Raw genomic sequence first — 53,129 nt, 5'->3', positions numbered from 1 at the left:
CATCGAGCCGATGGAGATGCACGGCATGCAGTGGCTCAACGTGCTCGACCCCGGCTTCAACCTGCACCTGCGCGAAGACCGCATCGCGAGCGTGTGGATCGTCCAGAAGCCGACCAGCGACGGCATCGTGACCTCGGTCGAGGCCTTCGACGGAGAGGGCGAGCTGATGGCGATGTTCTTCGGGGCGCGCAAGCCGGGCGTGCCCGAGCGCACGGAGTGGCGTCAGATCGTGGCCAAGCTCTCGCGGCTGGTCACTTCTGAGGTGCAAGCGCGATGAGTACCGAGACCGTTCCGGGCGTGGTCGAGATCAAGGCCTTCGTGCCGGCGAAGGACTTCGCGCTGTCCGTGGCCTTCTATCAGGACCTGGGCTTCACGCTGGCCTCGAACGAGGACGGCATCGCGTACTTCTTCTGTGGCGAGAGCAGCTTCCTGCTGCAGGACTTCTACGTCCAGACCCACGCAGAGAATTTCATGATGCACCTGCTCGTCGATGACGCGCTGGCCTGGTGGGACCGCGTGCAGGCGCAGCGGCTGACCGAACGCTATGCCGTGCAGACCACGCCGCCCGCCGAGCGCCCTTGGGGCATGGTCGATTTCACGCTGACCGACCCGACCGGTGTGCTCTGGCGCATCGCGCACAGCATTCCCCGGCGCGGCTGACGCGCGTCTTTCTCTTTCGCTGTCCGTGACCCCATGACTGAAACACGCGATTCCTCTTTTCTTTCTTCTTCCATGCCGCGTCGTCGTGATGCGCTGCGCCTGCTTTCTGCTGCAGCGCTCGGCGCGGGCGTGTGGCCAGCGTTCGCACAGGACAGCAAGCGCCTGCCGCGGCTGGTCACGGTCAGCGGTGCGATCACCGAGGTGGTCTATGCGCTCGGTGCCGAAGGCCAGCTGGTCGGCACCGACACAACCAGCCTGTTCCCCGCTGCGGCGCGCGCCACGCCCAAGGTGGGCTACATGCGCCAGCTGTCGGCCGAAGGGCTGCTCTCGCTGAAGCCCGACGCGATCATCGCGACCAACGAGTCGGGCCCGACCGTCGTGCTCGACCAGATCCGCACGGCCGGCGTGAAGGTCGAGATCATCGAGGCCGACCACACCTGGGGTGAAGTGCAGCGCAAGGTGCAGGCCGTGGGCCGCGCTGCTGCCAAGGAGGCGCAGGCGCGCGAACTGCAGGCCCGGCTCGATGCCGAGTGGGCGCAGGTGCTGCAGCGCATCGGCGGCGCGAAGGGGCGCAAGCCGAAGGTGCTGTTCGTGCTCTCGCACAGCGCGAGCCCGCAGGTGTCCGGCGAGAAGACCGCGGCGCATGCGGTGATCGGCTTCGCGGGTGGCGTGAATGCACTGGGCGGCTTCCACGGCTACCGGCCGATGACGGCCGAGGCCATGGCCAGCGCGGCGCCCGACATCATCCTCACGAGCACGCAGAGCATCGAGGCGCACGGCGGCGTCGAGCGCTTCTGGCAGCGGCCCGAGCTGGCGCTCACGCCGGCCTACAAGAAGCGCGCGCTCATCACGCAGGACGCCTTGCTGCTGCTGGGCTTTGGCCCGCGCCTGCCGGCCGCCATCGGCGAGCTGCACGACAAGTTCCAGGCCGCGCTGGCATGAGCCAGCGCTTGGGGGCGCGTGCCGTGCTGGGCGGCAGCGCGGTGCTGCTCGTCGCAGCCTTCGCGGTGGGCGCCGTGTCGGGCGCCTACGCCATCAGTCTTTCGCAGCTGTGGAATGTGTTGACCTCGCTGGGGCAGGGCGCAGGCAGTCAGTCGCCCGAGCACCTCGTGTTCCTCAACATCCGTTTGCCGCGCCTGGTTCTCGGCGTGGCGGCGGGCGCGGGGCTCGGCATGGCGGGCACGCTGATGCAGGGGCTGTTCCGCAATCCGCTGGCCGACCCGGGGCTGATCGGGATCAGCAGCGGCGCGGCGCTGGCGGCCGGCGTCACCATCGTGCTGGGCGCCTCGTTCTGGCCGATGCTGCCGCGCACGCTCGGCAGCTGGACGCTGGTGCTCATGGCTTTCGGCGGTGGCTTCGTCGTGACCTTGCTGATCTACGGCCTGTCGCGCAGCGAGGGCGGCACGCGCATGGCGCTGATGCTGCTGGCGGGCATCGCCATCAACGCGCTGGCCGGCGCCGGCCTCGGCCTGCTGAGCGTGATGGCGACCGACGAGCAGTTGCGCAGCCTGCAGTTCTGGCTGTTGGGCAGCCTCGGCGGCGCGCGCTGGAGCGCCGTCCTGCTGGTGGGGGCGGCGGTGCTTCTTTCATGCTGGGCCGCGGCATCGCTCGCTTCGCCCTTGAACGCCATCGCGCTCGGCGAGGCGCAGGCGGCGCTGCTCGGCGTGGACGTCGAGCGCACCAAGCGGCGTGCCGTGGTCATCACCGCTGTGGCGGTGGGCGCGGTGACGGCCACGACCGGGATCATCGGTTTCATCGGCCTGATCGCGCCGCACTGGGTGCGCATGGTGGCCGGGCCCGATCACCGCATCGTGCTGCCGGCCTCGGCGCTGCTGGGCGCGGCGCTGGTGCTCGCGGCCGACACGGTGGCGCGCACGGTGATGGCGCCGGCCGAACTGCCGCTGGGCGTGCTCACGGCTTTCATCGGCGTGCCGATGTTCCTGTTGATGCTGCGGCATTTCAGGGGGCGCATATGACGACGGTGACGGGACACGGGGCGCTGGCGTGCGCCGGCGTCGAGGTGCGCATCGGCGCGAAGACGTTGCTGGCGAATGCATCGGTCGAACTGACGCCGGGCCGCGTGACCGCGATCCTCGGACCGAACGGCGCGGGCAAGTCGACGCTGCTGTCGGTGCTCGCCGGCCAGCGCGAACCGACGCAGGGCAGGGCGATGCTCGACGGCCGACCGCTGTCAGACCACGGCATGCCCACGCTGGCATTGCGCCGGGCCCTGATGCCGCAGGAAAGCGCGGTCGCCTTCGACTTCACGGCGCAGGACATCGTCGCGCTCGGCCGCTACCCGCACCGCCGCGCGCCGACTGGCGACGAGGACGCGATCATGGCCGAGGCGATGGCGCTGACCGACGTCACGGCGCTGGCGCCACGCATCCTCAACACGCTGTCGGGCGGAGAGAAGGCGCGGGTCCACCTGGCGCGGGCGCTGGCCCAGCTCTGGCATCCGCGCCCCGACGGCGCGAGCCGCTGGCTGCTGCTCGATGAGCCGACCGCCGCGCTCGACCTCGCGCACCAGCATTCGGCCATGCGCCTGCTGCGCGCCTGGGCGGCACGGGGTGTGGGCGTGGTGGCCGTGCTGCACGACCTGAACCTGGCGCGGCGCTATGCCGATGAGGTCGTGGTGCTGGGCGCACCCGGCGGCCTGTGCCAGGGGGCGACCGCCGACGTGCTGCAGCCCGCGCTGATCGAGGCCGTCTGGCGCATGTCCTGCCAGCCGGTGACCGGCGCCGACGGCGTCACGCAGTATCTGTTCGGATAGCCCGTCGGGCGAGCGGTGCTTGCTACTGAAAAGCTAGCAAATCAGTAGACCAACCGCTCCGGCCGCAGCTCCTGCAGGATCGTCGTCGCGATTTCCTCGATCGACTTGGTGGTCGTCGAGAGCCAGCGGATGCCGGCGCGCCGCATCATGGCCTCGGCCTCGCTGATTTCGTGGCGGCAGTTCTCCAGGCTGGCGTAGCGCGAGTTGGGCCTGCGCTCGTTGCGGATCTCGCTCAACCGCTCGGGCTGGATCGTCAGGCCGAAGATCTTCTTGCGGTGCGGGCTCAGCGCCGGCGGGAGCTGGCGGCGGTCGAAGTCTTCGGGAATCAGCGGGTAGTTGGCCGCCTTCAGGCCGTGTTGCATCGCCAGGTAGAGCGACGTGGGCGTCTTGCCGCTGCGGCTCACGCCGACCAGGATCACGTCGGCGCCTTCCAGGTCGCGGTGGCTCTGGCCGTCGTCGTGCTGCAGGCTGAAGTCGATGGCCGCGATGCGGTCGTTGTAGGCCTTGCTCTTGCTGACGTCGCTGAAGCGGCCGATGCGGTGGTTCGACTTCATGGCCAGCTCGATCTCGAGCGGCCGAACGAAGGTGCCGAACATGTCGAGCAGCATGCCCTTGCAGCCGGTTTCGATCACGCCCAGCACGTCCATGTTGGCCAGCGTGGTGAAGACGATGGGCCGAACGCCCTCGACCTCGGCCGTGTGGTTGATCTGCCGCACCGCCTGGTGCGCCTTGTCGACCGTGTCGGTGAACGGCAGCCGCACGTGGCGCGGCTTCATCTCGAACTGGGCCAGAACGGCGTTGCCGAAGGTTTCGGCGGTGATGCCGGTGCCGTCGGAGACGAAGAAAACAGTGCGTGTATGCATGGTGTTGCTTTTGCGGCGGAGTCCTGCGGCGCGCGCGACCTGCCACGCCTACAATCCGGGCCATTATCGGGAATCCGCTTTCCCCACCCCCTCGAATTCTTTCCATGCACACCGCGACCGCACCCAAAGCAACGACAACGATCGTGCTGCGCCGTCTGCATGCAGCGCCGGTTTCAACTTCTGGAGCTTCCCCATGTCTGCACTTTTCGAGGCGACCGCACTGGTCGTGCCATTTGAAAACCTGAGGATGACCGACGTCGAGTCGGTTGGCGGCAAGAACGCCAGCCTCGGCGAAATGATCTCGCAACTGCCACAGGGCGTGCGCGTGCCGACCGGTTTTGCGACCACGGCCCATGCGTTCCGCCAGTTCCTGGCGCACGACGGCCTGGCCGACAAGATCAGCAAGCGCCTGGCCGCGCTGGACACCGAAGACGTGCGCGCCCTGGCCGCCGCCGGCGCTGAAATCCGCGCCATGGTCGAGGCCCAGCCGTTCCCGGCCGACCTGCAGAAAGCCATCGGCGAGGCCTTCGCCACGCTGAGCGCCGGCAACCCCGCCGCCTCGTTCGCCGTGCGTTCCTCGGCCACCGCCGAAGACCTGCCCGACGCCTCGTTCGCCGGCCAGCAGGAAACCTTCCTGAACGTGGTCGGCATCGACGACGTGCTGCACAAGATGAAGGAGGTGTTCGCCTCCCTCTACAACGACCGCGCCATCAGCTACCGCGTGCACAAGGGCTTCGAGCACGACGTGGTCGCGCTGTCGGCCGGCGTGCAGCGCATGGTGCGCTCCGACCTCGGCGCCGCCGGCGTGATGTTCACCATCGACACCGAGTCGGGCTTCGACCAGGTCGTGTTCATCACCTCGAGCTACGGCCTGGGTGAGACGGTGGTGCAGGGCTCCGTGAATCCCGACGAGTTCTACGTGCACAAGCCGACCCTCAAGGCCGGCAAGAAGGCCGTCATCCGCCGCAACCTCGGCTCCAAGCTGATCCAGATGGAGTTCGCCACGCCTGAAGAGAAGAAGGCGAGCGGCAAGCTGGTCAAGACCACCGACGTCAAGGCCGAGCAGCGCAACCGCTACTCGCTGAGCGACGCCGACGTCGAGCAACTGGCCCGCTACGCGCTGGTGATCGAAGAACATTACGGCCGCCCGATGGACATCGAGTGGGGCAAGGACGGCACCGACGGCCACCTCTACATCCTGCAGGCGCGTCCCGAAACGGTGAAGAGCCAGCAGCAGGGCAAGGCCGAGCAGCGCTACAAGCTGCTGGGCAAGGGCGCCGTGCTGGCCGAAGGCCGTGCCATCGGCCAGAAGATCGGCACCGGTGCCGTGCGCATCGTGCACAACATCAGCGAGATGGACCAGGTGCAGGCCGGCGACGTGCTCGTCACCGACATGACCGACCCCAACTGGGAACCGGTGATGAAGCGCGCGGCTGCCATCGTCACCAACCGTGGCGGGCGCACCTGCCACGCGGCCATCATTGCGCGCGAACTCGGCATTCCGGCCGTGGTCGGCTGCGGTGATGCCACCGACCTGCTCAAGGACGGCACGCTCGTCACCGTGAGCTGCGCCGAGGGCGACACCGGCTTCATCTACGACGGCCTGCTCGAGACCGAAGTGACCGAAGTGCAGCGCGGCGTGATGCCCGAGATCGATCTGAAGATCATGATGAACGTGGGCAACCCCCAGCTCGCCTTCGACTTCGCGCAGCTGCCGAACCACGGCGTGGGCCTGGCGCGCCTGGAGTTCATCATCAACAACAACATCGGCGTGCACCCGAAGGCGATCCTCGACTACCCGAACGTCGACAACGACCTGAAGAAGGCCGTCGAGTCGGTGGCCCGCGGCCACGCCTCGCCGCGTGCGTTCTACGTCGACAAGGTGACCGAGGGCGTCGCGACCATCGCTGCCGCGTTCTGGCCCAAGCCCGTCATCGTGCGCCTCTCGGACTTCAAGTCGAACGAGTACCGCAAGCTGATCGGCGGCAGCCGCTACGAGCCCGAGGAAGAAAACCCGATGCTGGGCTTCCGCGGCGCTGCGCGCTACCTGAGCGCCGACTTCGGCGAGGCCTTTGCCATGGAGTGCGAGGCGCTCAAGCGCGTGCGCAACGACATGGGCCTGACCAACGTGCAGATCATGGTGCCCTTCGTGCGCACCCTGGGCCAGGCCGAGCGCGTGACCACGCTGCTGGGCGAGCATGGCCTCAAGCGCGGCGAAAACGCGCTCAAGCTGATCATGATGTGCGAGGTGCCGAGCAATGCGGTGCTGCCGGAAGAGTTCCTGAAGTTCTTCGACGGCTTCTCGATCGGTTCGAACGACCTGACCCAGCTCACGCTGGGCCTGGACCGCGACTCCGGCCTGGAGCTGCTGGCGGCCGACTTCGACGAGCGCGACCCGGCCATCAAGGCACTGCTGAGCCGTGTCATCAAGGCCTGCAAGGACCAGGGCAAGTACGTCGGCATCTGCGGCCAGGGCCCCAGCGACCACCCGGACTTCGCGCTGTGGCTGGCGGAGCAGGGCATCGAATCGATCTCGCTGAACCCCGACAGCGTGATCGACACCTGGCAGCAGCTGGCCCAGCGAGGCTGAGTCCCCGCGCGGCGGGTATGCCCCAAGGCATGCGCCGCCGCGTGATGCACCGCGGCGAATGGCGGAAATCCCCATGGGGGATTCCCCCGTGCCCGCTCGCGCAAATGAAACAAAGTGCGTTTCCGGTGTCAGACTCGTGACATTCGCAGGCGGCGCACCCCGGCTGCCTGCCTGAGGCGACGCCGGCCCATCAGGGCCCGTGTCAGCACTTCGCCGGAGACCCCCATGATTCTTGTCAAGACGGAAGCCGGACAGCAGGTCCTCAAGGACCGCTCGGTGCCGTTGACGCCGCGCCAGCGCTCGGCCTTCATCCAGTTCGACGGCAAGCGCTCGATCGACGATGTGCTGGGCTCGGGCCTGGGCATCGGGCGTGAAGAGGTCGATCAGATGATCGCGCTGGGCCTGCTGGCGTCCCTGGACGGCCAGCCGGCCGCGGCGCCCGCAGCCGTGGCGGCGGCCCCGGCGCCGGCTGTTTCTTCCGGCCGCAGCCGGCAACAGCGCTACAAGGATGCGTACCCGATCGCCACCCAGCTGACCGGCAGCCTGGGCCTGATGGGCTTCCGGCTCAACCTCCAGGTCGAAGGCACGACCAGCTACGAAGACCTCCTGGCGCTGGCGCCCAAGATCCGCGCCGCCGTCGGCGCGGAGAAGGCGGCCGCCCTCGACAAGGCCCTCAACGACTGAGGCGCCTTGCCGGATCGCGCAAGACAGGGCTATAATCGCCGGCTTTGCCTTGCCATACCGCGCCCGACGCTGCGGATGGCTTTTCCTCTTCTACGGAAGAATCCACAAGGAGTGCCATGCGTCACTACGAAATCATCTTGCTCATCCACCCGGATCAGAGCGAACAAGTTCCGGCCATGCTGGAGCGTTACAAGGGCCTGATCACGGCCGGCGGCGGCAAGGTCCACCGCGTTGAAGACTGGGGCCGCCGTCAGCTGGCTTACCAGATCAACAAGCTCAACAAGGCCCACTACCTGTGCGTCAACATCGAAGCTGAACAAGCCGTGATGGGTGAACTGGAACACGCGTTCAAGTTCAACGATGCCGTGCTGCGTCACCTGACCGTTCAGAAGAAGAAGGCCGACACCGGTCCTTCGTCGATGATGAAGACGGTCGAGCGCGAAGAGGCCCGCAAGGCCCAGCAGGCCGAATACGCCGCCAACAACAACTGATGGCGTGACGGCTGCCGCTACGGCGACCGGGGTCAACCAGCTTCTGCTGACCGCCTCTGTCGCCGAACTCGGAACCCTGCGATACACGCCAGCTGGCCTGCCCGCCCTCGATCTGAAGCTCGACCATGAGTCGACGCTCCAGGAGGCGGGAAAGCCCCGGCAGGTGAAGACGGCCCTCAAGGCTGTTGCGTTCGGCGCCATCGCCGAGCGGCTCGCAGCGCAGTCGATGGGAAGTCTCTGGCGATTCCAGGGGTTTCTCGCGACACCGGGCAACGGCAAGCATCCGGTCCTGCACATCCAGGATTTTCAGCAAGATTAATTTTCGACAAGAGGTCCCCCAATGGCCACGTTCAAGAAATTCAACAAAGACAAGCGCCCGAAGCGCAACACCCAGTCGCTGCTGTTCAAGCGCAAGCGCTTCTGCCGTTTCACCGTCGCTGGCGTCGAGGAAATCGACTACAAGGACATCGACACGCTGCGTGACTTCATCAGCGAAAACGGCAAGATCATCCCCGCACGCCTGACCGGCACGCGCGCGATCTACCAGCGTCAGCTGAACACCGCCATCAAGCGCGCGCGCTTCCTGGCCATGGTGCCGTACAGCGACCAGCACCGCGTCTAAGAAGGAGCACACACCATGCAAATCATTCTTCTGGACAAGGTTCTGAACGTCGGCGGCCTGGGCGACATCGTCAAGGTTAAGGACGGCTACGCACGCAACTTCCTGATCCCCTCGGGCCGCGCCCGTCGCGCCACCGCTGCCAACAAGGCCGAATTCGAAGCCAAGCGCGTCGAACTCGAAAAGGCTGCCGCCGCCAAGCTGGCTGAGTCGCAAGCCCAGGGCGAGAAGCTCGCCGGCTCGACCGTCAAGCTGACCCAAAAGGCTGGCGTGGACGGCCGCCTGTTCGGTTCGGTCACCAACGGCGACATCGCCGAAGAGCTGAACAAGCAAGGCTACAAGGTTGCCAAGTCGCAAGTGCGCCTGCCCAACGGTCCGATCAAGATCGTCGGCGACAACACCGTGAGCGTCTCGCTGCACACCGACGTGGTCGTCGAGATCACCGTCACGGTCTACGGCGAAACCGCCTGATCGTCTGCAGCGCCCCGTGCGCTGACGCAAGAAAGCCGCCTTCGGGCGGCTTTTTCTTTTCTGCGCACGAGTTGTCCACCTCGCCGCACCGGAAGTTCACTGTTTATTAACAACCTTGTCCACACACGCCGCGCCCTGCGCGGCTTAGCATGCAGGGTTGCAAGGGAAGTCCATGTCCGCCGTTTTCTCCTATGCCGACAATGATTCGTCGGCCGACCGCCAGATCGCGCAATTGCGCATTCCGCCTCACTCCATCGAGGCCGAGTCCAGCGTGCTGGGGGGCTTGTTGTTGGACAACGGCGCCTGGGACCGCATGGGCGACCTGCTGGTCGACGGCGACTTCTATCGCCACGAACACAAGCTGATCTACGCGGCCATCGGCGGACTGATCAATGCCAGCAAGCCGGCCGACGTGATCACGGTCTTCGAGCAGTTGCAGAACCTCGGCAAGGCCGACGACATCGGCGGGTTGGTCTACCTGAACTCGCTCGCGCAGTACGTGCCGAGCGCGAGCAACATCCGGCGCTACGCCGAGATCGTGCGCGAGCGCTCCATCCTGCGCAAGCTCGTGTCCGCCGCCGACGAGATCGCGACCAACGCCTTCAATCCGCAAGGCAAGCCGGTCGACAAGATCCTGGACGAAGCCGAGCAGAAGATCTTCAACATCGGCGAAGAAGGCACGCGGATGAAGCAGGGCTTCCAGAGCATGGATTCCCTGGTGGTCGAGCTGCTCGACCGCGTGACCGAGATGGCCGAGAACCCGAACGACATCACGGGCGTGCGCACGGGCTTCAACGACTTCGACAAGATGACCTCGGGCCTGCAGCCGGGCGACATGATCGTGCTGGCCGCGCGTCCCTCGATGGGCAAGACCTCGCTCGCGATCAACATCGCTGAGCACGTGGCGCTCGAAGAGGGGCTGCCGGTGGCGGTGTTCTCGATGGAAATGGGCGCCGCCCAGCTGGCGGTGCGTATCGTGGGTTCCATCGGCCGCATCGACCAGGGTCACCTGCGCACCGGCAAACTCAGCGACGAAGAGTGGCCGCGCCTGACCGAAGCCATCGAGAAGCTGCGCACGGTGTCGCTGCACATCGACGAGACACCGGGCCTTTCGTCCAGCGAGTTGCGCGCCAATGCGCGCCGACTGGCGCGCCAGTACGGGCGCCTGGGCCTGATCGTGGTCGACTACCTGCAGCTCATGTCGACCAGCAGCTCGGGCGACGAGAACCGCGCCACGGCCGTGGGCGAAATCTCGCGCGGCCTGAAGATGCTGGCCAAGGAACTGAAGTGCCCGGTGATCGCGCTGTCGCAGCTCAGCCGCGGCGTGGAAGCGCGGACCGACAAGCGCCCCATGATGAGCGACTTGCGCGAATCCGGCGCCATCGAGCAGGACGCGGACATCATCATGTTCATCTACCGCGACGACTACTACAACAAGGAGTCGAAGGAGCCGGGCGTGGCCGAGGTGATCATCAGCAAGCACCGGAACGGCCCGACTGGTACCGTCAAGCTGGCTTTCCTGAAGCCGATCACCAAGTTCGAGAACCTGGTGGGCTACAGCAACAACGACGAGTACTGACCGCAGGGCGGCTCGTCAGCTGGCTTCGCTGTCGGGCCCGGGCGTCGAGGCCGGCGGCTTCTGCGCCCACTCCTTGTGCCGCGCCGCCTCGGCCTTCACCTGCCGCAGCAGGTCGGCCAGTGTCTTGCCGGGTTCGTCCTGGAAGCGCGTCGCGAGCACGTCCACCGCCTCCATGCGGTCGACCCGGAAACCGCGGAAATCGTTGCGCAGCTCGCACCACGTCGAGAGCGTCCAGACCTTGCCCCAGTAGAAGCAGCCCAGCGGACGCACCGTGCGCTCGCTGGCGTCGCCCGAGACGTCGCGGTAGTGCAGTCGCAGCTTCTGGTGCGCCTGCACGGCCTCGCGCAGTGTCTGCAGCCGGGTGCGCAGGGCGTCGTCGAGGCCGAGCGCGGGCGCATACAGCGCCAGCGCCTCGGCCGACACGCGCGCCGCCGGTGGCAGCACCGACAGGATCTTTCCCAGGCCCGTTTCGATGTTGCGCGCCATCGCCGGATCGACCCAGCTCTGGGTCATGCGCGCGGCGGCCACGAGCGCCGACGCTTCGTCTTGCGTGAACATCAACGGCGGCAGCTCGAAGCCCGCGCCCAGCCGGTAGCCGACGCCGGCCTCGCCCTCGATCGGCACGCCCTGGTGCTGCAGGTCGGCCACGTCGCGGTACACCGTGCGCTCGGACACCTCCAGGCGCTGTGCCAGGAAGGCGGCCGTGGTGAGCCGGCGGCCGCGGATGAGCTGCACGAGCTGGAAGAGGCGGTCGGCGCGTCGCATCAACGCGTTCCGACGAGCTTCCGGGCGAAGTCCTCGACAAAGTAGCGCTTGCCGCGCTGGACCACCGTGTGGCCTTCGGCCTCGAGTCGCGACATTTGGGCCTCGATGCCGCCCGGGTACTTGGGATTGAGCTCGCCGCCGATCTTGAGCGTGCGCCAGTACGGCGTGCCCGGCGTGCGACCGGCGCCGGTCGTCATGGCTTCCTCGGTGGCGTGGGCCACCATGTGGGCGAAGATGGCCGTGGTCACGGTGCAGCCGATGGTGGCCTGGTGGCGCGCCGCGATGTCTTCGCCGATGCCGAGCACGGTCGCGAGCCGGCCTTCGGGCACGCCGCGCATGGCCTCCTCGACTTCGGCGGGCGAGGGCGTGGCGATGGTGCCCTCGCCATGCCGCGCGCGCATGGCCTGGGGAATGGCCTTCACGTTCGGCAGGTTCGGGTAGCCGGCCAGCCTGTCGCGCCAGCCCTTGCGTGTGCTCATGAGACTCCGATGTAGATCGCCACTGCGTCCGGCCCCTCGTAGGCTTCGAAATCGCTGCGGTAGCGGCGCACGACTTCTGGGTGTGCCTCGAAATACTGCCAGATGCGCTGCCAGGTGGCGATCACCATCTGCGGCATCTCGCCGCGGCCGGTGAACACGAGGTAGTCGCCGGCTTCGATGGCGACGCTGTCCGCGCCATCTGAGACGGCCACGCCAGCCGTCACGTCGAAGGCGCCGTGCGCATCCGATTCGTAGGCGGAGTAGACGCTGAAGATGCGCGTATCGCCGGTGCGGTGTGGCGTCGAGTCGTAGGTTTGCTCGCCGAAGAAGCGGTTCCACAGTGCGCCGATGCGCGCGGTGGCGGGGTCGTTCTCTTCGCGGTTGGTGGTGCGTGCCGTGAGGCCGGAGACCCGGAAGGCGTCGTGGTGTTGGCGGATGGGGTCCATGCGTTGTTTCTCCGGAAGTGTTGGATGAGGAGGGCGAAGGCGCTCAAAACAGGAGCGCCTTCGGCTCGGCCTTCATCGTCTGCGCGATCAGTTTCATGTCGATGTCGGTGATGTCGAACAGGCCGAAGCGGAACTTGTAGCCCCATTGCTTCGGGGTTTCGATGAAGGCGAGGCGTTCGATCAGCGGGGCGATGGGCGCCTCGTGCGCGGCGACGTAGGCCACGTCGCGACGCCACGGGACGAAGCCGTTGCCCATGTCGAACTCGTACGGGTCGCCCGGCTGCACGATGCCGAGCGACACGAAGCTTTGCAGCTTGTCCGTGCCGCCGAACACCGTGGCCGGCGAATAGTAGGCCACGCGGTCGCCCGCTGCCACGCGCTTGAGCGGCGCGAGCTTGCCGTGGCCCACCTGCATGAACCCGAGCGGCCGATGGTCCCGGCCGCGCCGGGCATGCTCGGCGCTGGCGACCGCAATCCAGTTGCGCTGTGCCATGGCGTTTCAGGCCGGGGCGTGCAGGCCGACCTCGTTGCCTTCGGTGTCGCGCAGGTGGGCGATGAAGCCCATGCCCGGCGGCAGCGCCGACTTGGGCGCCACGATCTGCCCGCCGGCCGCTTCGACGCGCGAGAGCACGGCATCGATGCTGGGCATGCAGTCGAGGTAGACGCGGATGCCGCTGCCGGCTTGTGCGCTGGTGTTGGCGCCGGGCTTCAGCGCGCCGCCGGTGGCGGGGTCGTCGTAGGGAAACACGGCCAGCGGGTTGCCGCCGAAGTCTTCGCGGCGCAGCTTGCGCGCGAGCACGGTTTCGTAGAAGGCCTGGGCGCGGTCCAGGTTGGCGACCGGAATCTCGAACCAGGTGATGGCATGGGTGGTCATGAAGAGCTCTCTTTCGTTCGTTGCGTTGGAAGGAGCCTGGATGGTGCGAGCCGCCTCCTGACAACGTCTTGTCAGTAGCCTGTCATGACGGACGAAAAAAAGCCCGCGATGCTGCAGGCGCATGCGCGGGCTTCGGTCGGCCGGAGCCGATGAACTTAGAGCACGTCGCTCGCGAAATCGGCCAGTCGCGAGCGTTCGCCGCGCGCCAGCGTGATGTGCCCGCCGTGCGGCCAGCCCTTGAACTTGTCGACCGCAAAGGTCAGGCCCGAGGAGCCTTCGGTGAGGTAGGGCGTGTCGATCTGCGCGAGGTTGCCCATGCAGATGATCTTCGTGCCGGGGCCGGCGCGGGTGATCAGCGTCTTCATCTGCTTGGGCGTCAAGTTCTGCGCCTCGTCGATGATCACGTACTTGTTCAGGAAGGTGCGTCCGCGCATGAAGTTCATGCTCTTGACCTTGATGCGGCTGCGGATCAGCTCGTTGGTGGCCGCGCGGCCCCACTCGCCGGCACCGCCGCCGTCGCCCTTGGCCAGGAACTCGAGGTTGTCGTCGAGTGCGCCCATCCAGGGGCCCATCTTTTCTTCCTCGGTGCCGGGCAGGAAGCCGATGTCTTCACCCACGCTCACCGTGGCGCGCGTCATGATGATCTCGGTGTAGCGGCGGTCGTCGAGCACCTGCGTGAGGCCGGAGGCCAGCGCCATCAGCGTCTTGCCGGTGCCGGCCGTGCCGGTCAGCGTGACGAAGTCGATCTCGGGGTCCATCAGCAGGTTCATCGCGAAGTTCTGCTCGCGGTTGCGCGTGTTCACGCCCCACACCGCGTTCTTGCCCGAGCTGTAGTCCTTGAGCGTCTTGAGCACCGCGGTCTTGTCGCGGATTTCGGTGACGCGCGCGTACATGCTCGGCTCACCCGGCGCCTCGAAGAAGACGAACTGGTTGATGTACAGGTTGGGCACCAGCGGACCGCTGATCCGGTAGAAGGTGTTGCTGCCGCTCTGCCAGCTTTCGACCGTCTTGCTCTGGCGAGTCCAGAAGTCCGGCGGAAGCGCCAGCGAACCCGCGTAGAGCAGGTCGCCGTCTTCCAGTGTCTTGTCGTTCTGGTAGTCGTCGGCGGCCAGGCCCAGCGCGCGCGCCTTGACGCGCATGTTGATGTCCTTGGACACCAGCACCACTTCCTGCTTCGGCTTGCCCGGGCGGTCCTTGGCGTATTCGTCGCGCAGCGCGTGCACGACGCCGAGGATCTGGTTGTCGGCTTTGCCTTGGGGCAGGCTGATCGGCAGCGAGTAGTCGAGCGGGGCGGTCTGGAAGAAGAGGCGCCCGCCGGCTTCACGGTGGCCGGTGGTGTCGAGCTTCAAGCCCTTGTCGATGTCGGCGTCCTGCGCGGCGGCCAGCGCGTCGAGCGTGCGGCTGGTCTGGCGGCCGTTGCGCGCGACTTCGGTCGTCCCCTTCTTGTGGCCGTCAAGCTCTTCCAGCACGATCATCGGCAGGAAGATGTCATGCTCCTCGAAGCGGAACAGGCACATCGGATCGTGCAGCAGCACGTTCGTGTCGAGCACGAACAGCTTGGCCGGACCGGTGGATTTGCGCTTGGGGCGTGCCGGGGGCTGGGGTGCCGCGGCGGGCGTGGCGGCTGCGGGGGGCGGCGTGGGCACGCGCGTCTCGACCTGCACCATCGCGGGTTGTTGTGGCTGCTGCGGTGCGCTCACCGGTGCCGACGTGGGTGCCGGGGCGGGCGCAGCCTTGGTTTTCGAGCGGCGTGCCGGACGCGCGGCCGGCGCATCGCCGCCGCCTTCCGTGCCGAGGTTGTCGAACAGCTCCAGCGGCTGCGGTCCGCTCTTGGCGGGGGCGTCGTCGCGCGAATCGCCGGAACGGCGCGAGTTTCTGTGCGAGGGACGGGCGGGTGCGTCGATGGCGTCCGGCGAGAGCAATGCGGCGCGTTTCGTGGGGGCGGGAGGCAATGGCATGGGTCAGGTCGCTCGCAAGGAAGAAAGAGGAGGGCCGGAAAACGAAAAAGCCGCCTGTAGACCCAGGCGGCTTCGTTCGGAGGATGCGGTCGTGGAGCTCAACGGCATGAGGCCATTATGCACACCGCAAAAGACGCACCAGAGGCTCTTTGCACGCCGCGTGGGGCAATTCCCACGACTTGATGCAAAAGCGCACGCCCGGTGCCTTGCGGCGCGATCAGGCAGCCTTCTTGAGTGCCTTGACGGCCTTGAGGACGTCTTCGACATGGCCTGGAACCTTGAGCCCGCGCCATTCGGCCTTCAGGATGCCGTCGGCGCCGATCAGGAAGGTGCTGCGCTCGATGCCCTTGACCTTCTTGCCGTACATGATCTTGTTCTTGACCACGCCGAACATGTGGCACATCTTTTCTTCGGTGTCGGCAATCAGTTCGAACGGGAGTTCGAGCTTGGCCTTGAATTCGTCGTGCGACTTCATGTTGTCGCGCGACACGCCGAAGACGGTGGCGCCGGCTTTTTCGAAGTCTTTGTAATGGTCGCGGAACTGCATCGCTTCGGTCGTGCAACCCGGAGTGTTATCTTTCGGGTAAAAATACATGACCATGACGTGGCCGAGGTGCGAGGTGTTCGAAACCTTGATGCCGCCCGTGGCGTTGGCGTCGAATTCAGGAATGGGTTTGTTGACAACGATCGCCATGAAACTTGTTTTCTCCGTTAGATTCCGTTCTCCGAGCCCTCTCAGCCCTTTTCAGGCTTGCTCGATGAACGGAGGATTGGTCGTTGCTAACTTTGGGTAGCTGGCCGGTTCGCAACCCGCTATTTTACCTCGAAAACCCCTCTCTCAGTCAGCCGCCGGGCTCTCGACCAGCAAGGCGGCGATCACGTGCCGTCCTTCGCCGGCCAGGATGTTGTAGGTTCGGCAGGCCGCCGGGGTGTCCATGGTCTCCACGCCGGTGCGTTGCGCCATCAGGGGCTGCAGCCATGCGGGCTGGGGAAAACGGATACGGGTTCCGCTGCCGAAAATGACCAATTCGGCGCCCAAAGAGGCCAATTGCGCGAAATGTTCGGGCCCTAGCTGGTCGAAACGCGTGCAATCCCAGGCAAAGCGTTCGCCGCGCGAGCCGACGACCACGCTGCCCTCGATTTTTTCGTTGTTGATCGCGACCCAGCCGGGGCCGTGTGCGGTGAGGGTCTGGGCGTCGGATTTGTCGGGCTGGAGCTTCATCGGGGCACTGGGAACTGTGGTCAAATTATAGGTTTTCCCCAGTGACACGAGGCCCTCAGGGGCCTTTGACCTTCGAGTAAACCCGCCCGGGAGGGCCCCTTTGAAGCAGCTCAAGAAATCGGCCAAGCTGGCCAACGTCCTCTATGACATCCGCGGTCCCATCATGGACGCCGCCAAGCAGATGGAGGAAGAAGGCCAGAAGATCATCAAGCTCAACATCGGCAACCTGGCCGTGTTCGGGTTCGATGCGCCTGAGGAAATCCAGCAGGACATGATCCGCAACCTGCCGACCTCGGCGGGGTACTCGGACAGCAAGGGTGTTTTCGCGGCGCGCAAGGCCGTGATGCACGAAACCCAGAAGCAGGGCATCGCGGGCGTCACGCTCGACGACATCTACCTGGGCAACGGCGCCAGCGAGCTGATCGCCATGTCCACCAACGCGCTGCTCAATGACGGCGACGAGCTGCTGCTGCCGGCCCCCGACTACCCGCTGTGGACCGCCTCCACGAGCTTGTCGGGCGGCACCCCGGTGCACTACCTGTGCGACGAGGACAACGGCTGGATGCCGAACCTGGCCGACATCCGCGCCAAGATCACGCCGCGCACCAAGGGCATCGTGGTCATCAACCCGAACAACCCGACCGGCGCGCTGTATTCCGACGAGCTGCTCAGGAGCCTCGTCGAGATCGCCCGCGAGCACGGCCTCGTGATCTTCGCCGACGAGGTCTACGACAAGGTGCTGTATGACGGCGTCAAGCACACGGCCATCGCCAGCCTGTCGACCGACGTGCTCACGCTGACCTTCAATTCGTTGTCCAAGAGCTACCGCTCGTGCGGCTACCGCGCCGGCTGGCTCGTGGTGTCGGGCGACAAGCGCAGCGCACGCGACTACATCGAGGGCCTGAACATGCTCTCGAACATGCGCCTGTGCGCCAACGTGCCGGGCCAGTGGGCCATCCAGACGGCGCTCGGCGGCTACCAGAGCATCAACGACCTCGTGTGCGAGGGCGGGCGCCTGCGCCGCCAGCGCGACCTGGCCTACGAGCTGATCACCGCCATTCCGGGCGTGAGCTGCGTCAAGCCCAGCGCTGCGCTCTACATGTTTCCCAAGCTCGATCCCGAGGTCTATCCGATCGCGGACGACCGCCAGTTCTTCCTCGAGCTGTTGAAGGAAACCCGCGTGATGCTGGTGCAGGGCACCGGCTTCAACTGGGCCACGCCGGACCACTTCCGCATCGTGTTCCTGCCCCACGAAGACGACTTGCGCGAGGCCATCAACCGCATCGCCAAGTTCCTGGAGCAGTACCGGTTGCGTCGCAAGACGGGACCATGAAATCCGCCTGCGTCGCTGCCGCGCTGTTGCTGGGCGCACTGTCTGTCGGCGCGGCCGAGAAGAAAGAGCCGGTCTCGTTTTCGCACAACGACTGGGAGCTGGTCTGCGACAACACGCTGACCTGCCGCGCCGCCGGCTACCAGGCGGACGGCGGGGAGCACCAGCAGGTGTCGATGCTGATCACCCGCGCGGCCGGGCCGAACACGGCGCTCGATGTTCAGCTGCAGATCGGCGATGACGGCAGTGCCAAGGGGCCGCTGCGCTTCAAGGTCGGCAAGGCCGCTCTGTCCGGCCTCGACGCGGGAACCGCCAGCTTCGACCAGGGCCAGATCCGCGCCGTGCTGCCCGAGCTGCTCAAGAGCGACGACGCCACCGTCACGGCCAACGGCGGCAAGAAGTGGACGCTGTCGCTCGCCGGCCTCAACGCCGTGCTGCTGAAAATGGACGAAACGCAGGGTCGCGTCGGCACCCCGGGCGCACTGGTGCGCAAGGGCGTCAAGCCCGAATCTTCCGTGCTGCCGCCAGTGCCCATGCCCGTCGTCAACGTGGTCAAGCCGCCCAAGGCGAAGCCCGGCGACGCCGCGCTGCCCGCGCGCATCTTTGCGTCGCTCGACATCGCCGCAGTGAAGGAACAGTGCAACAACAGCACCGACTTCAGCGCCAAATCGCTGGAGGTTTTCCGTCTGAGCAGCAGCAAGGTGCTGCTGTCCATGGGCTGCGGCATGGGCGCGTACAACTATTCGAGCCTGCTCTGGATCGCCAACGACAAGCCGCCCTATGCGCCGGTGTCCCTCGAGGCGAACGGCGACTTCGACGACAAGGACGCCAGCGTCACCTCGGCCATGAAGGGCCGCGGCATCGGCGACTGCTGGTCGAGCGAGACCTGGCACTTCAACGGCAAGACCTTCGTGCGCACCAGCGCGACCGGCGACGGCATGTGCCGTGGCTTCGCGGGCGGCGCCTGGAGCCTGCCGCGCTACGTCAGCCGCATCGTGGACGCTGCACCGTCCGCCACCCCATCCAAACCATGAACGCCATGAGCGCGACTCTCCCAATGAAACCCATCCAAGTAGGCCTGCTCGGCGCAGGCACGGTCGGCAGCGGCACCTTCAAGGTGCTCCAGCGCAACCAGGAAGAAATCAAGCGCCGCGCCGGCCGCGGCATCGAGATCACCATGGTGGCCGACCTCGACACCGCCCGTGCCCGCGAAGTGGCCGGCGAAGGCGTGAAGGTGGTCGCCGATGCGCGCGAAGTCATCGCCAACCCCGACATCGACATCGTCATCGAGCTCATCGGCGGCTACGGCATCGCCAAGCAGCTCGTGCTCGAAGCCATCGCAGCCGGCAAGCACGTGGTCACGGCCAACAAGGCGCTGCTCGCCGTGCACGGCACCGAGATCTTCGCGGCTGCGCATGCCAAGGGCGTGATGGTGGCCTTCGAGGCCGCGGTGGCCGGCGGCATCCCGATCATCAAGGCGCTGCGCGAAGGCCTCACGGCCAACAGCATCCAGTGGCTGGCCGGCATCATCAACGGCACCACCAACTTCATCCTGTCCGAGATGCGCGACAAGGGTCTGGACTTCGCCACCGTGCTGAAGGAAGCCCAGCGCCTGGGCTACGCCGAGGCCGACCCCACCTTCGACATCGAAGGCGTCGACGCCGCGCACAAGGTCACGCTGATGAGCGCCATCGCCTTCGGCATTCCGGTGCAGTTCGACAAGGCCCACATCGAGGGCATCACCAAGCTCGCTGCACAAGACATCAAGTACGCCGAGCAGCTCGGTTACCGCATCAAGCTGCTGGGCGTGACCAAGCGCACCACCCAGGGCATCGAGCTGCGCGTGCACCCGTCGCTGGTGCCGTCCAAGCGCCTGCTGGCCAATGTCGAAGGCGCCATGAACGCCGTGGTCGTGCACGGCGACGCCGTGGGCACCACGCTGTACTACGGCAAGGGCGCCGGCAGCGAGCCGACCGCCAGCGCCGTCATTGCCGACCTCGTCGACATCACGCGCCTGCACACCGCCGACGCCGCGCACCGCGTGCCGCACCTGGCCTTCCACCCTGACGCGATGAGCGACTTGAAGGTGCTGCCGATGTCGGAAGTCGTCACCAGCTACTACCTGCGCCTGCGCGTGGCCGACCAGGCCGGCGTGCTTGCCAAGGTGACGGGCCTGCTGGCCACTGCCGGCATCAGCATCGACGCCGTGCTGCAGCGCGAAGCCGACGAAGTGGGCGGCGAAGGCTCGACGCAGACCGACCTCATCATCCTCACGCACGACGCGCGCGAAGGCACCGTCAATGACGTCATGGCCGAACTGCAGGCGCTGCCGACCGTGCTCGAGCCCATCGTGCGCATCCGCAAAGAAGAATTGAAGTGATGTCGCCCCGGCGCGCGGCCGCGTTCGCCCTGACGGTGCCGTTGCTGGCATCGACGGGCCACGCGGCCTCGCGCTTCGATCCTCCGCCGACGCTGGAGTTGGCGAAGGTCGAGTACCAACTCGCCACGCCGCAGCCGCAGACGCTCGCAGATGGCCGACTGTCGTGGGTCTACAAGATCAGCGAAGGCGATGAAGGCGGAGCGTGGGTCACTGCGCTGACGTTGTTCCTGCGTCCGGGCCCCGTCTCCGATGCGGACGCCGAACTGAAGGCCTTGAGCGCCCGGTTCAAGGGCGAACGGGGGCGCAAGCAACACTTTGCGGGCCGTACGGCGCAAGGGCATGCGTACTGGTACCACCTCGTCGAAATCCGTCGGGACGAACAGTTCGCCCAGGCTTTCGCGCACAAGAGCTTCCACGAGCCGGCGTGCGGCGGCGTGCTGACCTACCAGTTCTCGGTGCTCTACCCGATGAAGTGGACCCCGAAAGACACATTGGTGCCCGGCATGCTGGACGCCATCACGATAGAAAATGAGCGAGCCCTGGCCGCGCTCGAACGAGACCGCTGGCAACCCGATTGCCGTTGAGCCTGAAGACCTGACATGAACTACCTTTCTACCCGCGGCCACGCCGACCGCAAGCGCTTCTGCGAAATCCTCCTCGAAGGCCTGGCGCCCGATGGCGGCCTGTACCTGCCCGAGACGTACCCGCAGGTCGACACCGCCACGCTCGCGGCATGGCGCACGCTGCCGTACAACGAGCTGGCCTTCGAGATCCTCTCGCTGTACATCGACGACATTCCTGCGGCCGACCTGAAGGCGATCTGCGCGAAGACCTACACGGCCGAGGTGTTCGGCACCGACGAGATCGTGCCGCTGCGCGAACTCGAAGACGGCGTGTATCTCGAAGCCCTGTCCAACGGCCCCACGCTGGCCTTCAAGGACATGGCGATGCAGCTGTTGGGCAACCTGTTCGAGTACGAACTGGCTCGCCGTGGCGCCGAGCTCAACATCCTGGGTGCCACCAGCGGCGACACGGGCAGTGCGGCCGAGTACGCCATGCGCGGCAAGAAGGGCGTGCGCGTGTTCATGACCTCGCCCGACGGTCGCATGAGCCCGTTCCAGCAGGCGCAGATGTTCAGCCTGCAGGACGCCAACATCCACAACATCGCCATCACCGGCGTGTTCGACGACTGCCAGGACATCGTCAAGGCCGTGTCGAACGACCTGGCCTTCAAGCGCAAGTACCGCATCGGCACGGTCAACTCGATCAACTGGGCGCGCCTGCTGGCGCAGGTCGTCTACTACTTCGCGGGCTACTTCCAGGCCACGGCGAGCAACGACAAGCCCGTGAGCTTCACCGTGCCCTCGGGCAATTTCGGCAATGTTTGCGCGGGCCACGTGGCACGCATGATGGGCCTGCCGATCCAGACGCTGGTGGTCGCCACCAACGAGAACGACGTGCTCGACGAGTTCTTCCGCACCGGCGTGTACCGCGTGCGCGCCGCGGTCGACACGCACGAAACCTCGAGCCCGTCGATGGACATCAGCAAGGCCAGCAACTTCGAGCGCTTCATGTTCGACCTCGTCGGCCGCGATCCCGCCAAGCTGCGCCAGCTGTTCGTGGACGACCTGGGCCTGACGGGCAGCTTCGACCTGAGCGCCGATCCGGCGTTCAAGCAGGCTGCCGAGCGCTTCGGCTTTCGCAGCGGCCGCAGCACGCACGCCGACCGGCTCGCGATGATCCGCGACACCGAGAAGCGCTTCGCCACGCTGATCGACCCGCACACCGCCGACGGCCTCAAGGCCGCGCGCGAGCAGCTCACGCCGGGCGTGCCGATGGTGGTGCTCGAGACTGCGCTGCCGATCAAGTTCGCGGCCACGGTGGTCGAGGCGCTGGGCGAGGAGCCCGCACGCCCGAAGAAGTTCGAAGGCATTGAAGCCTTGCCCAAGCGCGTGGTCCAGCTGCCGGCCGATGCCGAGGCCGTCAAGGCCTACATCGCCGAGCACTGCGACTGACCGGGGCGCCCGCGGCATGAAGGTCGTCGGCTTCGCCGGGTATTCCGGCGCAGGCAAGACCACGCTGGTGGAGCGCCTGATTCCCGTGCTCAAGCAGCGCGGCCTGCGCGTGTCGGTGGTCAAGCATGCGCACCACCGCTTCGATATCGACCACGTCGGCAAGGACACTTGGCGCCACCGGCAGGCCGGGGCCTTCGAGGTGGTCGTCGCGTCCGACCAGCGGCTCGCGCTGATGCGCGAATTCGAGGTGCCGGTCGAGCTCACGGTGCACCAGCTGCTCGCCGAGCTGCATCCGGCGGTCGACTGGGCGCTGGTCGAGGGCTTCCGGCACAGCGACGTGCTCAAGATCGAGGTCTGGCGCCCGAGCGGCGACGGCGAGGCGCCGCGCACCGCGCTGTACATCGACGACCCCTTTGTCACCGCCATCGCCACCGATGCACCGGCCGGCCTGCCGGAGGCCACGGCGCGCCCGGTGCTCGACCTCAACGACGCCGAGGCCATTGCCACGTGGTTGATCGACAGCGGCGAGCGCTTCGACTACAACCCCGGACACCATGGCTGATTCTTCTCCCGTTCCCTTCGCCGCCTCGTCCTCGCGCCCGCCGTTGATGCCGCTCGATGAAGCGATCGCGGTGCTGCTCGCCAAGGCCCGGCCGCTGCTGCCGGCCGAAAGCGTCGGCACCTTCGACGCCGACGGACGCGTGCTGGCGCAGGACCTCGTCTCGGGCCTCACCGTGCCGCCGCGCGACAACAGCGCGATGGACGGCTATGCCGTGCGCGCGGCCGATTGCGCCACGCCCGGCACCGAGCTGGCCGTGACGCAGCGCATTCCCGCCGGCACCGTCGGCACGCCGCTCGCGGCCGGCACGGCGGCGCGCATCTTCACGGGCGCGCAGATTCCCGAAGGCGCCGACGCGGTCGTCATGCAGGAAGACACGGCCGCCACGCCGCAAGAGGGCGGACTGGGGTCGGTGCGCATCGCCATCACGCCCGTGGCCGGCCAGTGGGTGCGCCGCGCAGGCGAGGACGTGGCCTCGGGCGACGTGGTGCTCCAGCGCGGCGAACGCCTCACGCCCGCCGCGCTCGGCCTGGCTGCCAGCGTCGGCTTCGACACGCTGCAGGTCGCGCGCAAGCCGCGCGTGGCCATGCTCTCCACCGGCGACGAGCTGGTGATGCCCGGCGAGGTCGCGCCCGACGCGATGAAGCCTGGCGCGATCTACAACTCGAACCGCTTCTTCATGCGCGCGCTGCTGCACCGCCTGGGCTGCGAGGTGAACGACCTGGGCATCGTGCCCGACAACCGCGAAGCCACCATCGCCGCTCTGCGCGAGGCGGCCGAGGCGAACGACCTGATCATCACCACCGGCGGCGTCTCGGTCGGCGAAGAAGACCACATCCGCGCCGCGCTGCAGTCGCTGGGCGAGCTGCAGCTGTGGTCGCTGTCGATGAAGCCCGGCAAGCCCTTCGCCTACGGCTCGATCGCACGCAGCAACGGGCAGGGCGCCTGCCACGTCACGGGGCTGCCCGGCAACCCGGTGTCGAGCTTCCTGACCTTCCTGATGCTGGTGCGGCCCTTCCTGCTCGCACTGCAGGGTGCCACGCGCGTGGCGCCTGCGGCCGTGCCGTTGCGCGCCGATTTCGACTGGCCACGCGCCGACAAGCGCCGCGAGTTCCTGCGCGTGCGGCGCAACGCGGCGGGTGGGCTCGACCTGTTCGCCAACCAGAGCTCGGGCGTACTCACCTCGATGGTCTGGGGCGACGGACTGGTCGACAACCCGGCGGGCCGGACGATCAAGACCGGCGACACCGTGAACTTCATTCCCCTCGCATCGCTGCTCGGCTGAACCACCCCATGAAGGTCCGCATCCGTTATTTCGCCTCCGTGCGCGAGGCGCTGTCCAGCAGCGGTGAAACCGTCGACACGGCCGCCGGCACGCTCGCAGCCCTGCGCGACGAGCTCATCGCCCGCGGCGGGGCCTACGCCGGCGCGCTCGCACGCGGCAAGGCCGTGCGCATGGCGCTCGACCAGGCCATGAGCGACGAAGCCGCCGCCCTGCGCGACGACTGCGAAGTCGCGTTCTTCCCGCCCGTCACGGGCGGCTGAGCCGCGCGTCCAGCGCCACGAGGCGCTCGCGCAGGCCGTCCGACGCGCGCGTCATCGGCGAGCGCAGCTCGTCACGCAATTCGCCCGCATGCGCCAGCAGCGCCTTCAGCGGGCCCGGATTCGGTTCGGCAAACAGCATCTCCAGCAACGGCTGCAGCGGCTGCCATTCGGCGCGCGCCTCGGCCAGCCGGTTCTCGGCCAGCAGGCGCACCAGCCGCACGAGGCGCTTCGTCTGCACATGGCCGCTGGCCGCGATCGCGCCCACGCCGCCTTCGGCCATGGTGGCGAAGATCTGGTGGTCTTCGCCCGTGAGCACCTGCAGCCGGCCGTCGGCGATCACGGCGCGGGTCTTGGCCATATCGCCACCGCAGTCCTTGATGCCGCGGATGCGCGGGTGCTCGGCCAGTGCCAGCAGCGTCTCGCGCGCGATCGTCACGCCAGTGCGGTAGGGAATGTCGTAGACCAGCACGGGCACCGTGCTGGCATCGGCGATGGCGTGGAACCACTCGAGCACCCCGGCCTGCGACGGGCGGATGTAGTGCGGCGCGGCCACCAGCAGGCCCGCCAGCGGGCGTTCCGAGAGCTTGCGCACCCAGGCCGTGGCCTTGCCCAGGTGGTAGCCCGACACGCCCATCACGACCGGCAGGCCGCCCGCGGCGGTCAGCACGGTGTCGAGCACGGCGAGCTGCTCGGCCTCGTCGAGGGCGGCGGCTTCGCCGGTCGAGCCGCAGGGCACGAAGCCGGTCACGCCGTCGTCGGCGAGCCGGCGCACGAGCGCCGCCAGGGCGGTGTGGTCGACCGCGCCGTCGCGGAACGGGGTGACGAGGGCGACCCACAGGCCCGAGAAATCGGGGGTGTCGGCGGTTGGTTGTTGTTGTGGCACGCAGGCTTCCTTTCAGGAATCGACCGATGGAAAGAACCACCGTCCGATGCGCGCGCAACCCGAGAGGGGCCAAAGCCTTGGCAGGTTCCGTCGCTCATCCGACGACGGAACCTCGGCTCCGGTCAGACGAGCTTTGGTTTTTTGGCTTTGTTGCCCTGGCGCGCGCAACGGCTCTCGGGCTGCGACAGCAGCAGGGAGAACGTGGCGAGGCAAGGCATTGCTGCAGTCTAGCGCGATGCCACAATTCGGACATGAGCGTTGCACGTGTTTCGATCCAGACGGCCGATTTCGATCTCGCGACCGAGGTCGCCGCGTTGCGCGCGGGCGACAAACGCGTGGGCGCCGTCTGCAGTTTTGTAGGCACCGTGCGCGACCGCAACGACGGCAGCACCATCGCGTCCATGGAGCTGGAACACTACCCCGGCATGACCGAGAAGGCCATCGAGGCCATGATCGACGAGGCCCACAAGCGCTTCGACATCCTCGGCGCACGCGTGATCCATCGCGTGGGCCTGCTGCAGCCGCTGGACCAGATCATGATGGTGGCGGTGGTGTCCGCCCACCGCGGCCAGAGCTTCCAGGCCTGCGAATTCCTGATGGACTACCTGAAGACGCAGGCCCCGTTCTGGAAGAAGGAGCAGACGCCCGAGGGCGCGCGCTGGGTCGATGCCCGCGTGACCGACGACGAGGCGCTGGCACGCTGGGGCATCGCGGCTTCGAACAGCGCCACCTGAGCGGCGCGTTCAAGACTTACGGCGCGATCAGCGCCGAGGTTGCCAGTGCCTTGGCTTCCGCACTGCAATCCTGAGCCGGCACCGCCCCTGCCGCACGTGCCTTCGCAATCTCCGACCGGGCGCCCGTCATCTGCGCCTGGAACACCGGGTTCGTGTGCAGCCTGGCCACGGTCGCTGCGCCGACCAGCCGGCCGTTCTCGATGTCGCTCTGCCAGTGCACGCCGCAGATCGCGCGGCTCTGCGAGAAGGCCCGCCCGCGCTGCAGCAGTGCATCGGTGCGTTCGGGTGCGAGTTCCGTCAGCACCAGCGCCCAGGCCCAGCCCACGGCCGAATGGCCCGAAGGGTACGAGCCGTCCTTGGCCAGCGAGGCTTCTTCGGCGGGCGTGCAGCTGCCGGTCTTGAACGCGACGAAGGGGCGCGTGCGGTTGTAGGTGTTCTTGGCCTTGTAGGTGGCCGTGCCGGCGTCGGCCAGCGTGCGGCGCAGCAGCATGCTCAGGTTCGGCGTGGCCTGCTCGGAGATCGGCATGCCCAGCGCGCACGAGAACACCTCGGCGGCCTTCGGAAACTTGAGGTTGGCGTCCTGCACCGCGAGCGCGCCGCGCGGCGTGCCCTGCAGGGCCGTGAGCGCGCGGAAGGTGGCGCCGTCGGCCGCCAGCGCGGCCGAGCCCTCGGCCGGGGGCGCCGGCAGCAGGGCGAGGCTGTCGGGCAGCTCGGCGGCGGGCAGGTAGCCCTTGAGGTAGCCCGAACCCGGGCGCAATTCGCCGACTTCGGCGGGGGAGATCGGTGCGGTGCTGCCGCAGGCGCCGAGCAGCAGCGCGGCCGCCAGCGAGGCGGCGAGGGTCGTGAATCGCATGAGGGATGTGTCTCCGGCTTTGTTTTTGGAAGGCGAGGGCCCATCGTAGAGGGCCCCGCCGGGCCGGAAGATCACCCAGGTGACGGCCGTCTCAGGCCGCACCCGGTCGCGCAGCTCAGGGCTTGAAGCCGCTCGCCTGGATGATCTTTTCCCAAGTCTGCGTGTAGGTGCGCACGCGGCCCGCGAACTGGCCCTGGGGCTCGTAGCCGACCGTCAGGCCCATGGTGGTGAGCTTCTGCTTCACGTCGGGCATGGCCAGCACCTTCTGCAGCGCATCGCCGTACCTGTCGATGACGGCCTGCGGCGTGCCCACCGGCGCGAAGATGCCGTAGTAGGGCAGGTCTTCCAGGTTCGCAAAGCCCAGCTCGGTGAAGGTCGGCACGTTCGGCAGCAGCGCCTGGCGCTTGGCGCCGATCGAGGCCACGATGCGCACCTTGCCCGCACGGTGGTTCTCGATGAAGTCGGGCACCGAGGCGATGCCTGCCGTGATCTGGTTGCCCAGCATGTCGGCCGTCATGGGCGCGCTGCCGCGGTAGGGCGCGGGCTGCACGTCGATCTTGTACTTGTCCGAGATCATCTTCACCAGGAACTCGGGGATCGACGCCGGTGCCGGCACGCCGATGGTCTCCTTGCCGCCCTTTTGCGTGCGGATCCACTTCACGTACTCGTCGATGCTCTTGGCCGGCGTGCCGCCCGACACCGCCAGCACGTTGGCGAAGGTGGCAAAGCCGGCCACGGGCACGAAGTCGGTCGCGGGGTTGAAGCCCGGGTTCTTCACCACCTGCGGCAGGATCGAGATGGAGTGGTCATGCGACAGGAACAGCGTGTGGCCGTCGGCCGGCGCGGCCTTCAGCGCCTGCGCCGCGATCTGGCCGCCCGCGCCCGCGCGGTTCTCGACCACCACGGGCACGCCCAGCACGTCCTTGAGCTTCTCGCCCAGGGTGCGGGCAATGGCGTCGGTGCCCGCGCCGGCGGGAAAACCCACCAGCAGGCGCACCGGCGTGCCGCTCTGGGCCTGCGCCAGGCCGGCCATGCCCATGGCCGCTGCCAGGAGACCCACGCTGAACGCGCGGCGCATCGGTTGGACGCGCTGCATTGAAAAAACCATGATCGACTCCATTCGAAGAAAGAAAGAGAGAAATGCCTACGGCGGGACGGTGCGGGGCCCGGTGCAATACCCGTGCCCAGGGTGCAAATCCGATTCGCAACCTTGAATCGTGCCCGAACAGCCCTATTTTGGATGCAGGAATACCACCATGCGACAAGACAAACTCACCACCAAATTTCAGGAAGCACTGAGCGACGCCCAGACGCTGGCGCTCGGTAACGACAACGCCTACATCGAACCGGCCCACCTGCTGGTCGCGATGCTGCGCCAGGACGATGGCCCGCGTGCCCTGCTGGAGCGTGCCGGCGTCAACGTGCCCGGGCTGCAGCAGGCCGCCGAGGGCGCCATCAAGAAACTGCCCCAGGTGCAGGGCCACGACATCGTGCAGGTCGGCCCCGAGCTGGGCAAGCTGCTGCAGGCGACCGAGAAGGAAGCCATCAAGCGCAATGACCAGTTCATTGCAGGCGAACTCTTTCTGCTCGCCGTGGCCGACAGCAAGGCCGACATCGGCAAGATCGCCAAGGACAACGGCCTGAGCCGCAAGTCGCTCGAGGCCGCCATCGAGGCCGTGCGCGGCGGACAGGGCGTGAACAGCGCCGACGCCGAAGGCCAGCGCGAAGCCCTCAAGAAATACTGCCTGGACCTCACCGAGCGCGCCCGCCTGGGCAAGCTCGACCCGGTCATCGGCCGCGACGAGGAAATCCGCCGCGCCATCCAGGTGCTGCAACGCCGCACCAAGAATAACCCCGTGCTCATCGGCGAACCCGGCGTGGGCAAGACCGCCATCGTCGAAGGCCTGGCGCAGCGCATCGTCGCGGGCGAAGTGCCCGAGTCACTCAAGGGCAAACGCGTACTGTCGCTCGACATGGCCGCGCTGCTGGCCGGTGCCAAGTTCCGCGGCGAATTCGAGGAGCGCCTGAAGACCGTGCTCAACGAACTCGCGAAGGACGAAGGCCAGACCATCGTCTTCATCGACGAGCTGCACACCATGGTCGGCGCCGGCAAGGCCGAAGGCGCGATGGACGCGGGCAACATGCTCAAGCCCGCGCTCGCACGCGGCGAGCTGCACTGCGTGGGCGCCACCACGCTCGACGAGTACCGCAAGTACATCGAGAAGGACGCCGCGCTGGAGCGCCGCTTCCAGAAGATCATCGTGGGCGAGCCCAGCGTCGAAGCCACCATCGCCATCCTGCGCGGCCTGCAGGAGAAGTACGAAGTGCACCACGGCGTGCAGATCACCGACCCGGCCATCGTGGCCGCGGCCGAGTTGAGTGACCGCTACATCACCGACCGCTTCCTGCCCGACAAGGCCATCGACCTCATCGACGAGGCCGCGGCCAAGATCAAGATCGAGATGGACTCCAAGCCCGAGGTCATGGACCGCCTGGACCGCCGCCTGATCCAGCTGCAGATCGAGCGCGAAGCCGTGCGCCGCGAAAAGGACGAAGCCTCGCAGAAGCGCTTCGGCCTCATCGAGGACGAGATCACCAAGCTGCAAAAAGAGATCGCCGACTACGACGAGATCTGGCAGGCCGAGAAGGCCCAGGCCCAGGGCAGCGCGCACGTGCGCGAAGACATCGACAAGATCAAGTTCCAGATCGAAGAGTGGAAGCGCAAGGGCGACTTCAACAAGGTCGCCGAGCTGCAATACGGCCAGCTGCCGGCGCTCGAGAAGCGCCTGAAGGAAGCCGAAGAGAGCGAGGCGAGCAAGGGCAAGTCGAGCGCGCCCACGCTGTTGCGCACGCAGGTCGGTTCGGAAGAAATCGCCGAGGTCGTGGCGCGCGCCACCGGCATCCCGGTCGCCAAGCTGATGCAAGGCGAGCGCGACAAGCTGCTCGTCATGGAAGACAAGCTGCACGAGCGCGTGGTCGGCCAGGACGAGGCCATCGGTGCGGTCGCCAACGCGATCCGCCGCTCGCGCTCGGGCCTGAGCGATCCGAACCGCCCCACGGGTTCGTTCCTGTTCCTCGGCCCCACGGGCGTGGGCAAGACCGAGCTGTGCAAGGCGCTCGCGGGCTTCCTGTTCGACAGCGAAGACCACCTGATCCGCATCGACATGAGCGAGTTCATGGAGAAGCATTCGGTCGCCCGCCTCATCGGCGCGCCGCCGGGCTACGTGGGCTACGAAGAGGGCGGCTACCTCACGGAAGCCGTGCGCCGCAAGCCCTACAGCGTGGTGCTGCTCGACGAGGTCGAGAAGGCCCACCCCGACGTGTTCAACGTGCTGCTGCAGGTGCTCGACGATGGCCGCCTCACGGACGGCCAGGGCCGCACCGTGGACTTCAAGAACACCGTGATCGTGATGACCAGCAACATCGGCTCGCCGATCATCCAGGCGATGGTGGGTCAGCCGAGCGAGGAGATCAAGGAAGCGGTGTGGGACGAGCTGAAGAACTACTTCCGCCCCGAGTTCCTGAACCGCATCGACGAGACCGTCGTGTTCCACGCGCTCGACGCGAAGAACATCGAATCGATCGCCGCGATCCAACTCAAGGTGCTGCAGGCGCGGCTGGCGAAGATGGACCTGGGCCTGCAGGTGTCGCCTGCGGCGCTGGCCGAGATTGCCAAGGTCGGCTTCGACCCGGTGTTCGGTGCCCGTCCGCTCAAGCGCGCCATCCAGCAGCGTATCGAGAACCCGCTCTCGCGGCTGTTGCTCGACGGCAGCTTCGGGCCGAAGGACACGATCGAGGTCGAAACCGACCCGATCCAGTCGCCGGGCCAGTTCTCGTTCCGCAAGGGCGGGGAACCAACGGCGGCTGCATCGGCCTAAAGTCGGATGATGAACTTCATTCTTCGCGTCATTCTTCTGCTCCTGGGGCTGGTCTTCGCGGCCAGCCTGGCCGTGGCGGCCCTGCTGCTGGCGGCGGTGTGGGGTGTGCGCTACGCCTGGGGGCGTCTCACGGGCAAGCCCGTGACGCCCTGGGTCATGCGTTTCAACCCGCGCTCGGGTTTCGACCGTTTTCGCCATGCGGCACAACAACCGGCCGAGCCCACGGCGGCCGACGTGGTCAGTGCCCGTGCGCGCGGCGAATCGGTGCGCAGCCCGGTCGTTCTGGGCCCGGCCGACGATGTGACCGACGTGCGGGCCCGTCCCGTGCGCGGCGACTGAGCCTCAGGATCTCGGCGGTGAGCGCGCAACGCGCCACCGGTTCCTGAGCCGCATCGGACACCCGGTGCCGGCATCCCCTGGATGAGGGATGCTCGTTCATGAGCCCCGACCTAAGCTCGCTCCCATCACCTGGAGGGGCGACGAGGCATGGTCAACGAGGGCAGTTTCTTCGGATGCAACCGGCTGGCTGATCTGCGCTGCGTGCCGGGCCGCTCTCCCTCCCTCCTTCTCTTGTTGGCGGTCGTCTTCCTGACGGCATGCACCACCACGGCAGAGATCACTCCCGACGGCACGCTCGTGCGCCACTACTTCGGCTACGTGCGCGTCGTCGTGCCGCAAGCCGCCGCCGACCAGCCTGTCTACACCTCCAACACGTCGGTGCTGGGGCTCTATGCGGGCAACGGGGTCGGCATCGGCTATGTGCGCGACCGCCGGGTGGTGGTTCCGTTGGACTGCCGCCTCGTCGTGCTCGTGGCCAACCAACAGCAGCTCGACCACGCGATGCAGCGCCTGAACGCCATGGGGAAGACCGGGGGGCTCTGCGCCGCGGTCGATCAGGGGATCGTCAACACCGAAAAGAGGGAACTCCAATGAAACCTTTGCCTTGTCGTTTCTTGCGCGCGCCGTCCGGACATCGTGCGGCGCTCGCTGCGATGGCGTTGTCCGCCGTGACGCTGCTGTCGGCGTGCGACAGCACGCCCCGGCACACCAATGTCCTGATGTTCGGCACGAACACCAAGCTCGCGCTCGACGTGTCGCAGGACCCCGCCACCGGCATGGGGGTGTCGCTGGGATACAAGCGGCAGGAAGCTGTCTGGATGCCGCTGCTGCCCAACCTCACCAAGGAGTATGTGCCGGCATCCTGCGAGTCCGTGGACCCCAAGGGCGCATGCCCCAAGTACGTGGGCAACCAGGGCGGCGACTATGACACCTACTCCGTGCTGGCCAGCTTCGGCTTCGACGTGAGCGGTGGCGGAACGCCGCCCGCCGGCGTGAACGGCGGGGGCAAGGTGGCGCAGTTCTTCGCGACAGGTCTGGCCGCGCGCGTGCTCGCTCAGACTGGCGGCGCCGCACTCGTGAACACCGGTGAGCTGCCCCTGACGCCTTCACAGAAGATGGCGCTCGGAAAGCTGCAAGGGGAGGTCGAGAGCAGCCGCAAGAGCATCCTCAGCGTGATGGCCGATATCGGCGATGCCAGCAAGATCGATGTCGCTCGCAGGGACGCACTGCTCGCCAAGGCGCAGAAGCAACTCAGCGCGCCGGGGCTGGCGGCCTTCAAGGCGGCCACCACGCGTGCGGCGATGGCGCAGGCGCTGCTCGACTTCAGCATCGACGCGGCCGAGCTGACCAAGTTTGTTCCTGCGTGACGGCGCTTCCGTCGCTTGATCCAAAGGAGGTATCGCGTGGCTACAACAAGGGCAGTCAAGAGAGTTCGGCTGGATCTTTTTCCAGGCGATGACGCCGGTCTGCTGGCGGCCGAACAACGTGCGCACGATCTGGAGGAAACCATGGACGTGACGATCCTGACCGTGAGTGCCACGGTGCTCTGGCAAAATCATCTCCCGGGACTCACGACGCCCGGTGAAAGGGTGCAGCTCGGCGAAGAGGTGCGGCTGGTGATTGCGACGCAGGACTGAGCCCGAGCGCGTCAGGCGTACAGCGCCTCGATCTCGTTGGCGTAGGCCTTGTAGATGCTGGAGCGCCGCACCTTCATGGTCGCGGTGACTTCACCGTCGTCATGGTCCAACTCTTTGGTGAGCAGATGAAAACGTCTGATCTGCGACACCTGCGCCAGCTTTCCATTGCCGCGCGCCACTTCGGCCTCGATCAGCGCGCGCACCTTGGGTTCTTCCACCAGCGAGCGGAAATGCGTGAAGGGCAGGCGCTGCGCTTCGGCCCATTTGCCGACCGTCTCGTAGTCGATCTGCAGCAGCGCCCCCACGAACTTGCGGCCGTCCGCCACCACGATGCATTCCTTGATGAAGGGGCTGCCCTTCATGGTGTTCTCGATCTCCGAGGGCGTGAGGTTCTTGCCGCCGGCGGTGATCATGATGTCCTTCAGCCGGTCGACGATGCGCAGCTGTCCGCCGGCTTCCTCGCGCACCACGTCGCCCGTGTGCAGCCAGCCATCGCGGATCGATGAGGCCGTGGCCTCGGGGTTCTTGTAGTAGCCCTCGAACACCATGTCGCCGCGCACCAGCAGCTCGCCGGCTTCGCCCACGCGGTGCTCGGTGCCCAGCGTGGGCGGACCGACGGTGCCGATGGTCACGGCGTCGGCGCGGTGGCCCGAGACCATGCCGGTCGATTCGGTGAGGCCGTACACCTCGACCAGCGGCACGCCCAGCGTGCGAAAGAAGCGCACCACGTCCGCGGGAATCGGCGCCGCGCCCGTGAGCGCGATGCGCGCGCGGCGCAGGCCGATGAAGTTTTGCAGCGCGCGCAGCACGGTCCAGTAGGCGAGGGCGAAGCGGCCGCGCTCGGCCAGCGTCCAGGCGCTGCGCGGCTTCTCGGCCAGCGGCGCGCAGGCCTCGATGGCCTTGCGGAACAGCGCGCGCTGCAGCCGCCCGGTTTCCTGCATCTTGATGCTGATGCCCGCGTGCAGCTTTTCCCAGATGCGCGGCACGCCGAGGAACATGGTGGGCGCCACCTCGCGCAGGTCTTCCTGCACGGTGCGGATCGATTCGCCGAAGTTGACCTGCGAGCCCAGGTACAGCGGCACGAAGGCCGTGAGCATCTGCTCGGCCACGTGGCACAGCGGCAGGTACGACAGGTGCGTGGTGCTGCCGTCGAGCCCGAGCCGCTCGACGATGCCGGGCACGACACCGCGGATGTTGCGGTACGAAATCATCGCGCCCTTGGGCTTGCCCGTGGAACCCGAGGTGTAGATCATCAAGCCGATGTCGGCCAGCGTCTGGCGCTGCAGCGCGGCGTCGATGCGCGCGGTGCCGTCGCGTGCCAGCACCTCGGCGCCGGCCTGCTCGACTTCGGCAAAGGTCGCGATGCGCTCGCGCACCTCGGGCGGGTAGCTCGCGAGGCCTTTGGTCTCGATCACGACGATCTTGCGCAGGCGCGGCAGCTGGTCGAGGGCGTCGAGCACCTTGTCGGTCTGTTCCTGGTCCTCGCAGACGATCACCTCGATGTCCGCATGGCCGACCACGTAGGCGACCTCGTTGCTCGGGCTGGTGGGGTACACGCCCACGGTCACGGCGCCGATGAGCCCCGCGCCCATCTGCGCGAGCAGCCACTCGACGCGGTTCTCGGAGATCACGCCCAGGTGCCCGCCGGGTGCGAGGCCCATCGCGTGCAGGCCCAGGCCGAAGCGGCTGGCGCGCTGCAGGTAGCCGGCCCAGTCCAGCGGATGCCAGATGCCGAAGTCCTTCTGCCGGATCGCGATGCGCTGCGGCTGCAGGCGTGCCTGCTCGCGCAGCATCTGCGGCAGCGTGAGCGAAGGGAGCGGGTTCGTCGTCATGACAGCCAGCGCTTGCGGCGCTTGTAGTGCTTCAGCTCGCGGAAGCTGCGCGATTCGCCGCTGCCGCCCACGCCCAGGTAGAACTCGCGCACGTCGGGGTCGGCCGCGAGGCGCTCGGCGCTGCCGTCGATCACGACCTTGCCGCTTTCCATGATGTAGCCCGTGTGCGCAATGGCCAGTGCCACGCTGGCGTTCTGTTCCACCAGCAGCATCGAGGTGCCGCGCTCGGCGTTGATGCGCGCGATGATCGTGAAGATGTCTTCGACCAGCTTGGGCGAGAGGCCCAGCGAAGGCTCGTCGAGCAAGATCAATTGAGGCTGCGCCACCAGCGCACGCCCGATGGCGAGCATCTGCTGCTCGCCGCCCGAAAGGTAGCCCGCGAGGCCCTTGCGGCGTTCGTGCAGGCGCGGGAAGTAGGCGTAGACGTCATCGAAGTTGCGCGATGCTGGCGCGGCGCCCGTGCGGCCCGTCAGCGCGTAGGTCGCAGCGACGAGGTTCTCTTCGACCGTGAGGTCTTCGAACACGCGCCGGCCTTCCATCACATGGCTCAGGCCGCGCCGCACCAGCTGCTGCGGCGCGAGCCGCTCGGTGGGCGCGCCGTCGAACACGATGCGCCCGGCCTCGACCTCGCCGTCTTCCAGCGCGAGCAGGCCCGACACCGCTTTCAGCGTGGTCGACTTGCCCGCGCCGTTGCTGCCCAGCAGCGCCACGATCTGCCCGCGCGGCACGGCCAGCGACAGGCCGCGCAAGACTTGCACGACCTTGTTGTAGACCACCTCGATGTTGTTGACCTCCAGAACGAGGTCGGGCGGTGCCGCGCGCGCGTCCATCGTGTCGATCAGTTCAGTGCGATCCAGTCGGAGGCCGGCACCATCTTCTGCGCCTTCATGTCGGCCTTGTAGACGCGGCCCACGGGAATGGAGTTGCCCTTGATGGTGATCGGCGTGCCGATGATCCCGCCGGTGTCGAAGTCCTTGATGGTGTTGAGCGCGGCCTTCAGGTTCTTGCCGTCCAGCGGCTTGCCGGCGTCGAGCGTGCGCTTGGCGGCCTCGGTGAACAGCATCGCCGTGAGGAAGCCCTGCGTGTAGGCCGTGCTCTGGTACTCGGGGCGCAGCGCGCGGATCTTGTCGAGCATCGGCGCCTTGGCCGAGGTGTCGTAGTAGTAGCGGTAGGGCATGACGCCCATGAAGCCGTCGCCACCTTCGCCCATCTTCATGACGGTGGAACTGTCCATGGTCCAGAAGGTGCCCATCCACTTGCTGGTCATGCCCATCTGCTTGCCCTGCTGCACGAACTCGGGAATGGGCGCGAGGATGTAGCCGTGGAAGATCGTGTAGTCGGGCGCGGCGCGGCGCAGCTTGATGACCTCGGTCGACACGTCGACGCTGCCCGCGGGCGTCATGAGCTTCACCGGCACGCTCAGGCCCAGCTTCTTGGCAGCGGCTTCGCTGGCCTCGATGGGGTCGCGGCCGAACTCGGAGTCGGAATACACGAAGGCCACCTTCGCGCCCGGCTTTTCCTTGGCGATGTGGCGCAGCAGGATGCCGATCTGCTCGGTGTAGTCGGGACCGACCAGGAACTGGTTCGGGTACTTGGCCGGGTCGTTGAGCTCGGTCGCGAACGAGGCGCCCGCCATCAAAATCTGGCCGCCGCGGTCCAGCTCGGGGTTGATGGTCTTGGAGAAGCCGGTGGAGTCGCCGTAGTAGAGGTTGACCTTGTTCTGGCTCGTGATCTTCTTGAAGGCCGCCACCGACACGTCGACCTTGTAGCCCGTGTCTTCCGGCACGTAGCGCAGCTTGCGGCCCTTGATGCCGCCCGCGTCGTTGACGATCTTCACGTAGTCGGCAATGCCGGCGTTGATGCCCACGCCCGCGAAGGCGAACACGCCGGTCATCGGGATCGAGCCGCCGATGACGATGTCCTCGTTGCCTTGTGCGTTCGCCGCGAACGGCACGGCGGCGGCCAGGCCTGCGGCGATCAGCAGGGCGCGGCGCTGGGGGAAAAGCTTCTTCGTTGTCTTGGGCATGTGTGTCTCCTGGTTCTAGTTACGAAACGGCCATAGATGGAAAAAGCGGCGCAGGCGCCGCCACACTTCTGCGAGCCCGTGCGGCTCGAACACCAGAAATCCGACGATCAGCAGGCCGAAGACGACGGTGCGCACCGGCGAGAGGAACACGGTCATCTCGACGCCGCCCGGCAGCAGGTCGACCACCAGCTTGAGCAGCTCGGGCACCATGGTCATGAACACGGCGCCGAAGATGCTGCCCAGGATGGTGCCCATGCCGCCGACGATGATGGCGGCCAGGAAGAAGATCGACATCAGCAGCGGAAAGCTCTCGGGCGTGACCACGCGGAAGAAGTAGGCCCACAGCCCGCCCGCAACGCCGGCGTAGAACGACGACAGTCCGAAGGACAGCAGCTTGTAGCGCAAGAGCGGAATGCCCAGCACCTCGGCCGAGATGTCGCGGTCGCGGATGGCGATGAAGGCGCGCCCCACGCGCGTGCGAAACAGGTTGGCCGCGCCGAGCACCATGAGCACCATCACCGGCACGATCACCCAGTACAGGCGAAACGAGGTGTCCAGCGGCAGGCCGAAGAGCTGCGCGGGCGGCAGCGAGATGCCCGTGGTGCCACCCGTGAGCTTGAGGTTGGCGAACAGGAAGTGGGTGATGAACGAGGCGGCGATGGTCGCGATGGCCAGGTACAGGCCCTTCACGCGCAGCGACGGGATGCCGACGACCAGCCCGCCGAGCATCGCGACCACGCCGCCCGCGAGGATGTTCAGCAGGAAGGGCGTGCCCAGCCGCGTCTGCATGATCGCGACGGTGTACGCACCCAGGCCCATGAACGCGGCCTGGCCCAGGCTCACGAGGCCCGTGTAGCCCGTGAGGATGTTCAGGCCCGTGGCGCTCGCCACGTTGATGGCGACGAGGCACGCGAGGTACAGCCAGTAGTCGCTGGCCATGAAGGGGAACAGCACGAGCAGCGCCGCGCCGATCGCGAGCCACACCTTCTGCGTGCGCGAGTCGAACAGCGCCGCGTCGGCGATGTAGCTTTGCTTGAGGGTGCCGATGCGCATGGCTAGAGCCTCTCGATCTCGTGCGTGCCGAAGAGCCCGTACGGCCGCACCATCAGCACGAACACCAGCACGATGAAGGTGGCGAGCAGCTTGTACTCGCCGCCCAGGTAGGAGCCGGCCAGTGCTTCGATCAGGCCGATGAGCACGCCGCCGACGAGCGCCCCCAGCACGCTGTCGAGCCCGCCGACGATCACCACCACCAGCACCGACAACCCGAACACGCCCATCGACGACGAGATGCCGCCGATGGCGCCGACGATGATGCCGGCCACCGCCGCGATCATGGACGAGGCCACCCAGGCCAGCGAGAACACGCGCGGCACGTGGATGCCCATCGAGTACGCCGCCGCCTGGTCCGAAGCCGTGGCCCGCAGCGCGACGCCGCCGCGCCAGAAGCGGAACAGCAGCAGCACCAGACCGATCAGCACCACCGCGATCAGCGCGCCGTAGGCGATCTTCGGCGCCAGGAAGGCCTCGCCGATCATCACGGGCGTGTTGGGCAGGAACTCGGGCAGGCGGCGCTGGTCGGCGGTCCAGATGATCTCGACCAGCCCGACGAGGATCGACGCCAGCCCCACCGTCACCATGAACACCGAGATCGGCGGTTCGCCCAGCAGCGGGCGGATCATGGTGCGCTCGATCACCGCGCCCAGCAGGCCGGTGCCGATCACCGAGCCCAGCACCGCCATCCAGATCGGCAGCGAGAAGCTCGCGGCGAAGGTGAAGAACAGGTAGGCGCCGACCATCAGCATCTCGCCGATGGCGATGTTGACCACGCGCGTCGCCTTGTAGACCAGCACGAAGGCCAGCGCCGCCAGCGCATACAGGCCCCCGCCGGCGATGCCGGTGAGCGCGATCTCGAAGAGGTAGGCCCAATCCATCAGGCGGCTCCCACGGCAGCTTCGCCGCGCAGCCGGCGACGCAGCTCGCCCACGTCGCCCGCGCCGAGGTAGGCGCGGATCACTTCGGGGTCGGCCTGCACCTGCGCTGGCGTGCCCTGCGCGATCACCTGCCCGAAGTTGAGCACCACCACGTGGTCCGACAGGTCCATCACCATGCCCATGTCGTGCTCCACCATCAGCACCGTGATGCCCCATTCGCGCCGCACGTCGAGGATGAAGCGCGCCATGTCTTCGGTCTCCTCGCGGTTCATGCCGGCCACGGGCTCGTCGAGCATCAGCACCTTGGGCTGCATGGCCAGCGCGCGCGCCATTTCCACGCGCTTCTGCAGGCCGTAGGGCAGGGCGGCCACCGAGGCGTGGCGGATGTGGTCGATCTCGAGGAAATCGATGATGCGTTCTTCCACGTCGCGGCGCAGCTCGGCCTCTTCGCGGCGCGCGCGGCCCAGGTAGAAGAGGGCGTCGAACACGTTGCTCTTCAGGTGCGCGTGGCGCCCGAGCTTGATGTTGTCGAGCACCGTCATGCCGCGGAACAGTGCGATGTTCTGGAAGCTGCGCGCCAGGCCGAGCGCCGCGCGCTTGGGGGCGGGCAGGCGGGTGATGTCCGCGCCCTCGAACAGCACGCGGCCCTGCGAAGGTTTGTAGAAGCCCGAGATGGTGTTGAACAGCGAGGTCTTGCCCGCGCCGTTGGGCCCGATCACCGCGGTGATGGAGCCGGGCGCGACGCTGAAGCCGACATTGGTGAGCGCCTTCACCCCGCCGAATGCCAGCGTCAACGCCTCGGCCTGCAGCACCGGGGCCGGGGCGGAAGGTGCGGACATGGAGGTATCCCGTCGAGTCTCGTCAGGCATGGCTAAGGGGCGCGCCGCAAGGTCAGGGTTTGTGTCCAGCAGCGAAATGCTACTGGCCCGTAAAATTCCTACTGGCCGGTAATGTCCGTGTTCGCCGCAGTTCGCGGCATCGGGACTTTCCCCGCCCGCACAAACCCCATGCCCCGTTCCACCGCCGTTCCTGCTCCAGCCTCTCCGTGGGCGCCTGCCGACCGCCGCGCGCAGCAGCGCGAGGTCAAGCGCATGGCCGTGTTGCGCACGGCCGCCCAGCTCTTCAACGAGCGCGGCTTCCATGCGACCTCGCTCGACGACATTGCCGAGCGGCTCAACGTGAGCAAGCCCACGCTGTACTACTACATCGAGAACAAGGACCAGATCCTGCTCGAGTGCGTGAAGATGGCGCTGGACCTCATGCAGACCGGCATCGGCGAGGTGCGCGCCGCGGGCGGCAGCGCCATCGACCAGCTCAAGGCCTGCATGCGCATCTACTCGGGCGTGGTCACGCAGGATTTCGGCATGTGCGTGATCCGCATCGGCGAAGACCCATTGCCCGATCCGCTCAAGAAGGAACTGCGCCGCCTCAAGGCCGGCATCGACGGACATTTCCGCCGTCTCATCGAAGAGGGCGTGGCCGAAGGCGCGTTGGCGCCCTGCGACCCGAAGATGGCCGCCTTCATGCTGGCCGGCGCCCTGAGCTGGATCGGCCGCTGGTACCGCCCCGACGGCGACCTCACGCCCGACCAGATCGCCGACCAAGGCATCGAACTGCTGCTCAACGGCGTGCTGCAGCGCGCCCCTACCCAGGTGAACCCATGACGACCCCAGAGACTTCTTCTTCCGCACCCCTGCTGGTGGGCCGCGAAGGCGCGGTGGCCACGCTGCGCTTCAACCGGCCGGCCGCGCTCAACGCGATCGACGTGCCGATGGCCACCGCCTTCCTCGCCGCCGCGCGCACCCTGGCTGCCGACAAGAGCGTGCGCGCCGTGCTGCTGAGCGGCGCGGGCAAGGGCTTCATGGCCGGTGGCGACCTCGGCGTGCTCAGCGCCGACCCGAAGCAGGGCGCGGCCGACCTCATCGGCCCGCTGCACGAGGCGCTGACCGTGCTCGACGCCATGGACGCGCCGCTGGTCGCGCAGGTGCACGGCGTGGCGGCCGGCGCGGGGCTGAGCCTGATGCTGCAGGCCGACTTCGTGCTCGCGGCCGAGGGCACGCGCTTCAACCTGGCCTACGTGAATGTCGGCACCAGCTGCGACGTCGGTGCCTCGTGGGCGCTGCCGCGCCTGGTCGGCATGCGCCGCGCGCTCGAGATCGCGATGCTCGGCGACACCTACGACACTGCCGCCGCCGAACGCCTGGGCCTCATCAACCGTGTGGTGCCTGCCGCGGACCTCGAGTCCGAAGCCATGGCCCTCGCGCAGCGGCTGGCCAAGGGGCCGACCGTGGCGCTGGGCCACCTGCGCCGGCTGATGCGCGGCTCGCTCGACCGCGACCTCGCGAGCCAGCTCGATGCCGAGTCGGCCGCGTTCCAGTCGTGCGCGGCCACCGCCGATTTCCGCATCGGCCTCGATGCCTTTTTCGGCAAGAAGCCCGCGGCCTTCACGGGCCGCTGAAGAATTCGCTGTTTTCGTTTTTTCAATCCAGGAGATCCATCCCATGACTTCACGCGACATCTTCGTGGTCGGCACCGCCCGCACCGCCATCGGCACCTTCGGCGGCGCGCTCAAGGACGTGCCCAACACGCAACTGGCCACCACCGCCGTCAAGGCCGCCATCGCGCGCAGCGGCGTGGCCGCCGACGCCATCGGCCATGTGGTCATGGGCAACGTGATTCCCACCGACGTGAAGGACGCGTACCTGAGCCGCGTGGCCGCCATCGACGCGGGCTGCCCGATCGAGACGCCGGCCTTCAACGTGAACCGCCTGTGCGGCTCGGGCCTGCAGGCCATCGTGTCGGCGGCGCAGGCCATCGCGCTGGGCGACTGCGACATCGCCATCGGCGGCGGCTCCGAATCGATGAGCCGCGGCCCGTACTTCGACACCTCGGCGCGTTATGGCGCACGCATGGGCGACGCTGTGCTGGTCGACTACATGCTGGGCATCCTGCACGACCCGTGGGAGAAGATCCACATGGGCATCACGGCCGAGAACGTGGCCGCGCGCTACGGCATCACGCGCGAGCAGATGGACGAACTGGCCGTGACCAGCCAGCAGCGCGCCGCCGCCGCCATTGCCGCGGGCCGCTTCAAGGAACAGATCGTTCCGGTCGAGGTGAAGACGCGCAAGGGCGTCGTGCTGTTCGACACCGACGAGCACGTGCGCGCCGACACCACGGTCGATACGCTCGCGAAGATGAAGCCCGCGTTCAAGAAGGACGGCCTCGTGACCGCCGGCAACGCCTCGGGCATCAACGACGGCGCCGCCGCCGTGGTGCTGGCCGAAGGTGGCCGCGTGAAGGCGCTGGGCCTGAAGCCGCTGGCTCGCCTTGTCGGCTACGCGCACGCGGGCGTCGAGCCGGCGTACATGGGCATCGGCCCGGTGCCGGCCACGCGCAAGGTGCTGGAGCGCACGGGCCTGAAGGTCAGCGACTTCGACGTGATCGAGTCGAACGAAGCCTTCGCGGCGCAGGCCTGCGCCGTCATCAAGGAACTGGGCTTCGACCCCGCCAAGGTGAACCCCAACGGCTCGGGCATCTCGCTGGGCCACCCGGTGGGCGCGACCGGCGCGATCATCACAACGAAGGCGATCGCCGAGCTGCACCGCACGGGCGGCCGCTATGCGCTGGTGACGATGTGCATCGGCGGCGGGCAAGGCATTGCCGCCGTGTTTGAGCGCGTTTGAAGGCACACTCTCGGGCATGCTCCGCCCCCCACTCCTGATCGACCCCGACGAGGTCGACTTCAGCGCCATCCGCGCGCAGGGGGCGGGCGGGCAGAACGTCAACAAGGTGTCGAGCGCGGTGCACCTGCGCTACGACATCCACGCCAGCTCGCTGCCCGCCGACGTGAAGGAACGGCTGCTCGCCCTGCGCGACAGCCGCATCACGCAGGAAGGCGTGTTCGTGCTCAAGGCGCAGCAGCACCGCACGCAGGAAATGAACCGCGCCGACGCGCTCGCGCGGCTGCAGGCGGTGATCGACAGCGTGGCCACGCCGCCGCGCGTGCGGCGCGCCACCAAGCCCACCTACGGTTCGAAACAGCGCCGGCTCGAAGGCAAGAGCCAGCGTTCGCAGATCAAGAGCCTGCGCGGGCGGGTGCAGGACTGACGGGCTTGTTCCCGCGCAGCGCCGGATCTGCGGCGTCACGCCGGCCAGGCTGATCTGCGCGTGGTGCGGCATTCTGGTGCGTCTGTAACTTGTGTCATCTGTTTCAAACAAACCGCAAGTCCCCGTTTGCACGCCCGAAACATGCGGCAAGCAAAATGGAAGGCATGAGTGCTTTCGTTTCGCGCGTCGTGTCGGCGTTGCTAGTGACCTTCGCGTGCATCGGACTGGCCGGCTGTGGCCAGGAGGGGGCGGGCGGGCAGGCCGCGGTCTCGCCGGCCGCACCGGAGCTTTCGTGGGAGGCGCTGATCCCCAAGGAGTGGGACCCTACCAAGCGCTACCGCAACATCAGCCTCGAAGCGCTGCGCGACAACGACCCGCGCGCGATCCAGATGCTCGACGAGATGCGCGCCGTCTGGGACAACGCGCCGGTCAACGTCTCGCTCGACGGCAAACCCGTGAAGCTCTCGGGCTTCGTCGTGCCGCTCGATGCCACGCAAGACGGCATTCGCGAATTCTTGCTGGTGCCGTACTTCGGCGCCTGCATCCACACCCCGCCACCGCCCGCCAACCAGATCGTCCACGTGATCGCGCCCGCGCCCGTGAAGGGCCTGCACGCCATGGACACGGTGCGCGTGAGCGGCACGCTGAAGGCGGCGCGCTATGCGTCGGCCGACATGGGCGTGAGCGGCTACGAGATCGCGTCGGCGGCGGTCGAGCGGCTGGTCGTCACGCAGGGGCCGTGAAGGCCGCCAGTTCGCGCAGGGCCGGCTGCAGCAGCCGGTAGCTCAGCCGCTCGGTCACCCGGAACGCGCCGAGCCCTTCATAGAACGCAATACCCCGCGCATTCGTCGCCTTCACGGGCCAGTCGATGCGGTGGCATCCCTGGGCGACGGCGCGCGCGGCCACCCACGCCATGAGGGTGCGGCCCGCCCCGGCGCTGCGGTGGCCCGACTTCACGTAGAGCTCCTTGAGCTGGCAGTGCCTGCGTTGTTCAGGCGCGAAGTCGACCAGCGAAAAGACCCAGGTGATCGCGGCCAGCCCGACCACGGTGCGCGCGTCTGTCGATGCCACCACGAGCTGGTGCGGCGAGCCGGGCGCCAGGAGATTGCCCAGCAGGTGGTCGCGCACCCACTCGAGCGGCACGCGCGCGCCTTCGTTGTAGAAGGCGTGCAGTTCGGTCAGCAGCTCGACGAGCGAGTCGTGTTGGGCTTCGGACACCAGATCGACGTGCATGGCATTTCCTTGGGATAGGGCTGCGTGACTGCCGGATTCTGGCGCGTCCCGGATTCACGACGATCTTGTTACTCCCTGCTCCAGTCCTTGCGCGACTAGATTGCCCTTCACCACTTCGAAAGGACAAGAACCATGAACCCGGCCTACACCGGCGGTTGCGCATGCGGCGCCATCCGCTACGAGATTTCAGGGGAACCCGTGTACCAGAACGACTGCCAGTGCCTCGACTGCCAGCACAAGAGCGGCACGGGCCACGGCTCGTACCTCAGCTTCGCGGGTGCCAAGGTGAAGCAGACGGGCGCGGCCACGCTGTGGAGCCTCAAGGGCGACAGCGGCAACATGAAGACACGCGCGTTCTGCCCGACCTGCGGCTCGCCCGTGTACATGACCTTCGCGGCGATGCCCGGCGTCTTCACCGTGCATGCCGCCAGCCTGGACGACCCGGGGCGCTACCGGCCGCAGGCGGTCACGTACGCGGTGCGCGGGCACGCCTGGGACTTCCTCGACCCGGCGCTGCCGAAGTTCGAGCGGATGCCGCCGGGCTGAACCCGGCCGGTCAGCCCATGCGCTGCGACAGGAAATCGAGGAACGAGGTGATGCGCGCCGACAGCTGCGTGTTGCGGTAGTACACGGCGTTGACGGGCTGGCGCACGTCGACCGTGTCCTTGGGCAGCACCTGCACCAGCGCGCCGCTGGCGCGGTCGGTGGCGGTCATGAAGTCCGACAGGCAGACGATGCCCACGCCGGCCAGCGCGAGCTGGCGCAGCGTCTCGCCGCTGGACGCGACCACGGTGGGCGTGATGGTCCATTCGTCGCCGTGCACGCCGCGCAGCGGCCAGCGGTTGAGCGACTCGGGCTGGGTGAAGCCCAGCAGCGCGTGGCCGGCCAGCTCGTCGACCTTGCGCGGCTTGCCGTGGGCCTCGAGGTAGGCGGGGCTCGCGAGCACGCGCAGCCGGTGCGTGCCGAGCGGGCGCGCATGCAGCGTGGAATCGCGCAGCGGGCCGATGCGGATCGCCACGTCGGTGCGCCGCTCCAGCAGGTCGATGGGCAGGTCGTCGGTGTCGAGTTCGAGGCTGATCTGCGGATAGAGCCGGCGGAACTCCGGCACCAGCGGCACGATGGCGTGCAGCATGAAAGGCGATGCCGCGTTCACGCGCAGGCGGCCGGCGGGCTGCTGGCGGCGCGCGGCCATGTGCTCTTCGGCGTCGTCGATCGCATCGAGGATGGCTCGCGTGCGCTGCAGGAAGGCGGCGCCTTCCTCGGTGAGTTCGAGCCGCCGCGTGGTGCGGCGCATCAGCGTGGTGCCGAGCTTCTGCTCGAGCCGGCTCAGTGCGCGGCTGATGCCCGACACGGTCTGGCCCAGCTGGTCGGCCGCGGCGGTGATCGAGCCGGTGTCCACCACGGCGCGGAAGGCGACCAGTTCTTCGATGGTGGTTTTCATGGCGCCCGTGTGGGGGAAGAGGCGCGCGCGGTCAGGCCGCGGCTTCGGCTTCTTCGGGCATGTCGATGCGCGGCATCAGCGCGGCCAGCGCCTCGGCGTCGGTGCGGTAGCTGAAGAGCATCGGCCCCGGCGCGAGCAGGCCGGCGCGCTCGAGCACCTGCATGGCCGGCAGCTTCATGCCGCTCAGGTGCAGGCGCACGCCCTTGGATTCCATCAGCCGGCGGATCGAGCCGAACACCTCGGCGCCGGTGATGTCGATGCGGTTGATCGGCTGCGCGAACAGACACACGTCGGTCAGGTCGGGGCGCTCGGCCAGCGCGACCGTGAGCGCGCGCTCCAGCGTGGAGGCGGAGGCGAAGTCGAGTTCGGCGTCCATGCGCACCGCATACAGCTGCGGCGCGAGCGGCGGCAGCTTCCAGAGGTGGCGGTCGCGCAGGCTGCCGTCGGGGTGCAGGCCCACTTCGATGATGCGCGGGTGCAGGTGGCGGTACATGTAGTGCGCCAGGCTGGCGAGCAGGCCGCCCAGCACGCCCCAGTAGATGCTCGGCGCGGTGGCGATGGTGAGCACGAAGGTGCCGAAGGCGATGCCGGCTTCCAGCTTCGAGATGCGCCACAGCGCCGTGAAGCTCGACGGCTTCACCAGCCCGAGGATGGCCGTGACCACCACCGCCGCCAGCACCGCCTGGGGCACGTGGTACAGCAGCGGCATGAGCCACAGCAGCGCGCCGGCCACCACCGCCACGCTGAACAGCGTCGCCCAGCCGGTCTGTGCGCCTGCGTAGAGCGTGATGGCCGAGCGCGAGAACGACGAGCTGGTGGGGAACGACCCCGTGAAGCCCGAGGCCAGCTTGGCCAGGCCCTGGCCGATCAGGTCCTGGTTTTCGTTCCACAGCGTGCCGGCGCGGCCGTTGTCGACCTTGGCGCTCGACGCCGTTTCGAGAAAGCTCACCAGCGTGATCATCAGCGCGGGCAGCACCAACGCGCTGAAGGTGTGCGCCGGCAGCAGGCCGGGCCAGTAGAACGAGGGCAGGCCCGAGGGCAGGGCGCCCACCACGGCGCCGCCGCGCAGCGCGTAGTTGATGCTCCAGCTGATGGCCGCGGCGCCAGCCACCAGCGCCATCGTGGTCGGGAAGCGCGGCACCCAGCGCTTGCCCAGCCACAGCACGGCGATGCTGCCCAGGCCGAAGGCGATGGCCGTGAGGTCGGGCAGCGGCCCGCCCTGCAGCACCTGCGGAATGGTGCGCCCCGTGAAGCCCAGCAGCGCGGGCAGCTGCGAGATCGCGATCAGCACCGCCGCGCCCTGCGTGAAGCCGATCAGCACCGGCGAGTTGACCAGCCGCAGCAGCCAGCCGAAGCGCCCCGCGCCGAGCACGATCTGGATCGCGCCCGACATCAGCGTGAGCCACACCGCCATCGCCACCCATTCCTCGCTGCCCGCCACCGCCAGCGGCGCGAGCGACGCGCCCACCAGCAGGCTGGTGAGCGCGGTCGGCCCGACCGACAGCCGCTGCGACGAGCTGAACATCACGGCGATGAGCGCCGGGAACAGCGCCGCGTACACGCCCGTGACCAGCGGCATGCCGGCCAGCGCCGCATAGGCCACGCCCTGCGGCAGCACCATCAGCGCGACGGTGATGCCGGCCATGGCCTCGTTGCGCAGCAGCGCGGCGGAAGGTCGGGGCCAGCCAAGACAGGGAACCCAGCGTGCGAGGCGCTGGCGAAGGGACGGTGCGGGGGAAGAGGAAGGGGAAGCCGGATTCATGAAGCGGGGCGCGCGCGCGGCGGGCACGCCGCGCGCGGAGAGCGGGAGAGAGAGAAAGAGCCTAGATCAGTGAGGTCGCGTTCTTCAGGACGTAGTCGCAGGCCTTTTCCTTGACCTTCGACGACAGCCCCTTGAGGTTGAGCGACTTGCCGTCGCCGCCCTTGAGCAGGCCCTTGGCGCCGCTCGCGAAGTCGTTTTCCTGTTTCTTCTGGCCGGTGATCTTGGCCAGCAGCTTGTCCTTGACGGAGGCGGCATCGCCGCCGAGGTAGTTGTTCTTGACGCAGTACTCGAGCACGCCGGCCGCGCTGCCGACGGTGCTGGAGCCGATGGCGGGCATCTTGAAGCCGCCGAGGCTGAGGTTGCTGAGCGCCGAGCCGCCGGCGCCGCTGTTGCTGCTGCTGCCTTGCGAGTTGACCGCCGCGCCGGCCTGTTCTTTCAGCTGGTCGAGCAGGTTGTTGGCCTGCACCGAGGCGCCTGCGGCGAGCAGGGCAAGGGCGACGAATGTGGAGCGAACGTGCATGGTGGCCTCCTTGGACGGACATGGGGGGAGAAGCGCCCACCAGCATACCGGAGAGCCCGGAATGTCTCTATCGCGCGGGGCACAGCGCCACGGGGTGCGCACGGCCCGCAAGAGCACGCGGTTCAGCCTCGGCGGAACAGCAGCACGGAGTTCGTGCCGCCGAAGGCGAAGGAGTTGCTGATGGCGGCCTCGAGCGCGGGGGCGGCGCTGTCGCCGGGGGCGACGAGGTTCATCCGGCAGTCGGGGTCGATATCACGGCAGTTCGCGTTGGGCGGCAGCTCGCGCCGGTACAGCGCCAGCACGGTGATGAGCGCCTCGATGGCCCCGGCCGCGCCCAGCATGTGGCCGTGCAGCGCCTTGGTCGAGCTGACGCGCAGGGCGTCGAAGTCGGCGCCCCAGACCTCGGCCAGCGCGTTGCGCTCGACCACGTCGCCGATGCGCGTGGCCGTGCCGTGCGCGTTGCAGTAGCCCACGTCGCGCGGCTGCAGGCCGGCCTGGCGCAGCGCGGCGCGCAGGGCGCGGGCCTGGCCCGGTGCGTCGGGCTTGGTGAGGTGGGTGGCGTCACTGCTCAGGCCCCAGCCGGCCAGCGTGGCATAGCGGCGGGCGCCGCGCGCGCGGGCGCGTTCGGCCGATTCGAGAATGAGGAAGGCCGAGCCTTCGCCCAGCGCAAAGCCGCTGCGGTCGGTGGCAAAGGGGCGCACCGCGCCGGCCGCTTCGCCGGGCTGGAAGCCGGCCAGCGTCTGCATGGCCTGCCAGGCCAGCACCACGCCCGGGACGATCAGCGCTTCGCTGCCGCCCGCGATGGCGATGTCGACCTCGCCGCGCTGCACCGCCTTGGCGGCCTCGGCGATGGCCACCGACGACGAGGCGCAGGCGACCGAGTACGTGAGCACCGGGCCCAGCACGCCGTTGCGCATCGCCACGTGGGCGGCCGGCGCGTTGGGCATGAAGGCGGGAATGGTGAGCGGCGAGACGCGCCCGTTGCCGCGGTAGGCGGCCTCGAGCGCGGCGGCGCCGCCCATGCCGCAGCCGGCGTAGACACCGACGCGCTCGGCATCGATGCCGGCATCGCCCAGCGCCAGGCCTGCATCGCGCAGGGCGAGGTCGGCGGCGGCCACGGCCAGCTGGCTCACGCGGTCGACGCCCGCGAGCTGCAGCTTGGTGAACCAGCGCGTCTCGTCGAAGGCGACCGTGGCGGCGGCGGCGGGTTTGGGGAGTTCGGGGAAAACCGGCGCGAGGGCCGAGCGGCCCTGCAGCAGCGCGTCGAACAGCGCGTCGGGCGCGTCGCCATGCGGCGCCATGACGCCCAGCCCGGTGACGGCGACTTCGTGCGTGCTCACGCTGTCTTGGCGGCCCGGACCTTGTCGACCAGCTGCGCGAGCTCGGCCAGGGTGTCGATGCTCGCGTCTTCGTCGGGCATGGTGATGCCGAAATGGTCTTCGATGGCGAACAGGAATTCGGCCAGTGCCAGCGAATCGAGTCCGCCGGTTTCACGCATCGAGGCGTGCGGGTCGAGCTTGGACGGTTCGATGCCGTACTTCTCGTGGATCAGGTCCTGCAATTCCTTCAGCGAACTCATCTGCGATGCCTGTCGTCTTGTGCCGCCGTTGATCGATGGGCTGCCTGTCCCTTGCGGGTGGCGGGCCACGGGGTCGATCCCTTCCTCGTTCGGCCTGTGTTGATGATCAATGGTGATTGATGATATCCGCTTCGACCTTAGGGAAATCCTCGGGGCGGCCCCCGATCAACGGCGACCGGGGCGCCAGCGCAACGAGGGCAGCGCAAAGGCCAGCCCGAGCAGCGCGCCGGCCACCGCGTCGAGCACCACATGCTGCTTGACGGCCAGCGTGGAATAGGCAATGGCGGCAAACCAGGCCCAGTTGATCGCCTGCAACAGCCATGGCGTGCGCGCCGCGCGCAGCACGTCGGCCAGGCGCACGGCCGTGAAGATGGCGACCGCCACGTGCATCGAGGGGCAGGCGTTGCCCGCCGCGTCCACGCCCTGCAGCATCGCGAAGCCGGGGTAGCCCGAGACGTCGATGTCCAGCGGCGGGATCTGCGTCGGCCAGAAGTAGAAGAGGCCCAGGCCGCTCAGGCACAGCGCGCCGATCCACAGCCCGTAGACCACCAGCTCGCGAAACGTGAGCTGCAGCCCCGGCGCAAAGCCCACGTACACCCACAGCGACAGGTAGGCGCCGAGCGTGTAGGGCTGGAATGGAATCAGGTGGTCCAGCGGCGTCAGCGGCATCACCGTGACCGGAAAGGCCGGGTTGCGCAGCAGGTGGAAGTAGCCGATGAAGAACAGCCAGGTGAAGGCCGTGGTGCCGACCGCCTTCAGCAGGAAATGGCGGCGGATGCGCAGCCAGATGTCGGCGGTCCACGTTGCAGGCCTGGCCTCGGCCGCGATGTGCAGGGGGATCGGTGAGTGCATGGTGTCGGTGTCGGTCGCCGATCTTGCCAGAGCACCATGGCGTGCCCGGTCCATGCCCTGCGGCATCAAAGGGTGGCCGGTCGCTTGCGGTGCTGGAACGAGGTGGGCGAGCGCCCCGTGGCTGCCTTGAACATGGCGCAGAAGGCGCTGTCGGTGGCGTAGCCGCTGGCCGAGGCCACCTGGCTCACGGCCATGCCGCGTGCCAGCAGCGGCAGCGCGTGCGCCATCACGGCCTGCTGGCGCCATTGCTGCCAGCTCATGCCGAGCTGGTCGCGAAACAGCCGCGCCACCGTGCGCTCGCTGGCGCCGATGGCGGCGGCGCGCTCGGCCAGCGTGGCGCGGTCGGCCGGGTTGCGCAGCAGCGTCTCGCACAGCTGGCGCAGGCGCTTGTCGGAGGGCAGCGGCACGTCGATGCGGATCTGCGTGGCGCGCTCGACCTCGTCGACCAGCAGCGGCGCGATCATGCGTTCGCGCTGCGGCGCATGCGGGTCGGCCGGCGGCAGGCCGTCGGGCGTGGTGTCGAGCGCGAGCATCAGGGCGCGCAGCAGCGGGCTGATCTCGAGCACCTCGCACTTCTCCCAGGTGGGCGCGATCCAGGCGTGCAGGTAGACGGTGCGCAGCTCGGCGTCTTCGATCAGCGTGATGCTGTGCGGCATGTTGGCCGGCACCCAGAGCGCGCGCGATGGCGGCACGATGTAGCTGCCATCCTGTGTACTCAGGCGGATCACGCCGCGCGTCGAGAACGTGAGCTGCGGCCACGGGTGCTCGTGCAGCTCGACCAGCGTGTCGGCGCTCAGGAAGTGTTCCTTGGCGCGCAGCGGGCGCACCGCGTCGGGGGCGTACAGGTGCGGCGTGAGCGGGCCCACGCTGTTGGTCGGCGCGGTGGGCGTTCCGCGCGCCTTGGCTGGGGAGGCTGGCTCGGGAGCGGGCGGAGCGTGGGGGGGAACGGCGCTTGGCATAGTTTCGACAAATGTTGTCGCTGTATCGCCATTCTGCCGCGTCGGCGCCGCATAGCATCGGTGCTCCCCCCGGTTTTTTGTAGCAATCCATGTCATCCACTTCCACCCCGAACGCGGCACCCGCCCCCTCCTTGCGCAGCGACGCCCAACTGATCGGGCTGGTCGGCCTGGCGCATGCGGTGAGCCATTTCAGCCAGCTCATCCTGGCGCCGCTGTTCCCGTGGCTGAAGGACGCGTTCCAGGTGAGCTATGTCGAGCTCGGCGCGGTGCTCACCGTGTTCTTCGTGGTCTCGTGCATCGTGCAGGCGGCTTCGGGCTTCATCGTCGACAAGCTGGGCCCGCGCCCGGTGCTGTTCGTCGGCCTGGGCGCGCTGGGGCTCGCCGCCTTCGGCTATGCCATGGCGCAGAGCTACTGGATGCTGCTGGCGTGCGCCGTGGTCGGCGGCATCGGCAACGGCGTGTTCCACCCGGTGGACTACACGCTGTTCAACCGCAAGGTCGCACCCACGCGGCTGGGCCATGCCTACAGCGTGCACGGCATCACCGGCAGCCTGGGCTGGGCGCTGGCGCCGGCCTTCGTGGTGCCGATCGCCATTGCCTTCTCGTGGCGCGTGGCGCTGGCCTCGGCCGGTGTGGTGGCCATCGTGGTGCTGCTGATCCTGTGGATCTACCGCGGCGTGCTGGCGCTCGACGCGGCGGCGGTGCACAAGGCCACGGGGCAGGGCGAGCCCACGCCGGTGGGCGGCGAGTTCGACTTCCTGCGCATCCCGGCCGTGTGGATGTGCTTCGGCTTCTTCTTTTTCTACGCCGCCGTGATCAGCGTGGTGCAGACCTTCGCACCCGTGGCCGCCGGCCACCTGCACGCGGTGCCGGTGGCGCTGGTGGCGGTGTGCCTCACGGTCTACATGGTGGCGAGCGCGGCGGGCATGGTGGTGGGCGGTTTCCTGGCCTCCGACCCCTCGCGCTGCGAGCGCATCGTGGGCGCGGGCTTCGGCGTGGCGGCGGCGCTGGCGCTGGTGCTGGCCTTTGCGCAGTTTCCGCCCGTGATGGTGCCGGTGCTGTTCGGCGCGATGGGTTTCGTCTCGGGCATCGCCGGGCCGTCGCGCGACCTGCTGGTGAAGAAGTCGACGCCGCCCAATGCGACCGGGCGCGTCTACGGCGTGGTGTACGCGGGCCTGGACATCGGCCAGGCCGTGGCGCCGCTGGTGTTCGGCCGGCTGATGGACCACGGCCAGTACACGAGCGTGATCGTCGGGCTGGCGCTGGTGCAGGGCGTGCTGATCGCCAGTGCCTTCAATGTGCGGCGCGTGCGGCGCACGGCGCTGGTGCCTGCGTCGGCATAGACCTTCTCCGGGCGTGAGAGCTTCTGCATGCGGCCCCTATCATCGGCCGCATGCAAGCCTTGTATGTCTATGTGATCGTCGGCGCTGTGCTGGCGGGGTTCGTGCAGGGCCTGTCGGGCTTTGCTTTCGGCATGGTCGCGATGTCGGTCTGGGCCTGGACGCTGGAGCCGCAACTGGCTGCAGTGCTCGCGCTGTTCGGCGCCCTCACGGGGCAGGTGATTGCGGCGCTCACGGTGCGGCGGACTTTCGACAAACGCATCCTCTGGCCCTTCGTGCTTGGCGGACTGGTCGGCGTGCCCTTCGGTGTCTGGCTGCTGCCGCACCTGGACATCGTGCTGTTCAAGGTGTGCCTGGGCACGCTGCTGGTGCTGTGGTGCCCGGCCATGCTGATGTCGCAGCGCCTGCCGAAGATCACTTTTGGCGGTCGCGCGGCGGACGGCGTGGCGGGTGCCATCGGCGGTGTGATGGCGGGCATCGGCGGCTTCTCGGGTGTCGTGCCTACGTTGTGGTGCACGCTGCGCGGTTTCCAGCGTGATACGCAGCGTGCTGTGATCCAGAACTTCAACCTGTCGATGCTGGCTGTGGCCTTTGCGGTGCATGTGGCGAGCGGGAGCATTGGGCGTTCTGTGGTGCCTCTTTTGGCATTGGTCGCGGCGGCTGTTGCAGTGCCGGTGTTGTTGGGTGCGCGGCTTTACATCGGGATCAGCGAAGCGGCGTTTCGCAAGATCGTGTTGAGCTTGTTGACGTTGTCTGGGGTTGCTATGTTGGCTTCGGCTTTGCCTGCTTTGCTGGCTCGTTGAATTCTTGTTGTGGGTTTGCTTTCCGAGGCCGGGACTCGCCCCGGCGGGCGACTCACTTTCTTTTGCTTCGCCAAAAGAAAGTAAGCAAAGAAAAGGCGACCCCACTGTCTG

At 67.7% G+C, this 53,129-nt stretch carries 60 protein-coding genes (1 of these 60 running past the window's edge); 34 read left to right on the top strand and 26 right to left on the bottom strand.

The window, feature by feature from the left end; all coding sequences use genetic code 11:
• From AC3WQM_RS19660 to AC3WQM_RS19640, 5 genes are all read left to right on the top strand, one after another.
• Positions 1–277 carry the final stretch of a hemin-degrading factor gene (locus AC3WQM_RS19660; RefSeq protein ID WP_492681032.1) on the top strand. 809 nt of this gene lie to the left of the window's left edge, so 277 of the gene's 1,086 nt are visible here — the last part of the coding sequence; its start codon lies off the left edge, out of view; it ends in the stop codon at positions 275–277.
• A complete protein-coding gene (locus AC3WQM_RS19655; protein ID WP_492681030.1) occupies positions 274–660 on the top strand; it encodes a VOC family protein in 387 nt (128 codons plus the stop codon). The genes AC3WQM_RS19660 and AC3WQM_RS19655 overlap by 4 nt, the downstream gene beginning before the upstream one ends.
• 72 nt (positions 661–732) lie before the next feature.
• Positions 733–1,602 carry a heme/hemin ABC transporter substrate-binding protein gene (locus AC3WQM_RS19650; protein ID WP_492681028.1) on the top strand — a complete coding sequence of 290 codons (870 nt, stop codon included), beginning with the start codon at positions 733–735 and terminating at the stop codon, positions 1,600–1,602.
• The gene (locus AC3WQM_RS19645) at positions 1,599–2,636 is read left to right on the top strand and encodes a FecCD family ABC transporter permease (RefSeq protein WP_492681026.1); all 1,038 of its coding nucleotides are present in this window, start codon (positions 1,599–1,601) and stop codon (positions 2,634–2,636) included. Before AC3WQM_RS19650 ends, AC3WQM_RS19645 begins: the two co-directional genes overlap by 4 nt.
• Positions 2,633–3,433 (top strand): heme ABC transporter ATP-binding protein, encoded by an 801-nt coding sequence (locus AC3WQM_RS19640; protein ID WP_492681024.1) that lies wholly within the window; start codon positions 2,633–2,635, stop codon positions 3,431–3,433. Before AC3WQM_RS19645 ends, AC3WQM_RS19640 begins: the two co-directional genes overlap by 4 nt.
• A 41-nt stretch (positions 3,434–3,474) precedes the next feature.
• On the opposite strand, the gene ppsR is transcribed toward AC3WQM_RS19640, so the two are convergent.
• Positions 3,475–4,296, bottom strand: coding sequence for a posphoenolpyruvate synthetase regulatory kinase/phosphorylase PpsR (gene ppsR / locus AC3WQM_RS19635; RefSeq protein ID WP_062473023.1), 822 nt, complete (start codon positions 4,294–4,296; stop codon positions 3,475–3,477).
• A 193-nt stretch (positions 4,297–4,489) separates the two neighbouring features.
• Between ppsR and ppsA the strand changes: the two genes are divergently transcribed.
• From ppsA to dnaB, 7 genes are all read left to right on the top strand, one after another.
• Positions 4,490–6,886 (top strand): phosphoenolpyruvate synthase, encoded by a 2,397-nt coding sequence (gene ppsA / locus AC3WQM_RS19630; protein ID WP_492681022.1) that lies wholly within the window; start codon positions 4,490–4,492, stop codon positions 6,884–6,886.
• Between the two features lie 225 nt (positions 6,887–7,111).
• Positions 7,112–7,570, top strand: coding sequence for a hypothetical protein (locus tag AC3WQM_RS19625; RefSeq protein WP_492681020.1), 459 nt, complete (start codon positions 7,112–7,114; stop codon positions 7,568–7,570).
• A gap of 116 nt (positions 7,571–7,686) precedes the next feature.
• Entirely contained in the window at positions 7,687–8,061 is a 375-nt protein-coding gene (gene rpsF, locus AC3WQM_RS19620) for a 30S ribosomal protein S6 (RefSeq protein WP_062473016.1), read from the top strand.
• A 4-nt stretch (positions 8,062–8,065) separates the two neighbouring features.
• Positions 8,066–8,380 (top strand): primosomal replication protein N, encoded by a 315-nt coding sequence (gene priB / locus AC3WQM_RS19615; RefSeq protein WP_492681018.1) that lies wholly within the window; start codon positions 8,066–8,068, stop codon positions 8,378–8,380.
• Positions 8,381–8,401: 21 nt separating this feature from the next.
• A complete protein-coding gene (gene rpsR, locus AC3WQM_RS19610; protein ID WP_007830781.1) occupies positions 8,402–8,683 on the top strand; it encodes a 30S ribosomal protein S18 in 282 nt (93 codons plus the stop codon).
• A gap of 15 nt (positions 8,684–8,698) precedes the next feature.
• Complete coding sequence (gene rplI / locus AC3WQM_RS19605) at positions 8,699–9,151, top strand: 50S ribosomal protein L9 (RefSeq protein ID WP_489057418.1); 453 nt, start codon at positions 8,699–8,701, stop codon at positions 9,149–9,151.
• Between the two features lie 172 nt (positions 9,152–9,323).
• A complete protein-coding gene (gene dnaB, locus AC3WQM_RS19600; protein WP_056583115.1) occupies positions 9,324–10,730 on the top strand; it encodes a replicative DNA helicase in 1,407 nt (468 codons plus the stop codon).
• A gap of 15 nt (positions 10,731–10,745) precedes the next feature.
• On the opposite strand, the gene AC3WQM_RS19595 is transcribed toward dnaB, so the two are convergent.
• From AC3WQM_RS19595 to AC3WQM_RS19560, 8 genes are all read right to left on the bottom strand, one after another.
• Positions 10,746–11,495 (bottom strand): helix-turn-helix transcriptional regulator, encoded by a 750-nt coding sequence (locus AC3WQM_RS19595; protein WP_492681016.1) that lies wholly within the window; start codon positions 11,493–11,495, stop codon positions 10,746–10,748.
• A complete protein-coding gene (locus AC3WQM_RS19590; protein ID WP_492681014.1) occupies positions 11,495–11,974 on the bottom strand; it encodes an MGMT family protein in 480 nt (159 codons plus the stop codon). Before AC3WQM_RS19590 ends, AC3WQM_RS19595 begins: the two co-directional genes overlap by 1 nt.
• The gene (locus AC3WQM_RS19585; RefSeq protein WP_492681012.1) at positions 11,971–12,420 is read right to left on the bottom strand and encodes a GyrI-like domain-containing protein; all 450 of its coding nucleotides are present in this window, start codon (positions 12,418–12,420) and stop codon (positions 11,971–11,973) included. Before AC3WQM_RS19585 ends, AC3WQM_RS19590 begins: the two co-directional genes overlap by 4 nt.
• Positions 12,421–12,463: 43 nt before the next feature.
• Complete coding sequence (locus tag AC3WQM_RS19580) at positions 12,464–12,913, bottom strand: EVE domain-containing protein (protein WP_099796226.1); 450 nt, start codon at positions 12,911–12,913, stop codon at positions 12,464–12,466.
• Between the two features lie 6 nt (positions 12,914–12,919).
• The gene (locus AC3WQM_RS19575) at positions 12,920–13,294 is read right to left on the bottom strand and encodes a VOC family protein (RefSeq protein WP_062473002.1); all 375 of its coding nucleotides are present in this window, start codon (positions 13,292–13,294) and stop codon (positions 12,920–12,922) included.
• A 155-nt stretch (positions 13,295–13,449) separates the two neighbouring features.
• Entirely contained in the window at positions 13,450–15,252 is a 1,803-nt protein-coding gene (locus AC3WQM_RS19570) for a PhoH family protein (protein WP_492681010.1), read from the bottom strand.
• 217 nt (positions 15,253–15,469) lie between these two features.
• Positions 15,470–15,946 carry a peroxiredoxin gene (locus AC3WQM_RS19565; RefSeq protein ID WP_062472998.1) on the bottom strand — a complete coding sequence of 159 codons (477 nt, stop codon included), beginning with the start codon at positions 15,944–15,946 and terminating at the stop codon, positions 15,470–15,472.
• A 144-nt stretch (positions 15,947–16,090) separates the two neighbouring features.
• Positions 16,091–16,474 (bottom strand): Mth938-like domain-containing protein, encoded by a 384-nt coding sequence (locus AC3WQM_RS19560; RefSeq protein ID WP_099796229.1) that lies wholly within the window; start codon positions 16,472–16,474, stop codon positions 16,091–16,093.
• 100 nt (positions 16,475–16,574) lie between these two features.
• On the opposite strand from AC3WQM_RS19560, the gene AC3WQM_RS19555 reads away from it, so the two are divergent.
• From AC3WQM_RS19555 to AC3WQM_RS19520, 8 genes are read left to right on the top strand one after another with little or no spacing between them, the layout of a single operon-like run.
• On the top strand, positions 16,575–17,807 hold the full coding sequence (locus AC3WQM_RS19555) for a pyridoxal phosphate-dependent aminotransferase (RefSeq protein WP_492681008.1): 1,233 nt from the start codon (positions 16,575–16,577) through the stop codon (positions 17,805–17,807).
• Positions 17,804–18,838 (top strand): DUF1176 domain-containing protein, encoded by a 1,035-nt coding sequence (locus tag AC3WQM_RS19550; protein ID WP_492681006.1) that lies wholly within the window; start codon positions 17,804–17,806, stop codon positions 18,836–18,838. The genes AC3WQM_RS19555 and AC3WQM_RS19550 overlap by 4 nt, the downstream gene beginning before the upstream one ends.
• Before the next feature lie 23 nt (positions 18,839–18,861).
• Positions 18,862–20,184 carry a homoserine dehydrogenase gene (locus AC3WQM_RS19545; protein WP_492681004.1) on the top strand — a complete coding sequence of 441 codons (1,323 nt, stop codon included), beginning with the start codon at positions 18,862–18,864 and terminating at the stop codon, positions 20,182–20,184.
• Positions 20,184–20,768, top strand: a complete 585-nt coding sequence (locus tag AC3WQM_RS19540; RefSeq protein WP_492681002.1) for a hypothetical protein — start codon at positions 20,184–20,186, stop codon at positions 20,766–20,768. The genes AC3WQM_RS19545 and AC3WQM_RS19540 overlap by 1 nt, the downstream gene beginning before the upstream one ends.
• 15 nt (positions 20,769–20,783) lie before the next feature.
• Positions 20,784–22,199 carry a threonine synthase gene (gene thrC, locus AC3WQM_RS19535; RefSeq protein ID WP_492681000.1) on the top strand — a complete coding sequence of 472 codons (1,416 nt, stop codon included), beginning with the start codon at positions 20,784–20,786 and terminating at the stop codon, positions 22,197–22,199.
• Between the two features lie 16 nt (positions 22,200–22,215).
• Positions 22,216–22,761: a molybdopterin-guanine dinucleotide biosynthesis protein B gene (mobB, locus tag AC3WQM_RS19530; RefSeq protein ID WP_492680998.1), complete on the top strand. Its 546-nt coding sequence runs from the start codon at positions 22,216–22,218 to the stop codon at positions 22,759–22,761.
• Positions 22,754–24,043, top strand: coding sequence for a molybdopterin molybdotransferase MoeA (locus tag AC3WQM_RS19525; RefSeq protein ID WP_492680996.1), 1,290 nt, complete (start codon positions 22,754–22,756; stop codon positions 24,041–24,043). Before mobB ends, AC3WQM_RS19525 begins: the two co-directional genes overlap by 8 nt.
• 8 nt (positions 24,044–24,051) lie before the next feature.
• Positions 24,052–24,303: a MoaD/ThiS family protein gene (locus AC3WQM_RS19520; protein WP_492680994.1), complete on the top strand. Its 252-nt coding sequence runs from the start codon at positions 24,052–24,054 to the stop codon at positions 24,301–24,303.
• On the opposite strand, the gene dapA is transcribed toward AC3WQM_RS19520, so the two are convergent.
• Positions 24,290–25,186: a 4-hydroxy-tetrahydrodipicolinate synthase gene (gene dapA, locus AC3WQM_RS19515; RefSeq protein ID WP_492680992.1), complete on the bottom strand. Its 897-nt coding sequence runs from the start codon at positions 25,184–25,186 to the stop codon at positions 24,290–24,292. The genes AC3WQM_RS19520 and dapA overlap by 14 nt on opposite strands.
• Positions 25,187–25,437: 251 nt before the next feature.
• Between dapA and AC3WQM_RS19510 the strand changes: the two genes are divergently transcribed.
• Positions 25,438–25,920: a molybdenum cofactor biosynthesis protein MoaE gene (locus AC3WQM_RS19510; RefSeq protein ID WP_139706126.1), complete on the top strand. Its 483-nt coding sequence runs from the start codon at positions 25,438–25,440 to the stop codon at positions 25,918–25,920.
• Positions 25,921–25,936: 16 nt separating this feature from the next.
• On the opposite strand, the gene AC3WQM_RS19505 is transcribed toward AC3WQM_RS19510, so the two are convergent.
• Positions 25,937–26,773, bottom strand: a complete 837-nt coding sequence (locus AC3WQM_RS19505) for an acid phosphatase (protein ID WP_492680990.1) — start codon at positions 26,771–26,773, stop codon at positions 25,937–25,939.
• A gap of 115 nt (positions 26,774–26,888) precedes the next feature.
• On the bottom strand, positions 26,889–27,881 hold the full coding sequence (locus tag AC3WQM_RS19500) for a Bug family tripartite tricarboxylate transporter substrate binding protein (protein ID WP_369632196.1): 993 nt from the start codon (positions 27,879–27,881) through the stop codon (positions 26,889–26,891).
• A 148-nt stretch (positions 27,882–28,029) separates the two neighbouring features.
• Between AC3WQM_RS19500 and clpB the strand changes: the two genes are divergently transcribed.
• The 5 genes from clpB to AC3WQM_RS19475 all read left to right on the top strand — a co-directional run bounded on the left by clpB (position 28,030) and on the right by AC3WQM_RS19475 (position 32,627).
• The gene (clpB, locus tag AC3WQM_RS19495) at positions 28,030–30,651 is read left to right on the top strand and encodes an ATP-dependent chaperone ClpB (protein WP_492680988.1); all 2,622 of its coding nucleotides are present in this window, start codon (positions 28,030–28,032) and stop codon (positions 30,649–30,651) included.
• 9 nt (positions 30,652–30,660) lie between these two features.
• Positions 30,661–30,990, top strand: coding sequence for a hypothetical protein (locus tag AC3WQM_RS19490; protein WP_223301262.1), 330 nt, complete (start codon positions 30,661–30,663; stop codon positions 30,988–30,990).
• Positions 30,991–31,137: 147 nt separating this feature from the next.
• Positions 31,138–31,584 (top strand): hypothetical protein, encoded by a 447-nt coding sequence (locus tag AC3WQM_RS19485; RefSeq protein ID WP_489057401.1) that lies wholly within the window; start codon positions 31,138–31,140, stop codon positions 31,582–31,584.
• Complete coding sequence (locus AC3WQM_RS19480; RefSeq protein ID WP_492680986.1) at positions 31,581–32,357, top strand: hypothetical protein; 777 nt, start codon at positions 31,581–31,583, stop codon at positions 32,355–32,357. Before AC3WQM_RS19485 ends, AC3WQM_RS19480 begins: the two co-directional genes overlap by 4 nt.
• Positions 32,358–32,498: 141 nt before the next feature.
• The gene (locus AC3WQM_RS19475) at positions 32,499–32,627 is read left to right on the top strand and encodes a hypothetical protein (protein ID WP_492680984.1); all 129 of its coding nucleotides are present in this window, start codon (positions 32,499–32,501) and stop codon (positions 32,625–32,627) included.
• 11 nt (positions 32,628–32,638) lie between these two features.
• Here AC3WQM_RS19475 and AC3WQM_RS19470 read toward each other — a convergent pair whose 3' ends face one another.
• Genes AC3WQM_RS19470 through AC3WQM_RS19445 form a run of 6 tightly spaced genes read right to left on the bottom strand, consistent with a single transcriptional unit; the run spans position 32,639 to position 39,258 of the window.
• Positions 32,639–34,459: an AMP-dependent synthetase/ligase gene (locus AC3WQM_RS19470; protein WP_492680982.1), complete on the bottom strand. Its 1,821-nt coding sequence runs from the start codon at positions 34,457–34,459 to the stop codon at positions 32,639–32,641.
• Positions 34,456–35,289, bottom strand: a complete 834-nt coding sequence (locus AC3WQM_RS19465; protein ID WP_192196055.1) for an ABC transporter ATP-binding protein — start codon at positions 35,287–35,289, stop codon at positions 34,456–34,458. Before AC3WQM_RS19465 ends, AC3WQM_RS19470 begins: the two co-directional genes overlap by 4 nt.
• Positions 35,290–35,297: 8 nt before the next feature.
• Positions 35,298–36,485, bottom strand: a complete 1,188-nt coding sequence (locus tag AC3WQM_RS19460; RefSeq protein WP_492680980.1) for an ABC transporter substrate-binding protein — start codon at positions 36,483–36,485, stop codon at positions 35,298–35,300.
• 15 nt (positions 36,486–36,500) lie between these two features.
• Positions 36,501–37,538, bottom strand: a complete 1,038-nt coding sequence (locus AC3WQM_RS19455) for a branched-chain amino acid ABC transporter permease (protein ID WP_492680978.1) — start codon at positions 37,536–37,538, stop codon at positions 36,501–36,503.
• A 2-nt stretch (positions 37,539–37,540) separates the two neighbouring features.
• Positions 37,541–38,419 (bottom strand): branched-chain amino acid ABC transporter permease, encoded by an 879-nt coding sequence (locus AC3WQM_RS19450; protein WP_307586126.1) that lies wholly within the window; start codon positions 38,417–38,419, stop codon positions 37,541–37,543.
• Positions 38,419–39,258: an ABC transporter ATP-binding protein gene (locus AC3WQM_RS19445; protein WP_492680976.1), complete on the bottom strand. Its 840-nt coding sequence runs from the start codon at positions 39,256–39,258 to the stop codon at positions 38,419–38,421. The genes AC3WQM_RS19450 and AC3WQM_RS19445 overlap by 1 nt, the downstream gene beginning before the upstream one ends.
• Before the next feature lie 168 nt (positions 39,259–39,426).
• Here AC3WQM_RS19445 and AC3WQM_RS19440 point away from each other — a divergent pair, with 168 nt between their 5' ends.
• The 5 genes from AC3WQM_RS19440 to AC3WQM_RS19420 all read left to right on the top strand — a co-directional run bounded on the left by AC3WQM_RS19440 (position 39,427) and on the right by AC3WQM_RS19420 (position 43,272).
• Entirely contained in the window at positions 39,427–40,083 is a 657-nt protein-coding gene (locus AC3WQM_RS19440) for a TetR/AcrR family transcriptional regulator (RefSeq protein WP_492680974.1), read from the top strand.
• Positions 40,080–40,877 carry an enoyl-CoA hydratase/isomerase family protein gene (locus AC3WQM_RS19435; protein ID WP_492680972.1) on the top strand — a complete coding sequence of 266 codons (798 nt, stop codon included), beginning with the start codon at positions 40,080–40,082 and terminating at the stop codon, positions 40,875–40,877. The genes AC3WQM_RS19440 and AC3WQM_RS19435 overlap by 4 nt, the downstream gene beginning before the upstream one ends.
• Before the next feature lie 43 nt (positions 40,878–40,920).
• Positions 40,921–42,105, top strand: coding sequence for an acetyl-CoA C-acyltransferase family protein (locus AC3WQM_RS19430; RefSeq protein WP_492680970.1), 1,185 nt, complete (start codon positions 40,921–40,923; stop codon positions 42,103–42,105).
• Between the two features lie 16 nt (positions 42,106–42,121).
• A complete protein-coding gene (gene arfB, locus AC3WQM_RS19425) occupies positions 42,122–42,529 on the top strand; it encodes an alternative ribosome rescue aminoacyl-tRNA hydrolase ArfB (protein WP_095744721.1) in 408 nt (135 codons plus the stop codon).
• Positions 42,530–42,693: 164 nt separating this feature from the next.
• The gene (locus AC3WQM_RS19420; RefSeq protein ID WP_492680968.1) at positions 42,694–43,272 is read left to right on the top strand and encodes a DUF3299 domain-containing protein; all 579 of its coding nucleotides are present in this window, start codon (positions 42,694–42,696) and stop codon (positions 43,270–43,272) included.
• Here AC3WQM_RS19420 and AC3WQM_RS19415 read toward each other — a convergent pair.
• Positions 43,256–43,762: a GNAT family N-acetyltransferase gene (locus tag AC3WQM_RS19415; protein WP_492680966.1), complete on the bottom strand. Its 507-nt coding sequence runs from the start codon at positions 43,760–43,762 to the stop codon at positions 43,256–43,258. The two genes, AC3WQM_RS19420 and AC3WQM_RS19415, sit on opposite strands and share 17 nt — an antisense overlap.
• Positions 43,763–43,894: 132 nt before the next feature.
• Here AC3WQM_RS19415 and AC3WQM_RS19410 point away from each other — a divergent pair, with 132 nt between their 5' ends.
• Positions 43,895–44,308 (top strand): GFA family protein, encoded by a 414-nt coding sequence (locus AC3WQM_RS19410; RefSeq protein WP_492680964.1) that lies wholly within the window; start codon positions 43,895–43,897, stop codon positions 44,306–44,308.
• Between the two features lie 10 nt (positions 44,309–44,318).
• Here AC3WQM_RS19410 and AC3WQM_RS19405 read toward each other — a convergent pair whose 3' ends face one another.
• The 7 genes from AC3WQM_RS19405 to AC3WQM_RS19375 form a co-directional block, all read right to left on the bottom strand.
• Positions 44,319–45,203 (bottom strand): LysR substrate-binding domain-containing protein, encoded by an 885-nt coding sequence (locus AC3WQM_RS19405; RefSeq protein WP_492680962.1) that lies wholly within the window; start codon positions 45,201–45,203, stop codon positions 44,319–44,321.
• A gap of 31 nt (positions 45,204–45,234) precedes the next feature.
• Positions 45,235–46,965 (bottom strand): SulP family inorganic anion transporter, encoded by a 1,731-nt coding sequence (locus AC3WQM_RS19400; RefSeq protein ID WP_492680960.1) that lies wholly within the window; start codon positions 46,963–46,965, stop codon positions 45,235–45,237.
• 61 nt (positions 46,966–47,026) lie between these two features.
• Positions 47,027–47,485, bottom strand: a complete 459-nt coding sequence (locus AC3WQM_RS19395; protein ID WP_492680958.1) for a DUF2501 domain-containing protein — start codon at positions 47,483–47,485, stop codon at positions 47,027–47,029.
• 122 nt (positions 47,486–47,607) lie between these two features.
• Complete coding sequence (locus AC3WQM_RS19390) at positions 47,608–48,825, bottom strand: beta-ketoacyl-[acyl-carrier-protein] synthase family protein (protein WP_492680956.1); 1,218 nt, start codon at positions 48,823–48,825, stop codon at positions 47,608–47,610.
• Positions 48,822–49,064, bottom strand: coding sequence for an acyl carrier protein (locus tag AC3WQM_RS19385; RefSeq protein WP_070059577.1), 243 nt, complete (start codon positions 49,062–49,064; stop codon positions 48,822–48,824). The genes AC3WQM_RS19390 and AC3WQM_RS19385 overlap by 4 nt, the downstream gene beginning before the upstream one ends.
• Positions 49,065–49,229: 165 nt before the next feature.
• Positions 49,230–49,916: a phosphatase PAP2 family protein gene (locus AC3WQM_RS19380; RefSeq protein ID WP_492680954.1), complete on the bottom strand. Its 687-nt coding sequence runs from the start codon at positions 49,914–49,916 to the stop codon at positions 49,230–49,232.
• 65 nt (positions 49,917–49,981) lie between these two features.
• Positions 49,982–50,875, bottom strand: coding sequence for an AraC family transcriptional regulator (locus tag AC3WQM_RS19375; RefSeq protein ID WP_070059575.1), 894 nt, complete (start codon positions 50,873–50,875; stop codon positions 49,982–49,984).
• 89 nt (positions 50,876–50,964) lie between these two features.
• Here AC3WQM_RS19375 and AC3WQM_RS19370 point away from each other — a divergent pair, with 89 nt between their 5' ends.
• Positions 50,965–52,218: an MFS transporter gene (locus AC3WQM_RS19370; RefSeq protein WP_492680952.1), complete on the top strand. Its 1,254-nt coding sequence runs from the start codon at positions 50,965–50,967 to the stop codon at positions 52,216–52,218.
• Positions 52,219–52,268: 50 nt separating this feature from the next.
• Positions 52,269–53,018: a sulfite exporter TauE/SafE family protein gene (locus AC3WQM_RS19365; RefSeq protein WP_492680950.1), complete on the top strand. Its 750-nt coding sequence runs from the start codon at positions 52,269–52,271 to the stop codon at positions 53,016–53,018.
• Positions 53,019–53,129 lie beyond the last annotated feature (111 nt).

It is taken from the genome of Variovorax sp. FW301-JW7, assembly GCF_058788795.1.
This window is presented reverse-complemented; position numbering and strand designations above follow the sequence as displayed.

Bases quoted from the DNA above. Each gene is read 5' to 3' on its own strand.
- AC3WQM_RS19465 (WP_192196055.1), bottom strand. From the start codon at position 35,289: ATGGACGCGCGCGCGGCACCGCCCGACCTCGTTCTGGAGGTCAACAAC.
- AC3WQM_RS19450 (WP_307586126.1), bottom strand. From the start codon at position 38,419: ATGGATTGGGCCTACCTCTTCGAGATCGCGCTCACCGGCATCGCCGGC.
- AC3WQM_RS19460 (WP_492680980.1), bottom strand. From the start codon at position 36,485: ATGCCCAAGACAACGAAGAAGCTTTTCCCCCAGCGCCGCGCCCTGCTG.
- AC3WQM_RS19505 (WP_492680990.1), bottom strand. From the start codon at position 26,773: ATGCGATTCACGACCCTCGCCGCCTCGCTGGCGGCCGCGCTGCTGCTC.
- AC3WQM_RS19550 (WP_492681006.1), top strand. From the start codon at position 17,804: ATGAAATCCGCCTGCGTCGCTGCCGCGCTGTTGCTGGGCGCACTGTCT.
- AC3WQM_RS19455 (WP_492680978.1), bottom strand. From the start codon at position 37,538: ATGCGCATCGGCACCCTCAAGCAAAGCTACATCGCCGACGCGGCGCTG.
- AC3WQM_RS19575 (WP_062473002.1), bottom strand. From the start codon at position 13,294: ATGACCACCCATGCCATCACCTGGTTCGAGATTCCGGTCGCCAACCTG.
- rplI (WP_489057418.1), top strand. From the start codon at position 8,699: ATGCAAATCATTCTTCTGGACAAGGTTCTGAACGTCGGCGGCCTGGGC.
- AC3WQM_RS19480 (WP_492680986.1), top strand. From the start codon at position 31,581: ATGAAACCTTTGCCTTGTCGTTTCTTGCGCGCGCCGTCCGGACATCGT.
- AC3WQM_RS19400 (WP_492680960.1), bottom strand. From the start codon at position 46,965: ATGAATCCGGCTTCCCCTTCCTCTTCCCCCGCACCGTCCCTTCGCCAG.
- AC3WQM_RS19405 (WP_492680962.1), bottom strand. From the start codon at position 45,203: ATGAAAACCACCATCGAAGAACTGGTCGCCTTCCGCGCCGTGGTGGAC.
- AC3WQM_RS19640 (WP_492681024.1), top strand. From the start codon at position 2,633: ATGACGACGGTGACGGGACACGGGGCGCTGGCGTGCGCCGGCGTCGAG.
- AC3WQM_RS19565 (WP_062472998.1), bottom strand. From the start codon at position 15,946: ATGGCGATCGTTGTCAACAAACCCATTCCTGAATTCGACGCCAACGCC.
- AC3WQM_RS19570 (WP_492681010.1), bottom strand. From the start codon at position 15,252: ATGCCATTGCCTCCCGCCCCCACGAAACGCGCCGCATTGCTCTCGCCG.
- AC3WQM_RS19490 (WP_223301262.1), top strand. From the start codon at position 30,661: ATGAACTTCATTCTTCGCGTCATTCTTCTGCTCCTGGGGCTGGTCTTC.
- ppsR (WP_062473023.1), bottom strand. From the start codon at position 4,296: ATGCATACACGCACTGTTTTCTTCGTCTCCGACGGCACCGGCATCACC.
- AC3WQM_RS19380 (WP_492680954.1), bottom strand. From the start codon at position 49,916: ATGCACTCACCGATCCCCCTGCACATCGCGGCCGAGGCCAGGCCTGCA.
- AC3WQM_RS19375 (WP_070059575.1), bottom strand. From the start codon at position 50,875: ATGCCAAGCGCCGTTCCCCCCCACGCTCCGCCCGCTCCCGAGCCAGCC.
- AC3WQM_RS19650 (WP_492681028.1), top strand. From the start codon at position 733: ATGCCGCGTCGTCGTGATGCGCTGCGCCTGCTTTCTGCTGCAGCGCTC.
- AC3WQM_RS19470 (WP_492680982.1), bottom strand. From the start codon at position 34,459: ATGACGACGAACCCGCTCCCTTCGCTCACGCTGCCGCAGATGCTGCGC.
- ppsA (WP_492681022.1), top strand. From the start codon at position 4,490: ATGTCTGCACTTTTCGAGGCGACCGCACTGGTCGTGCCATTTGAAAAC.
- clpB (WP_492680988.1), top strand. From the start codon at position 28,030: ATGCGACAAGACAAACTCACCACCAAATTTCAGGAAGCACTGAGCGAC.
- AC3WQM_RS19625 (WP_492681020.1), top strand. From the start codon at position 7,112: ATGATTCTTGTCAAGACGGAAGCCGGACAGCAGGTCCTCAAGGACCGC.
- AC3WQM_RS19585 (WP_492681012.1), bottom strand. From the start codon at position 12,420: ATGGACCCCATCCGCCAACACCACGACGCCTTCCGGGTCTCCGGCCTC.
- AC3WQM_RS19580 (WP_099796226.1), bottom strand. From the start codon at position 12,913: ATGGCACAGCGCAACTGGATTGCGGTCGCCAGCGCCGAGCATGCCCGG.
- AC3WQM_RS19500 (WP_369632196.1), bottom strand. From the start codon at position 27,881: ATGGTTTTTTCAATGCAGCGCGTCCAACCGATGCGCCGCGCGTTCAGC.
- rpsR (WP_007830781.1), top strand. From the start codon at position 8,402: ATGGCCACGTTCAAGAAATTCAACAAAGACAAGCGCCCGAAGCGCAAC.
- AC3WQM_RS19510 (WP_139706126.1), top strand. From the start codon at position 25,438: ATGAGCGTTGCACGTGTTTCGATCCAGACGGCCGATTTCGATCTCGCG.
- dnaB (WP_056583115.1), top strand. From the start codon at position 9,324: ATGTCCGCCGTTTTCTCCTATGCCGACAATGATTCGTCGGCCGACCGC.
- AC3WQM_RS19440 (WP_492680974.1), top strand. From the start codon at position 39,427: ATGCCCCGTTCCACCGCCGTTCCTGCTCCAGCCTCTCCGTGGGCGCCT.
- thrC (WP_492681000.1), top strand. From the start codon at position 20,784: ATGAACTACCTTTCTACCCGCGGCCACGCCGACCGCAAGCGCTTCTGC.
- AC3WQM_RS19540 (WP_492681002.1), top strand. From the start codon at position 20,184: ATGTCGCCCCGGCGCGCGGCCGCGTTCGCCCTGACGGTGCCGTTGCTG.
- AC3WQM_RS19370 (WP_492680952.1), top strand. From the start codon at position 50,965: ATGTCATCCACTTCCACCCCGAACGCGGCACCCGCCCCCTCCTTGCGC.
- AC3WQM_RS19590 (WP_492681014.1), bottom strand. From the start codon at position 11,974: ATGAGCACACGCAAGGGCTGGCGCGACAGGCTGGCCGGCTACCCGAAC.
- rpsF (WP_062473016.1), top strand. From the start codon at position 7,687: ATGCGTCACTACGAAATCATCTTGCTCATCCACCCGGATCAGAGCGAA.
- AC3WQM_RS19485 (WP_489057401.1), top strand. From the start codon at position 31,138: ATGGTCAACGAGGGCAGTTTCTTCGGATGCAACCGGCTGGCTGATCTG.
- arfB (WP_095744721.1), top strand. From the start codon at position 42,122: ATGCTCCGCCCCCCACTCCTGATCGACCCCGACGAGGTCGACTTCAGC.
- AC3WQM_RS19365 (WP_492680950.1), top strand. From the start codon at position 52,269: ATGCAAGCCTTGTATGTCTATGTGATCGTCGGCGCTGTGCTGGCGGGG.
- AC3WQM_RS19445 (WP_492680976.1), bottom strand. From the start codon at position 39,258: ATGTCCGCACCTTCCGCCCCGGCCCCGGTGCTGCAGGCCGAGGCGTTG.
- AC3WQM_RS19560 (WP_099796229.1), bottom strand. From the start codon at position 16,474: ATGAAGCTCCAGCCCGACAAATCCGACGCCCAGACCCTCACCGCACAC.
- AC3WQM_RS19410 (WP_492680964.1), top strand. From the start codon at position 43,895: ATGAACCCGGCCTACACCGGCGGTTGCGCATGCGGCGCCATCCGCTAC.
- AC3WQM_RS19645 (WP_492681026.1), top strand. From the start codon at position 1,599: ATGAGCCAGCGCTTGGGGGCGCGTGCCGTGCTGGGCGGCAGCGCGGTG.
- mobB (WP_492680998.1), top strand. From the start codon at position 22,216: ATGAAGGTCGTCGGCTTCGCCGGGTATTCCGGCGCAGGCAAGACCACG.
- AC3WQM_RS19655 (WP_492681030.1), top strand. From the start codon at position 274: ATGAGTACCGAGACCGTTCCGGGCGTGGTCGAGATCAAGGCCTTCGTG.
- AC3WQM_RS19475 (WP_492680984.1), top strand. From the start codon at position 32,499: ATGGACGTGACGATCCTGACCGTGAGTGCCACGGTGCTCTGGCAAAAT.
- AC3WQM_RS19420 (WP_492680968.1), top strand. From the start codon at position 42,694: ATGAGTGCTTTCGTTTCGCGCGTCGTGTCGGCGTTGCTAGTGACCTTC.
- AC3WQM_RS19435 (WP_492680972.1), top strand. From the start codon at position 40,080: ATGACGACCCCAGAGACTTCTTCTTCCGCACCCCTGCTGGTGGGCCGC.
- AC3WQM_RS19385 (WP_070059577.1), bottom strand. From the start codon at position 49,064: ATGAGTTCGCTGAAGGAATTGCAGGACCTGATCCACGAGAAGTACGGC.
- AC3WQM_RS19395 (WP_492680958.1), bottom strand. From the start codon at position 47,485: ATGCACGTTCGCTCCACATTCGTCGCCCTTGCCCTGCTCGCCGCAGGC.
- AC3WQM_RS19595 (WP_492681016.1), bottom strand. From the start codon at position 11,495: ATGCGACGCGCCGACCGCCTCTTCCAGCTCGTGCAGCTCATCCGCGGC.
- AC3WQM_RS19430 (WP_492680970.1), top strand. From the start codon at position 40,921: ATGACTTCACGCGACATCTTCGTGGTCGGCACCGCCCGCACCGCCATC.
- AC3WQM_RS19415 (WP_492680966.1), bottom strand. From the start codon at position 43,762: ATGCACGTCGATCTGGTGTCCGAAGCCCAACACGACTCGCTCGTCGAG.
- AC3WQM_RS19525 (WP_492680996.1), top strand. From the start codon at position 22,754: ATGGCTGATTCTTCTCCCGTTCCCTTCGCCGCCTCGTCCTCGCGCCCG.
- AC3WQM_RS19520 (WP_492680994.1), top strand. From the start codon at position 24,052: ATGAAGGTCCGCATCCGTTATTTCGCCTCCGTGCGCGAGGCGCTGTCC.
- AC3WQM_RS19545 (WP_492681004.1), top strand. From the start codon at position 18,862: ATGAAACCCATCCAAGTAGGCCTGCTCGGCGCAGGCACGGTCGGCAGC.